General features: G+C 62.1%; 53 protein-coding genes, 2 tRNA genes and 1 pseudogene (1 of these 56 only partly in view). 32 read left to right on the top strand and 24 right to left on the bottom strand.

Going from position 1 to position 56,004, the window contains the following annotated elements; genetic code table 11:
• A protein-coding gene (locus NKH89_RS01065) for a tetratricopeptide repeat protein (RefSeq protein WP_023678939.1) crosses the window boundary here: on the top strand, positions 1-526 show its 3' portion. It extends 311 nt beyond the left edge of the window; only the last 526 of its 837 coding nucleotides appear in the window; its start codon lies beyond the left edge, outside the window; the stop codon is at positions 524-526.
• A gap of 24 nt (positions 527-550) precedes the next feature.
• Here the strand turns inward: NKH89_RS01065 and NKH89_RS01070 are convergent, their stop codons facing one another.
• The 4 genes from NKH89_RS01070 to erpA form a co-directional block, all read right to left on the bottom strand.
• Positions 551-865: a hypothetical protein gene (locus tag NKH89_RS01070; RefSeq protein WP_023720051.1), complete on the bottom strand. Its 315-nt coding sequence runs from the start codon at positions 863-865 to the stop codon at positions 551-553.
• A 77-nt stretch (positions 866-942) separates the two neighbouring features.
• Positions 943-1,737, bottom strand: a complete 795-nt coding sequence (xth, locus tag NKH89_RS01075) for an exodeoxyribonuclease III (protein ID WP_023720052.1) — start codon at positions 1,735-1,737, stop codon at positions 943-945.
• 30 nt (positions 1,738-1,767) lie between these two features.
• Complete coding sequence (locus NKH89_RS01080; RefSeq protein ID WP_352495391.1) at positions 1,768-2,157, bottom strand: VOC family protein; 390 nt, start codon at positions 2,155-2,157, stop codon at positions 1,768-1,770.
• A 2-nt stretch (positions 2,158-2,159) separates the two neighbouring features.
• Positions 2,160-2,507: an iron-sulfur cluster insertion protein ErpA gene (gene erpA / locus NKH89_RS01085; protein ID WP_352467016.1), complete on the bottom strand. Its 348-nt coding sequence runs from the start codon at positions 2,505-2,507 to the stop codon at positions 2,160-2,162.
• 73 nt (positions 2,508-2,580) lie between these two features.
• On the opposite strand from erpA, the gene NKH89_RS01090 reads away from it, so the two are divergent.
• The 13 genes from NKH89_RS01090 (at position 2,581) to NKH89_RS01150 (ending at position 19,043) form a co-directional block, all read left to right on the top strand.
• On the top strand, positions 2,581-3,795 hold the full coding sequence (locus tag NKH89_RS01090; protein ID WP_352495390.1) for a deoxyguanosinetriphosphate triphosphohydrolase: 1,215 nt from the start codon (positions 2,581-2,583) through the stop codon (positions 3,793-3,795).
• 61 nt (positions 3,796-3,856) lie between these two features.
• A complete protein-coding gene (gene argS, locus NKH89_RS01095) occupies positions 3,857-5,614 on the top strand; it encodes an arginine--tRNA ligase (protein ID WP_352495389.1) in 1,758 nt (585 codons plus the stop codon).
• Between the two features lie 103 nt (positions 5,615-5,717).
• Positions 5,718-9,386: an SPOR domain-containing protein gene (locus tag NKH89_RS01100; protein ID WP_352908326.1), complete on the top strand. Its 3,669-nt coding sequence runs from the start codon at positions 5,718-5,720 to the stop codon at positions 9,384-9,386.
• 119 nt (positions 9,387-9,505) lie between these two features.
• Positions 9,506-10,525, top strand: coding sequence for a beta-N-acetylhexosaminidase (gene nagZ / locus NKH89_RS01105; protein ID WP_352908327.1), 1,020 nt, complete (start codon positions 9,506-9,508; stop codon positions 10,523-10,525).
• A 58-nt stretch (positions 10,526-10,583) separates the two neighbouring features.
• Positions 10,584-11,384, top strand: a complete 801-nt coding sequence (locus NKH89_RS01110) for a segregation and condensation protein A (RefSeq protein ID WP_352482297.1) — start codon at positions 10,584-10,586, stop codon at positions 11,382-11,384.
• Positions 11,381-12,160: an SMC-Scp complex subunit ScpB gene (gene scpB, locus NKH89_RS01115; protein WP_352482126.1), complete on the top strand. Its 780-nt coding sequence runs from the start codon at positions 11,381-11,383 to the stop codon at positions 12,158-12,160. The genes NKH89_RS01110 and scpB overlap by 4 nt, the downstream gene beginning before the upstream one ends.
• Positions 12,161-12,338: 178 nt before the next feature.
• Positions 12,339-12,560, top strand: a complete 222-nt coding sequence (locus tag NKH89_RS01120) for a twin-arginine translocase TatA/TatE family subunit (RefSeq protein ID WP_023678929.1) — start codon at positions 12,339-12,341, stop codon at positions 12,558-12,560.
• 62 nt (positions 12,561-12,622) lie between these two features.
• Positions 12,623-13,321, top strand: coding sequence for a Sec-independent protein translocase protein TatB (tatB, locus tag NKH89_RS01125; protein WP_352790527.1), 699 nt, complete (start codon positions 12,623-12,625; stop codon positions 13,319-13,321).
• A complete protein-coding gene (gene tatC / locus NKH89_RS01130; RefSeq protein WP_023720061.1) occupies positions 13,318-14,181 on the top strand; it encodes a twin-arginine translocase subunit TatC in 864 nt (287 codons plus the stop codon). Before tatB ends, tatC begins: the two co-directional genes overlap by 4 nt.
• A 340-nt stretch (positions 14,182-14,521) precedes the next feature.
• Positions 14,522-15,826 (top strand): serine--tRNA ligase, encoded by a 1,305-nt coding sequence (gene serS / locus NKH89_RS01135; RefSeq protein WP_352908328.1) that lies wholly within the window; start codon positions 14,522-14,524, stop codon positions 15,824-15,826.
• Entirely contained in the window at positions 15,826-16,584 is a 759-nt protein-coding gene (gene surE, locus NKH89_RS01140) for a 5'/3'-nucleotidase SurE (RefSeq protein WP_352482131.1), read from the top strand. Before serS ends, surE begins: the two co-directional genes overlap by 1 nt.
• Complete coding sequence (locus NKH89_RS01145) at positions 16,581-17,246, top strand: protein-L-isoaspartate(D-aspartate) O-methyltransferase (protein ID WP_031194310.1); 666 nt, start codon at positions 16,581-16,583, stop codon at positions 17,244-17,246. The genes surE and NKH89_RS01145 overlap by 4 nt, the downstream gene beginning before the upstream one ends.
• Before the next feature lie 264 nt (positions 17,247-17,510).
• Positions 17,511-19,043, top strand: a complete 1,533-nt coding sequence (locus tag NKH89_RS01150; RefSeq protein ID WP_352586934.1) for a peptidoglycan DD-metalloendopeptidase family protein — start codon at positions 17,511-17,513, stop codon at positions 19,041-19,043.
• A 153-nt stretch (positions 19,044-19,196) separates the two neighbouring features.
• Here NKH89_RS01150 and NKH89_RS01155 read toward each other — a convergent pair whose 3' ends face one another.
• A complete protein-coding gene (locus NKH89_RS01155; protein WP_352586937.1) occupies positions 19,197-20,072 on the bottom strand; it encodes an ATP-binding protein in 876 nt (291 codons plus the stop codon).
• A gap of 287 nt (positions 20,073-20,359) precedes the next feature.
• On the opposite strand from NKH89_RS01155, the gene yajC reads away from it, so the two are divergent.
• The 4 genes from yajC to NKH89_RS01175 are packed head-to-tail and all read left to right on the top strand — an operon-like array spanning position 20,360 to position 24,563.
• Positions 20,360-20,701, top strand: coding sequence for a preprotein translocase subunit YajC (gene yajC / locus NKH89_RS01160; RefSeq protein ID WP_023678921.1), 342 nt, complete (start codon positions 20,360-20,362; stop codon positions 20,699-20,701).
• A gap of 51 nt (positions 20,702-20,752) precedes the next feature.
• On the top strand, positions 20,753-23,305 hold the full coding sequence (gene secDF, locus NKH89_RS01165; protein WP_352908329.1) for a protein translocase subunit SecDF: 2,553 nt from the start codon (positions 20,753-20,755) through the stop codon (positions 23,303-23,305).
• A 15-nt stretch (positions 23,306-23,320) separates the two neighbouring features.
• Positions 23,321-23,710: an Mth938-like domain-containing protein gene (locus NKH89_RS01170; protein ID WP_023720178.1), complete on the top strand. Its 390-nt coding sequence runs from the start codon at positions 23,321-23,323 to the stop codon at positions 23,708-23,710.
• A 25-nt stretch (positions 23,711-23,735) separates the two neighbouring features.
• Positions 23,736-24,563 (top strand): phytoene/squalene synthase family protein, encoded by an 828-nt coding sequence (locus tag NKH89_RS01175; RefSeq protein WP_502896860.1) that lies wholly within the window; start codon positions 23,736-23,738, stop codon positions 24,561-24,563.
• A 26-nt stretch (positions 24,564-24,589) separates the two neighbouring features.
• On the opposite strand, the gene trmFO is transcribed toward NKH89_RS01175, so the two are convergent.
• Complete coding sequence (trmFO, locus tag NKH89_RS01180) at positions 24,590-25,999, bottom strand: methylenetetrahydrofolate--tRNA-(uracil(54)-C(5))-methyltransferase (FADH(2)-oxidizing) TrmFO (RefSeq protein WP_023720176.1); 1,410 nt, start codon at positions 25,997-25,999, stop codon at positions 24,590-24,592.
• Between the two features lie 149 nt (positions 26,000-26,148).
• On the opposite strand from trmFO, the gene NKH89_RS01185 reads away from it, so the two are divergent.
• Positions 26,149-26,700 carry a hypothetical protein gene (locus tag NKH89_RS01185; protein ID WP_245278626.1) on the top strand — a complete coding sequence of 184 codons (552 nt, stop codon included), beginning with the start codon at positions 26,149-26,151 and terminating at the stop codon, positions 26,698-26,700.
• A 336-nt stretch (positions 26,701-27,036) separates the two neighbouring features.
• Here NKH89_RS01185 and NKH89_RS01190 read toward each other — a convergent pair whose 3' ends face one another.
• The gene (locus NKH89_RS01190) at positions 27,037-27,177 is read right to left on the bottom strand and encodes a DUF1127 domain-containing protein (RefSeq protein WP_023678914.1); all 141 of its coding nucleotides are present in this window, start codon (positions 27,175-27,177) and stop codon (positions 27,037-27,039) included.
• Between the two features lie 48 nt (positions 27,178-27,225).
• Positions 27,226-27,366: a DUF1127 domain-containing protein gene (locus NKH89_RS01195; protein WP_023720174.1), complete on the bottom strand. Its 141-nt coding sequence runs from the start codon at positions 27,364-27,366 to the stop codon at positions 27,226-27,228.
• A gap of 222 nt (positions 27,367-27,588) precedes the next feature.
• Between NKH89_RS01195 and NKH89_RS01200 the strand changes: the two are divergent.
• Positions 27,589-28,675, top strand: a pseudogene (locus tag NKH89_RS01200) (DUF2157 domain-containing protein).
• Positions 28,672-29,253 (top strand): GDYXXLXY domain-containing protein, encoded by a 582-nt coding sequence (locus tag NKH89_RS01205; RefSeq protein ID WP_352495383.1) that lies wholly within the window; start codon positions 28,672-28,674, stop codon positions 29,251-29,253. Before NKH89_RS01200 ends, NKH89_RS01205 begins: the two are co-directional and overlap by 4 nt.
• 148 nt (positions 29,254-29,401) lie before the next feature.
• Here the strand turns inward: NKH89_RS01205 and NKH89_RS01210 are convergent.
• A tRNA-Leu gene (locus NKH89_RS01210) sits at positions 29,402-29,486 on the bottom strand.
• A 343-nt stretch (positions 29,487-29,829) separates the two neighbouring features.
• Here NKH89_RS01210 and tig point away from each other — a divergent pair.
• The 5 genes from tig to NKH89_RS01235 all read left to right on the top strand — a co-directional run bounded on the left by tig (position 29,830) and on the right by NKH89_RS01235 (position 34,766).
• The gene (gene tig, locus NKH89_RS01215; RefSeq protein WP_352482299.1) at positions 29,830-31,305 is read left to right on the top strand and encodes a trigger factor; all 1,476 of its coding nucleotides are present in this window, start codon (positions 29,830-29,832) and stop codon (positions 31,303-31,305) included.
• A gap of 160 nt (positions 31,306-31,465) precedes the next feature.
• Positions 31,466-31,990 (top strand): hypothetical protein, encoded by a 525-nt coding sequence (locus tag NKH89_RS01220; RefSeq protein ID WP_352908330.1) that lies wholly within the window; start codon positions 31,466-31,468, stop codon positions 31,988-31,990.
• Between the two features lie 212 nt (positions 31,991-32,202).
• Complete coding sequence (locus NKH89_RS01225; protein WP_502896297.1) at positions 32,203-32,556, top strand: c-type cytochrome; 354 nt, start codon at positions 32,203-32,205, stop codon at positions 32,554-32,556.
• Between the two features lie 147 nt (positions 32,557-32,703).
• A complete protein-coding gene (locus tag NKH89_RS01230) occupies positions 32,704-33,636 on the top strand; it encodes a heme o synthase (RefSeq protein ID WP_352495382.1) in 933 nt (310 codons plus the stop codon).
• Positions 33,637-33,953: 317 nt separating this feature from the next.
• Positions 33,954-34,766, top strand: coding sequence for a DUF2189 domain-containing protein (locus NKH89_RS01235; RefSeq protein ID WP_352482145.1), 813 nt, complete (start codon positions 33,954-33,956; stop codon positions 34,764-34,766).
• A gap of 57 nt (positions 34,767-34,823) precedes the next feature.
• Here the strand turns inward: NKH89_RS01235 and NKH89_RS01240 are convergent, their stop codons facing one another.
• From NKH89_RS01240 to NKH89_RS01285, 10 genes are all read right to left on the bottom strand, one after another.
• Positions 34,824-35,297 carry an aminoacyl-tRNA deacylase gene (locus NKH89_RS01240; RefSeq protein WP_023720166.1) on the bottom strand — a complete coding sequence of 158 codons (474 nt, stop codon included), beginning with the start codon at positions 35,295-35,297 and terminating at the stop codon, positions 34,824-34,826.
• Positions 35,298-35,441: 144 nt separating this feature from the next.
• On the bottom strand, positions 35,442-35,846 hold the full coding sequence (locus NKH89_RS01245) for a cytochrome C oxidase subunit IV family protein (protein WP_023720165.1): 405 nt from the start codon (positions 35,844-35,846) through the stop codon (positions 35,442-35,444).
• A 10-nt stretch (positions 35,847-35,856) separates the two neighbouring features.
• A complete protein-coding gene (locus NKH89_RS01250) occupies positions 35,857-36,579 on the bottom strand; it encodes a heme-copper oxidase subunit III family protein (protein WP_023720164.1) in 723 nt (240 codons plus the stop codon).
• A 13-nt stretch (positions 36,580-36,592) separates the two neighbouring features.
• Positions 36,593-37,297 (bottom strand): cytochrome c oxidase subunit 3, encoded by a 705-nt coding sequence (locus NKH89_RS01255; RefSeq protein ID WP_352482148.1) that lies wholly within the window; start codon positions 37,295-37,297, stop codon positions 36,593-36,595.
• Positions 37,294-39,063, bottom strand: coding sequence for a cytochrome c oxidase subunit I (gene ctaD, locus NKH89_RS01260; RefSeq protein ID WP_352908331.1), 1,770 nt, complete (start codon positions 39,061-39,063; stop codon positions 37,294-37,296). Before ctaD ends, NKH89_RS01255 begins: the two co-directional genes overlap by 4 nt.
• A gap of 91 nt (positions 39,064-39,154) precedes the next feature.
• Positions 39,155-39,970 carry a cytochrome c oxidase subunit II gene (coxB, locus tag NKH89_RS01265; RefSeq protein ID WP_023720162.1) on the bottom strand — a complete coding sequence of 272 codons (816 nt, stop codon included), beginning with the start codon at positions 39,968-39,970 and terminating at the stop codon, positions 39,155-39,157.
• Between the two features lie 320 nt (positions 39,971-40,290).
• Positions 40,291-41,637, bottom strand: a complete 1,347-nt coding sequence (locus NKH89_RS01270) for a PQQ-dependent sugar dehydrogenase (RefSeq protein WP_352908332.1) — start codon at positions 41,635-41,637, stop codon at positions 40,291-40,293.
• Complete coding sequence (locus tag NKH89_RS01275; protein WP_352908333.1) at positions 41,637-42,086, bottom strand: DUF2231 domain-containing protein; 450 nt, start codon at positions 42,084-42,086, stop codon at positions 41,637-41,639. The genes NKH89_RS01270 and NKH89_RS01275 overlap by 1 nt, the downstream gene beginning before the upstream one ends.
• Before the next feature lie 128 nt (positions 42,087-42,214).
• Positions 42,215-42,571 (bottom strand): SPW repeat protein, encoded by a 357-nt coding sequence (locus NKH89_RS01280; RefSeq protein WP_051409696.1) that lies wholly within the window; start codon positions 42,569-42,571, stop codon positions 42,215-42,217.
• A gap of 205 nt (positions 42,572-42,776) precedes the next feature.
• Complete coding sequence (locus NKH89_RS01285) at positions 42,777-43,019, bottom strand: hypothetical protein (protein WP_156948109.1); 243 nt, start codon at positions 43,017-43,019, stop codon at positions 42,777-42,779.
• Positions 43,020-43,043: 24 nt separating this feature from the next.
• Between NKH89_RS01285 and NKH89_RS01290 the strand changes: the two genes are divergently transcribed.
• Positions 43,044-43,910, top strand: a complete 867-nt coding sequence (locus tag NKH89_RS01290) for a class I SAM-dependent methyltransferase (protein ID WP_352495377.1) — start codon at positions 43,044-43,046, stop codon at positions 43,908-43,910.
• Between the two features lie 361 nt (positions 43,911-44,271).
• Entirely contained in the window at positions 44,272-46,851 is a 2,580-nt protein-coding gene (locus tag NKH89_RS01295) for a bifunctional diguanylate cyclase/phosphodiesterase (RefSeq protein WP_036245080.1), read from the top strand.
• A gap of 86 nt (positions 46,852-46,937) precedes the next feature.
• Here the strand turns inward: NKH89_RS01295 and radC are convergent, their stop codons facing one another.
• Positions 46,938-47,684, bottom strand: a complete 747-nt coding sequence (gene radC / locus NKH89_RS01300; RefSeq protein WP_023720155.1) for a RadC family protein — start codon at positions 47,682-47,684, stop codon at positions 46,938-46,940.
• A gap of 52 nt (positions 47,685-47,736) precedes the next feature.
• Positions 47,737-48,564 (bottom strand): type I methionyl aminopeptidase, encoded by an 828-nt coding sequence (gene map, locus NKH89_RS01305; protein ID WP_352495376.1) that lies wholly within the window; start codon positions 48,562-48,564, stop codon positions 47,737-47,739.
• Between the two features lie 299 nt (positions 48,565-48,863).
• On the opposite strand from map, the gene NKH89_RS01310 reads away from it, so the two are divergent.
• A complete protein-coding gene (locus NKH89_RS01310) occupies positions 48,864-49,160 on the top strand; it encodes a DUF982 domain-containing protein (protein ID WP_023678889.1) in 297 nt (98 codons plus the stop codon).
• A gap of 121 nt (positions 49,161-49,281) precedes the next feature.
• Here the strand turns inward: NKH89_RS01310 and NKH89_RS01315 are convergent.
• The 3 genes from NKH89_RS01315 to NKH89_RS01325 all read right to left on the bottom strand — a co-directional run bounded on the left by NKH89_RS01315 (position 49,282) and on the right by NKH89_RS01325 (position 52,821).
• Positions 49,282-49,356 (bottom strand) — tRNA-Glu (locus tag NKH89_RS01315).
• Positions 49,357-49,528: 172 nt separating this feature from the next.
• Positions 49,529-50,659, bottom strand: a complete 1,131-nt coding sequence (locus NKH89_RS01320; RefSeq protein WP_352495410.1) for a YcbK family protein — start codon at positions 50,657-50,659, stop codon at positions 49,529-49,531.
• Positions 50,660-50,985: 326 nt separating this feature from the next.
• Positions 50,986-52,821, bottom strand: a complete 1,836-nt coding sequence (locus NKH89_RS01325; RefSeq protein ID WP_352495375.1) for a PHA/PHB synthase family protein — start codon at positions 52,819-52,821, stop codon at positions 50,986-50,988.
• Between the two features lie 151 nt (positions 52,822-52,972).
• Here NKH89_RS01325 and NKH89_RS01330 point away from each other — a divergent pair, with 151 nt between their 5' ends.
• The 3 genes from NKH89_RS01330 to NKH89_RS01340 are packed head-to-tail and all read left to right on the top strand — an operon-like array spanning position 52,973 to position 55,918.
• On the top strand, positions 52,973-53,305 hold the full coding sequence (locus NKH89_RS01330; protein ID WP_352482154.1) for a hypothetical protein: 333 nt from the start codon (positions 52,973-52,975) through the stop codon (positions 53,303-53,305).
• Between the two features lie 40 nt (positions 53,306-53,345).
• Positions 53,346-54,563 carry an LL-diaminopimelate aminotransferase gene (locus tag NKH89_RS01335; protein ID WP_352466981.1) on the top strand — a complete coding sequence of 406 codons (1,218 nt, stop codon included), beginning with the start codon at positions 53,346-53,348 and terminating at the stop codon, positions 54,561-54,563.
• Positions 54,564-54,604: 41 nt separating this feature from the next.
• Complete coding sequence (locus tag NKH89_RS01340) at positions 54,605-55,918, top strand: homoserine dehydrogenase (RefSeq protein ID WP_352482155.1); 1,314 nt, start codon at positions 54,605-54,607, stop codon at positions 55,916-55,918.
• Positions 55,919-56,004: the final 86 nt, after the last annotated feature.

The raw sequence follows: 56,004 nt of genomic DNA on the forward strand, positions 1-56,004 counted from the left end.
CGCGGCATTCAAGTTCTTCAGCGAGATCGTCGACCAGGACGTCGAGCCCGGTTCGCCCGAGGAAAGCTATGTTTCGGACGCGCTGGTGGCGCTTGGCGACTATCTGAGGAAAGGCATTCCCGGCAGCCCCGTCGAGGAGAACGAGGTGGCGGCCCAGGAATATTACATGCGTGCCGCCGCCAACTACCGCAATCCGAACGCCCAGTTCGAGATGGGCCAGATGTTCCTCAAGGGCGAGGGCGGCGTCAAGGCCAGCGTCAAGCAGGCCGGACGCTGGTTCCAGCTGGCGGCCGAAAAGGGCCATGCGGGCGCGCAGGCGACGCTCGGCAACCTGCTTTTCCAAAGCGGCAAGATCGTCCGCGGGCTGGCGATGATGACCGCGGCACTCGAACGAGCCTCACCCGCCGACCAGCCATGGATCCGCGGCATGCAGGAAGAAGCGTTTGCCGCCGCCGGCGAAGCCGACCGTCGCACCGCGATTTCGCTGGCCGACGACATCCTGACCAAGGGTGGCGGCGACCAGTAGGCCGGCGGGATTGGTCGATTTAAATCAGTTCTCGGTCGGTTTCGCCGGCACGCCGCCGGGCGCCGGTGTTGATATCGGCGTGCCTTGCAGATGCGGGGCCAGTGTGTTCTCCGGGCAGCCGTCCCGCTGCTTTGTCCAGGACGTGTTGTTGAGCACCATCTCGCAGCGGGCGAGGTGGCTTTGTCCGGCAAGTGTCAGGCAGGCCATTTGACCGATCTGGAACGATTTGCCATTGGCAAGGCATAGCGGAGCGGCAACGGCCGGCATCGCGCCAAAAGCGAGCGCCGCGGCACACGTGCAAAGTGCAAGTCGGATAGTCATGGGAACCCCAGCCACCATGATGATTTCTCATCAAGCGCGCGATTTGTGGCGATAAGAGGTCAACTTCTCAATGTGCCGCCGGACAGCAGCTCCGATCAGGCCGGCCGCAGCGCCAGATCGATCGCCACCGGCACATGGTCGGAGGGTTTTTCCCAGGCGCGCACCTGTTTTTCGATCGAAGCCGAGGAAAACCAATTGGCGGCTTCGGGCGACAGAAGCAGGTGGTCGATGCGGATGCCGTTGTTCTTCTGCCAGGCGCCGGCCTGATAGTCCCAGAACGTAAAGACGTCGGGGGCGTCGGTGACGGCACGCACGGCTTCGGTGAAGCCGAGATTCTTCAGCCGCCGGAACGCCTGCCGCGTTGCGGGCTGGAACAGCGCGTCGCTTAGCCAGTTTTCCGGATATTTCGCATCGGCCGGCTCAGGAATGACATTGTAGTCGCCGGCCAGGACCAGCGGCTCTTCCAGTGCAAGCCGCTCCTCGGCCCAGCGCTCCAGCCGCGTCATCCAGGAAAGCTTGTAGGAGAACTTCTTCTCGTCGTCGATTGGGTTGCCGTTCGGCAGATAGATAGAGGCAACCCGCAAGGCGCCCTTGTCGGTCGAGAACACGCCTTCGATGAAACGCGCCTGCTCGTCGGCATCGTCGCCCGGCAAGCCGCGATTGACCTCGTCGAAACGCAGCTTCGACAGGATGGCGACGCCGTTGAAGCCTTTTTGGCCGTAGGTCTCGACATTGTAGCCGAGCGCCTCGATCTCGGCGCGAGGAAATTGCTCGTCGACCGTCTTGATCTCCTGCAGGCAGGCGATGTCGGGCGCGCTTTCCGTCAGCCAATGGGTCAAATTGCCGATGCGGGCGCGGACGCCGTTGATGTTCCAGGTGACGATTTTCATGACGTCCTCGATAGGCTGGTGGTCCGGAGACTAGCGATCCGGCGGGTGACGTTCGACAAGGCCGATCGTATTGCCTGCCGGGTCCTTTAGGAAGGCCATCCACTCGCTTTCCCCCGCCTGGCCGAACAGGCCTTCGGTGTCGCGATGGACGAGCGCCGGCGGCGCGGTGAAGGGAACACCGGCGGCCCTTGCCGAAGCGTGGAACTCTTCGAGGTCCGATATGTCGAGATAGACGGTGCCGGCCGGCAGGCCGTCGGTGAAAAGCAGGCGCACGTCACCTGCCATGATGAAGGCGATGCCTGGAGGATCGAAACGCGCATGCAGACTCATGCCGAGCACCTCGCGCCAGAAGGCCAGCGTTGCGTCGAGATCGCGTCCGGCGGAAAGCGCGATCTGACGGACCGCGCCGATGTCGGGCATTTCTAGATCGAGAAGCTGGTGCCGCAGCCGCAGGAGGCGACCGCATTGGGGTTCCTGATCTGGAACGACTGGCCCATCAGATCGTCGACAAAATCGATCACCGAGCCGCCCATATAGACCAGCGACAGGTCGTCGATCAGCACGGTTGCGCCGTCCTTCTCGATGGCGACGTCGTCATCATTGCGCCTATCGACCAGATCGAACTTGTAGGAGAAGCCGGAACAGCCGCCGCCCTCGACCGAGACGCGCAGGGCCGTCTTGCCGGCTTCGCTCGCCACGATCTTGGCGATCCGCTTGGCGGCGGCGTCGGTCATCTCGACTTTCATGGCGGTCTTGGCATCAGCGCCCATGGGCGTCACCTTGCTTTCGGTTTCGTATGATAGGTATGAAGCGCGACGGGGCAAGTCAACTGCGGCATACGCTATGACCAACGAGTTGGGCGACATCGGATTCGGCTATCGGCCGCGCGCGGCCTATGCCAGCGACCCGGCGAAGTCGCGCGGCCGGCTGTTCGACGAGGTGGAAAGCCCGACGCGCACGCCGTTCCAGCGCGACCGCGACCGCATCATCCATTCGACGGCGTTCCGCCGGCTGAAGCACAAGACGCAAGTGTTCGTCGCACACGAAGGCGACCATTACCGCACAAGGCTGACGCATTCGATCGAGGTGGCGCAAATTGCACGCGCTCTGGCGCGGGCACTGCGCGGCGACGAGGACCTGGCCGAGGCGGTGGCCCTGGTGCACGACTTCGGCCACACACCCTTCGGCCATACCGGCGAGGACGCGCTGAACGAGAAGATGGCCGCCTGGGGCGGCTTCGACCACAATGCGCAATCGCTGCGCGTGGTGACGCGGCTGGAGCGGCGCTATGCCGAGTTCGATGGGCTGAACCTCACCTGGGAAACGCTGGAGGGGCTGGTCAAGCACAATGGCCCACTGACCGATGCCAAGGGCAAAGGGCTGAAGGGGCCGGTGCCGCAGGCGATCCGCGACTATTCCGAACTGCACGACCTCGAGCTCGACCGCTTCGCCGGTATCGAGGCGCAGTGCGCGGCGATTGCCGACGACATCGCCTACAACACCCATGACATCGACGACGGGCTGAGGGCAGGGCTGCTGACGCTGGACATGCTGGAGGACCTCTCGCTGCCGGGGTCGATCCTCAAGGGGGTGCGTGAGCGCTATCCGGCGCTCGATGACGTACGCACCGGCCACGAGCTGATGCGCCGGCAGATCACTATCATGGTCGAGGACGTGATCGTCTCGACGACGGCCAATCTGGCGCGCATCAAGCCCGACAGCGCCGAGGCGGTAAGGGCGGCCGGCGAGACGATGGTGAGCTTCTCCGCCGAGACGGCCGTATCGGAAAAGGAGTTGAAGGCCTTTCTCTACAAGCATCTCTATCGGCACGCGGAGGTCATGCGGGTGCGCGCCGACGCCGACCAGATCGTCAGGGACCTGTTCGACGTCTATTTCGCCGATCCGCGCGCCATGCCGGATGGCTGGCGCGAAGGGCTCGATCGGGCGGAGGATCGCGTCAAGGCGCGCAGTGTTGCCGATTTCCTGGCTGGCATGACGGACACTTATGCACTCAAGGAACACAGGCGTTTGTTTGACCATACGCCGGATTTGAGCTAGGGCGGGCGCGATTTTGCCGGCCAACGAGCCGGATCCCTGCAAAACCGTCAGAGCCATAGCAATGAACATCTTCGCCGATTTCAACGCGCGAATCATAAAGGCCGTCGAAGCGCTTGATTTGAAAGACAAGGATGGCGTGCCGCCGGATCTGTCGCGCATCGCCGTCGAGCCGCCGCGCGATGCCAGCCATGGCGATCTCGCCACCAACGCTGCCATGGTGTTGGCCAAGCCGACCGGCCAGAACCCGCGCGCGCTGGCCGAAAGGCTGGCCGAGGCGCTGCGCGCCGACGAGGATATCGCGGCCGCCGAGATCGCCGGCCCGGGCTTCGTCAATCTCAAGCTCAAGGACGACTTCTGGCAGGCACATCTGACGGCGCTGCTCGGCGAGGGCCGCAATTACGGCCGCTCGACAGTCGGCGGCGGCAAGAAAACCAATGTCGAGTATGTCTCGGCCAACCCGACCGGGCCGATGCATGTCGGCCATTGCCGGGGTGCCGTGGTCGGCGACGCGCTCGCCAACCTGATGGCCTTCGCCGGTTACGACGTGACCAAGGAATATGTCATCAACGATGCCGGTTCGCAGATCGACGTGCTCGGACGCTCGGTCATCCTGCGCTACCGCGAGGCGCTTGGCGATGAGATCGGCGAGATTCCGGCCGGGCTTTATCCAGGCGACTATCTGATCCCCGTTGGTCAGGCGTTGGCCAGCGAATTCGGCCGCTCCCTACTGCAGATGCCGGACGAGGAGGCACTTGCCATCGTCAAGGACAGGACGATCGACGCGATGATGGCGATGATCCGCGAGGATCTGGCGCTGCTCAACGTGCATCACGACGTCTTCTTTTCCGAGCGGACGCTGCATGCCAACAATGCGAAGAAGATCCGCTCGGCGATCAGCGACCTGACGCTGAAGGGCCACATCTACAAGGGCAAGCTGCCGCCGCCCAAGGGCGAGAAGCCGGACGAGTGGGAGGACCGCGAGCAGACGCTGTTCCGCTCGACCGCGGTCGGCGACGACATGGACCGGGCGCTGGTCAAGTCGGACGGTACCTTCACCTATTTCGCTGCCGATGTCGCTTACCTCAAGGACAAGGTCGATCGCGGCTTCGTTGACCTGATCTATGTGCTTGGCGCCGATCATGGCGGCTATGTGAAACGGCTGGAAGCGCTTGCCCGGGCGATTGCCGGCGACGAGGTCAAGCTTACCGTGCTGCTTTGCCAGCTGGTGAGGCTGTTTCGCGCCGGTGAGCCGGTGCGCATGTCGAAGCGGTCGGGCGAGTTCGTGACCTTGCGTGAAGTGGTCGAGGAGGTCGGCCGCGACCCGATCCGCTTCATGATGCTCTACCGCAAGAACGACGCGCCGCTCGATTTCGACTTCGCCAAGGTGACCGAGCAGTCGAAGGACAATCCCGTGTTCTACGTGCAGTATGCCTCGGCGCGCTGCCATTCGGTGTTCCGGCAGGCAAGCGAGCAATTGGGCGAGGCCATGTTCGACCGCAACCAGCTGGCCGCCGAAGTGGCTTTGCTGACCGACGAGGGTGAGATCGGCCTGATCAGAAAGCTTGCCGAATATCCGCGGCTGATCGAAGCCGCGGCGCTCGCGCTTGAGCCCCACCGGCTGGCATTCTACCTCTACGAACTCGCTTCCAGCTTCCACGGACACTGGAACCGCGGCACCGATAATCCTGACTTACGTTTTGTTAAGGTTAACGACCGACAATTGACGCATGCCAGACTAGGGCTGGTGCAGGCTGTTTCGGACGTTTTGACGTCCGGCCTGACGCTGATCGGAGCCAATGCGCCCACCGAAATGCGTTAGGTTTGAGTAAAAAACCTGTCACCTTTTGCCCACATTGCGCTGGTAAGGGCCAACCCTACGCGACGTCCATGGCGTCCGAATGAGTGCGAGTTCGGGAACAATAATGGCAGACAGAACCCAGCTGAGAGCAGCCGACCACAACGACATCGCCAACGATGATCCGTTCGCGGAACTGACCAGGATCATGGGGTTCGACCCGCGCCAACCGGTCAAACCGCAAACGCCGGCCCAGCCGAAAGCCGCTGCCGCCGGGCCGCCGGAGGGCGAGGCCGATTTCGACATCGATCTCGAGAAGGAGTTGATGGGCGAGTTCGGCGCCGACGCCAATGACAATGCTTCCCCTGTCGAGCTTCGCGAGCCGGCATCCGAACCGGCTACCACGGATGGGATGGAGGACGCGCTTGCCGCCTCGTTCGAACAGGATTTCGCGTTCGACGACAGTGCGGTGGATGATGCTGCTCCTGTTGCGGCCGCTCCTGTTGCCGCCGACGAAATTGCCTCCGGCCCCGAAAGGTCGTTCGCTCCCGCTGTCGAGCCGGAGTTCGACGACGAGTTCGATAACGCCGTCGCCGGCTCGCTCGAAGACGTGTCGCCGTTCGAGGACGACTTGTCGAGTGACGACGAACTTGCCGGCCCTGTCGACCAGGATTTTCGGCTCGACGACGATGTGACGGGCAAGATCGGGGCGACGGGCGAGGACGGACCTAGGGCCGCAGCCGATGCATACGCGCCGGTCGACGAGCCCGCCTTCGACGACGAGCCTGCCTTCGACAATGAGTTCGACAACGCCGTGGCCAACTCGCTCGAAGACGAGCTGATGCTCGAAGAGCATGAGCCGATGGAGCAGGCCGTCGCCGTTGAACCCGCGGCGCAAGCCGCCGAGCCTGCGTTCGATGACGAGTTCGACGATGCCGTTGCAAGCTCGCTCGAAGACGAGCTGATGGTCGACGAGCATGAGCCGGCGGAAACCGTCGCCGCCCCGGCATCGCCGGTTGAGGCGGTTTCGGACGATGAGAATTTTGCCGGCCATTTCGATGATGCCATGGCCGACGTCGACATGGACTTAGACGTTCGCCCGAACGAGCCTGCCGAAATCGAAGAACCAGAGGCCGTCGAGCTTTCCGGCACGGCTGCTGAAGCGGCGTTCGACGACCATTTCGATCTGAGCCTCGACGATGCGCTTGCGGAGGACGTCGAAGAGCCCGTGGCGCAGGTTGCGGCCGAACCAGTGGCGCCGGCCGCTGTCGTCCCGACAGCCCCAGTGGCTGAGGAACGCAGCCTGGAAGACGAGCTGAACGCGCTGCTGGGTGCAATGAGCACACGGCCGGCACAAGCGGCCAACGAACCTCAGACAAGCCAGCAGCCTGCCCAGAAGCCTGTGATGGCTGCTGCTCAGCAGCCCGTGGCGCCCGCAATTCAGGAGCCAGCAGTGGCTGCTGAACAGCCCATGGTGGCGGCTGAAGACGTCACCAACGAACCGGTGCATCCTGTCGACGAGCTGGATTGGGAACTCGACGAGCACGAGCCCGCTGAGCCGCAGCAGTCCAGTGCCGCCGATGATGCCGATCTTGGCAGTGTCCTCTTCGATGAGCTTGAAGGCGAGGATTTCGGTGTTGAAGCCGCTGCCGGACCTGCGGATGATTTGGACAATGATGCGCTCGATGCCGATTTCGCCAGGAATATCGGCCTGGACCATGACTCGGCCGACAAGAGTGCCGCAGCTGCTTCCGAAGAAGATCCGCTCGATGCGCTGAACTGGCTGACGACACGCGCCACGCCGCCCGAGCCGGCCCGCTCGTGGAGCCGCGTGACGCCGGTCGCACAGCCTCAGCCCGCTTTTGCAGGCCAGCCGGTGGCTTCGGCGCGTCCGGCACCACCGCCGCAGCCGGCTGCGGCGCCGTCCTATCGGGCCGCACCGGTCGAAGAGGCGCCGTCCTATGAAGGCCAGGCATCCCGTGAAGAGAGGCCGTCCTATGAAGATCGGCCCGCCTACACGGAAGCTGCACCAACCTCGCATCAACAGCCTTCCGCGTATGACGAGATGCCCGATGTCGAGACGGTCGACGTGCCCGAGCGCGTCGTGGCGCTGGCGGACGATCTCGACATTCCGGAGCTCAACTTCGACGATGACGAGCCGGTGGCGCCCGCCTACGACGATCTTGATGCCGATTTTGCCAGCCTTCTCACCGAAATGAATGCCACGGATATAGCGCCTGCCCCGGTGCGCAGTGCTGGCTATGACGATGAATACGATGCGGGCTTTGCGTCTGGTTATAAGCAAGATCGTGGCGAGACGCGCGCCTATGGCGCCAAGCCTGCGGAAGCCCCCGTCAGCGCGGCGGCCGCTTCCTATGCCGATGCAGCGGACGGTTTCGATCTGGGCCCATTGCCCGGTGGCCAGCCGGTTTCGCAAGCCGACGATTTCACCTTCGATGAGCTCGACTACGATCCCGAACTGGACGACGAGATGTCGGTCCCGGGCCTCGCCGAACGCGAGGCCGAAAGGCGGCCGCGCAGGCGCGGGCTGCTGATAGGAGCGATAGTCGGCGCGGTGGCGATCGCCGGAGGCCTTGGCGCCTTTGCGTTGACCCTCGGCGGCAAGAGCGACGGCGATGCGCCGGTTATCGTCAAGGCCGACAACAGGCCGATCAAGATCAAGCCGGAAAATCCAGGCGGCACCGTCGTGCCGAACCAGGACAACAAGGTCTATGACGCTGTGGTCAAGGGCGCCAAGCCCGCCGAGCCCGTTCAGCAGAAGCTGGTCACCAACACCGAAGAGCCTGTGGACCTGAAAGCCAACGAACCGGAGAGCCGCGTCGTCGATCTTTCGCCCAATGACCCCGACGCCGCGGACGATCTCGACGCGCCCGGCACAGTGGCGTCCGACACCAACGCCTCTGGTATCAACGCGCCTGATACCAACGCGCCTGACACCGATGCGCTTGGCGCCAATGCCGCTGGCGGTACCGAAACTGCCGCCGCACCGGCGCCCAAGTCCGAGGATCGCATCGCGCAGGTTCTGCAGGAGGCCGAGAAGGGTGCCAACCCCGAGATCGTCGCCGTTGCGCCGCGCAAGGTACGGACCATGGTCGTGAAACCTGACGGCTCGCTGGTGGCGCGCGAGGATCCGGCGCCTGCCGCCCCGCAGATGGCTGCTGCCGAGCCGGCAGATCCGGCGCCGCAGCACGTGGCTCCGTCGGCCCAGGCCGACGCCGCCGCGCAGACTGGCACCGTGCCCCTGATCGAGCAGATGACAAGTGATCCGAAGATTGGCGATCAGAAGATTGGTGACCAGCCGAGTGGCGATCAGGCGAGTGGCGATCAGGCCGAAACCACCAAGCTGCAGCCGGCGCCCAAGCCCGACACCAAGGCCGAAGCCAAGGCCCAGCCCTCAGCCAGCAAGCAGTCCGCCAACACCCCGGCCACGGTCCCAGTGGCGCCGCAGCGTCCGTCCGACCAGCCGGTCGACGTAGTCGGCGAAGTCAAGCCCGATCAGGTTGCTTCCATCGATCCGGCCGCGGCCGGCGCTGGTTCGTGGTCGATACAGATCGCTTCGCAGCCGACAGTCGAAAGCGCCCAGTCGACTTATCAGGATCTGCAGCGCCGCTACGGCAGCGTGCTTTCCGGCCGCACCGCCAACATCGTCAAGGCCGAAATTGCCGGCAAGGGCACCTTCTACCGCGTCCGCGTTCCAGCGCAGTCGCGCAACGAGGCGATCAAACTGTGCACCAGCTACAAGGCTGCCGGCGGCAATTGCTTCGTGTCCCACTAGCGGCACCAAAAACCTCTCGAAAAGCCGGCGCTCGCGCCGGCTTTTTTGCGTGAACGGAAATCCCTGGAGGCAATTGCGGGCGATTCCCTTTGTCGGCGCGAAGCTCTAAACTGTTCCGCATGACCGAATCAAAATCCATGATCCTCGGCTGCGCCGGGAAATCACTGACCCGCGACGAGATCCGTTTCTACCGCAACGAATGCCCGTGGGGTTTCATCCTGTTTGCGCGCAATATCGGCGAGACCGAGCAGATCCGCGATCTGGTCGCCGCTATGCGCGACTGCGTCGGGCGCGCGGATGCGCCGGTATTCATTGACCAGGAGGGCGGCCGGGTGCAGCGCCTGCGGCCGCCGCTGGCGCCGAACTATCCGGCTGCCGGCGCACTCGGCGCCTTGTGGCGCGACGACCATGACGCCGGCACCCGTGCCGCCTGGCTGATGGCGCGGCTGCATGCCTTCGATCTGCTGCGCTACGGCATCACGGCGGATTGCCTGCCGGTGCTCGACGTGCCGATCGAGGGCGCCAGCGACGTCATCGGCGCACGCGCCTATGGCAAGGAGCCGCGCGCCGTCATCGAATTGGGTCGCGCCGCGGCGGAAGGCCTGATGGCGGGCGGCGTGCTGCCGGTGATGAAGCATATTCCCGGCCATGGAAGGGCCTTCGCCGACACGCATTTCGAACTGCCGACCGTCGACGCCTTGATCGGCGACCTGCAGCGGCATGATTTTGCGCCGTTCAGGGAGCTCAACCATTTGCCGATGGCGATGACGGCGCATGTCGTCTATAGCGCGATCGACCCGAAGAACCCGGCCACGACATCCGGCAAGGTCATCGAAAAGATCATCCGCGGCGAAATCGGCTTCGACGGTCTGTTGATGAGCGACGACACCTCGATGAAGGCACTTTCTGGGGATTTCCCGTCAAAGGCGGCCGCTATCCTTGCGGCGGGCTGCGATCTGGTCCTTCACTGCAACGGCGTGTTTGAGGAGATGGCCGGCATTGCATCGCGAACGACCGGACTTGAAGGCAAGTCGTTTGACCGCGCGGAGCGGGCGCTGACCTATATCAGGAACCGTGACGTAGCGGACGAGACCGAGATTCGGGCCGAATTTGCCAGTTATTTCAACGCGGTGGCCTAGCATCAAAGGAAGCGAAGTGGCGGAAACATTGGACCTGAAGGCCGGCAAGGCCGCACCGATGGACCGTCTGTGGGCCGAGAACGACGATTCCCGGTTGACCGGCGATCCCGCTTTGGTCGTCGATGTGGCCGGTTTCGAAGGTCCGCTCGATCTTCTGCTGCATCTTGCCCGCAACCAGAAGGTCGACCTGTCGCGCATCTCGATCCTGGCGCTGGCCGAGCAATATCTGGCCTTCGTCGAGAAGGTGAGGGCGCTGCGGCTGGAGCTTGCCGCCGACTATCTGGTGATGGCGGCATGGCTGGCCTTCCTCAAGTCGAAGCTCCTGATCCCCAAGCAGCCCGGCGACGAAGGCGAAAGCGGCGAGGAACTGGCGGCAGTGCTGCAGTTCCGGCTGAAGCGGCTGGAGGCGATGCGCGACGCGGCGGCACGGCTGGTCAACCGCAACCGGCTCGGACGCGACGTGTTTGCGCGCGGCATGCCGGAAATGGTCATCGTCGAGAAGCGAAATGCCTATTCGGCCTCGCTCTACGATTTGTTGACCGCCTATGCCCAGCAGCGCCAAAAGCAGGCGATCACCAATGTGACGATCGCCAGGCGCGGCGTGTGGTCGCTCAAGGATGCGCGTGACGTGCTGATCAGGCTGATCGGGTCGCTGCGCGACTGGACGGCGCTCGACAGTTTCCTGGTCGAATATCTGGCCGGCCCGGAAGAGCGGCGCACCGCTGTCGCCAGCTCGTTTGCCGCAACGCTGGAACTGGTGCGCGAAGGCAAGATGGAGATGCGGCAGGACCAGGTGTTCGCGCCGCTTTATCTGCGCGGCCGCGCTCAAGCCATCAAGATAGTCGAGGTGACACCATGAGCGAACGCGCCAACGCTTCGGTCATTCCGTTCAAGGTCGAGGACGACGCCGAGCAAGGCGCGGTTGCCGAGAACCCGGCACAAAACCAGGGGCAGAATTTGTCGCAGAATCCCGGCGAGCGGCTGCATATGGCGGAGGCCGTACGGATGGCCGAGGCGATCGTATTCGCCAGCGCCGAGCCGGTCAGCGAAAAACAGCTCACTTCGCGGCTGCCCGACGGCATCAACATTGCCGCGGCGATGGCCGAACTGCAGCAGATCTATGCGCGGCGCGGCGTCAATCTGGTGCGCGTCGGCGATGCCTGGGCCTTCCGCACCGCCGGCGACCTCGCCTTCCTGATGAGCCGCGACACGGTGCAGCAGCGCAAGCTGTCCCGCGCTGCCCTCGAAGTGCTGGCGATCATCGCCTACCACCAGCCGGTGACGCGCGCCGAGATCGAGGACATCCGCGGCGTCGAGACGTCAAAGGGGACGCTCGACACGCTGATGGAGACGGAATGGGTGAGGATGCGCGGCCGGCGCCGCACGCCCGGCCGTCCCGTCACCTACGGCACAACCGACATTTTCCTCGACCATTTCGCGCTGGAGGAGATCCGCGATCTCCCCGGCATGGAGGAATTGAAGGGTGCAGGATTGCTGTCCGGCCGCATGCCGTCGAATTTCTCGGTGCCGCTGCCGCCGGCCGACCCCGATGCGCTCACCGACGACGAGGATCCGCTGACCGACATCGACCTCGAGGACCTCGGCCTTTTGACGCCGCGCGTCACAGAAGATTGAGCCGAGCGCCATCTTTAAGCCACAGCCAGGATGGAACTGCGCCGATTGGTAGCGGGCCGCCGTGCCGAAAGTGCGTGACTTCGGCCATTCATTCATGAACTCTGTCGCAGTTCTGTTTGAATCCGAACCCGAAAGCGCATAGATCAGCGTCTGGGAAACCGTTCGAGAGAGATTTGCTATGGGTTCATTTTCGATTTGGCACTGGATGATCGTTCTGGTGATCGTGCTGCTGGTCTTCGGCCGCGGCAAGATCCCCGAGCTGATGGGCGACATGGCCAAGGGCATCAAGAGCTTCAAGAAGGGCATGGCCGACGACGAGACTGCCGAGGACAAGCGCACCGTCGAACACCGTTCCGACGAGACCGTGTCGGTACCGAAGGAAAAGGCCAGCAAAAGCTGAGCCCAAAACTTTGGTTGGCCAAAACTTGAGTCGGCCTGAAACTTGAGTCGGAACGTATAGCCATGTTCGAAGTCGGCTGGACCGAGATGCTGGTGATCGCGATCGTCATGATCGTGGTCGTCGGGCCCAAGGATTTGCCCAACATGCTGCGCACCTTCGGCCGCACAACGGCGAAGCTGCGCGCCATGGCGTCGGATTTCCAGCGGCAGTTCAACGACGCACTGAAGGAAGCCGAACTCGACGACGTCAAGAAGTCGGTCGATTCGCTGAGAAGCCTCAATCCGGCAGCCGAGATCAGGAAGCAGCTCAATCCATTCGAGCAGGCCGCCGCCGACGTCCGTTCCGGCGTCGATGCCGTGATGAAACCCAAGCCGGCGGTCGAGGCCGCCTCGACAGAGCAGGCAGCCGAGCCGCTGAAGAACGGCGCGACGACGATGCCGGGCGTCAGCCCGCCGGAGCCGACGCCGGCCACGCCGATCTTTCCGGCGATGACGGACGAGTCCGTCGTGGCGCCGGCAGTAGAGGCGCAAACGACTGCAGCGGCCGTGCCGCAAAAAGCACCGGCGGCAAAGAAGAAGCCGGCGCCCGCGAACGCCGCGGCCGCAGTGCCGGCCAGGCCGGCCAAAACCGCTGCGCCGAAGGCAAAAGCTGAGCCGAAAGCGCAGTCATCAGCAGCGAAGAAGCCGGCGGCAGCAGCGAAGAAGCCTGCGGCAGCAACGAAGAAGCCGGCCGCCACGAAAACGGCGGGAGCCGCCAAGTGAGCACTTCGGACACGGAAAAGGACGAGATCGAAAAATCGTCGGCTCCGCTGATGGAGCACCTGATCGAGTTGCGCCGGCGGCTGATGTGGTCGATCGGCGGTTTTTTCGTTGCTTTTCTTGTGTGCTTCTTCTTCGCCAAGAAGCTGTTCAACCTGTTGGTGATCCCGTTCAGATGGGCGACCCAATGGGCCGGGCTCGACCCGCACAAGGTCGAGCTGATCTATACGGCGCCGCAGGAGTTCTTCTTTACCCAGGTCAAGCTCGCCATGTTCGGCGGCATGGTCATCGCTTTTCCGCTGATCGCCACGCAGATCTACAAATTCATCGCGCCCGGCCTCTACAAGAACGAGCGCAATGCCTTCCTGCCGTTCCTGATCGCCTCGCCGATCCTGTTTCTGATGGGCGCGTCGCTGGTCTATTTCTTCTTTACGCCGATGGTGATGTGGTTCTTCCTCGCCATGCAGCAGACCGGCACCAACGACCAGGTGCAGATTTCGCTGCTGCCGAAAGTGTCCGAATATCTCAGCCTGATCATGACGCTGATCTTCTCCTTCGGCCTGGTGTTCCAGTTGCCGGTGGTGACAAGCCTGATGACGCGAGTCGGCATGCTGTCGTCGCAAGGGTTGGCCGAGAAGCGCAAATGGGCGATCGTCATCGCCTTCGTCGTGGCGGCGGTGCTGACGCCGCCCGACCCGATGAGCCAGATCGGCCTCGCAATTCCGACGATCCTGCTCTACGAGGTCTCGATCTGGTCGGCTCGCTTGATCGAGCGCAGCAAGGAGCGCGACCGTGTCGCCCGCGAAAAGCAGGACGCCACGGAAGAGGTGGCCGAAAAGCCGGCGGACGCGTCGTCGACGTAGGTGGGGTTACCGGCTGGCATCTTTCTTCCGGCCGCAGCAACTTTGTTCTTGCTTTGTGCCGGCAGCTATGCTACTAATCTGGGTATGGTGCTGATTCGGCGCCGACGACCCGCCCTCTGAGGCGGGTTTTTTTGTTTCAGGTTCCCTTTCGACCAAATGTTGCGAGTGCTGCCGTCTGTGAAGTCGGCGGGACAGATGGCGGCGTGAAGAAACGCCGGCGTTCCCGTCTTGCATCAATGAAAGATGCGGTTTACGCCCTCTGGTCTTTGTTTTGGGCATGTCGTTGCCCCACAACCGCTGCGCATTTTTTGGGCGACATGCCCTCGAGGACGAACAGACCATGCTTGACATCAAATGGATTCGCGACAACCCGAAGGCCCTTGTCGACGCGCTCCAGAAGCGCTCGTGGTCGGCCGAGGCGGCGCAGTCCACCGTCGACGATCTGATCGCTGCGGATGAGGCGCGGCGCGAGCATCTGACCGAGCTGCAGACCAGGCAGGAGCGCCGCAACGCCGCATCGAAGGAGATCGGCAATGCCATGCGCTCGGGCGATGCCGCGCTTGCCGAACGGCTGAAGGCTGAGGTCGGCGAGATCAAGGCCTTCATCCAGAACGGCGAGGCGCGCGAACGCGAACTCGACAAGGCGCTGAACGACGCACTGGCGGTGCTGCCCAACGTGCCGTTCGACGATGTGCCGGTCGGCAAGGACGAGCACGACAACGTCGTCAAGCGCGTCGTCGGCAAGCTGCCGACGCGGCCGAATTGGGTGAAAGAGCATTTCGAGATCGGCGAAGCGCTCGGCATGATGGATTTCGAGCACGCGGCAAGGCTTTCCGGCTCGCGCTTCACGGTGCTCAAGAACCAGCTGGCGCGCATGGAGCGCGCACTCGGCCAGTTCATGCTCGACCTGCATACCACCGAGCACGGCTACGAGGAGATCGTCCCGCCGCTGATGGTGCGCGACGAGGCGCTTTTCGGGACTGGGCAGCTGCCAAAGTTTGAGGAAGATTTGTTCTTCGCCCGGCATGGGGATGGCAGGCTTGGCCTAATCCCCACCGCCGAAGTCCCACTCACCAATCTCGTGCGCGAGGAGATCACGCCGCACGAAAAACTGCCGCTGCGCTATACCGCGCTGACGCCGTGCTTCCGCTCCGAGGCGGGTTCGGCCGGCCGCGACACGCGCGGCATGCTGCGTCAGCACCAGTTCAATAAGGTCGAGCTGGTGTCGATCACCGATCAGGACTCGTCGATTGCCGAGCACGAGCGCATGACCGAATGCGCCGAGGAGGTGCTGAAGCGGCTGGGCCTGCCGTTCCGCACCATGACGCTGTGCACCGGCGACGTGGGCTTTGGCGCGCGCAAGACCTACGATATCGAGGTCTGGCTGCCCGGCCAGAATACCTATCGCGAAATCTCGTCGTGCTCGGTATGCGGCGATTTCCAGGCCCGGCGCATGGACGCCCGCTACAAGGACAAGGATGGCAAGGGCAACCGCTTCGTCCACACGCTGAACGGTTCGGGCACCGCCGTCGGCCGCGCTCTGATCGCCGTCATCGAAAATTACCAGAACGAGGACGGCAGCGTAACCATTCCTGAAGCGCTTCGGCCTTACATGGGCGGTCTGGAAAAGATCGAATCGAAATAATGCGCATCCTTCTGACCAACGACGACGGCATCCATGCCGAGGGCCTTGCATCACTCGAACGCATCGCCCGCACGCTGTCGGACGACGTCTGGGTGGTGGCACCGGAACAGGACCAGTCCGGCTATGCGCATTCGCTGTCGATCTCGGAGCCGCTGCGCCTGAGGAAAATCGGCGAAAAACACTTTGCCGTGCGCGGCACGCCGACCGACTGCGTCATCATGGGCGTGAAGAAGATCCTGCCCGAAGCGCCCGACCTGATCCTGTCCGGCGTCAATTCCGGCGCCAACATCGCCGACGACGTCACCTATTCGGGCACCGTCGCCGGCGCCATGGAAGGCGCGCTGCTCGGCGTGCGCTCGATCGCCATCAGCCAAGCCTATTCCTATGTCGGCGAGGACCGCGTCGTTCCCTATGAGACAACCGAGGCGCTGGCGCCAGCGCTGCTTCAAAAGCTCGTCGCCATGCCGTTGCCGGACGGCGTGCTGCTCAACGTCAATTTTCCGAATTGTGCGCCGGAAGAGATCGCCGGAACTGTGGTCACTTCGCAGGGCAAGCTGGTCCACAGCCTGTGGGTCGACGAGCGGCGCGACGGGCGCGGCCTGCCTTACTACTGGCTGCGCTTCGGCCGCGAGCCGGTCGAGGGCAAGCAAGGCAGCGACCTCCATGCCTTGCGCAATCGGCTGGTGTCGGTGACGCCGCTGCAGCTCGATCTCACCGCGCATGAAATCCGCGATCAACTGGCCAAGGCGCTCGCATGAACTTGAATCACGCTGCAACGTTCGACGAACGCGAAGGTTTCGCTGCCTTCCTGCTTCGCCTGCGCGGCAGGGGCACGGTGCCGAAGGCGCTGATCGCCGCCTTCGAGGCGACGCCGCGGCGCGGCTTCCTGTCTCCGCATTTCCACTCGATTGCCTGGTCCGACCGTATGCTGCCAATCGAATGCGGCGAGGCCATCGAAGGCGCCGACCTGCAGGCGGCGGTGATCGCGGCACTTGCCATCGAACCGGGCAACCGCGTGCTCGAGATCGGCACCGGGTCCGGCTACACGGCGGCGGTGATGTCGCGGCTTGCCGCGCGGATCGTCACCATCGACCGTTACAAGACGCTGGCCGAACAGGCCCGGCAGCGTCTCGAGGCACTCGCCATCGGCAACGTCATCGTGCGCCAGGCGGACGGTTCCAACGGGCTGGCCAACGAAGCGCCGTTCGACCGCATCGTCGCCTGGGCGGCCTTCGACAGCCTGCCGCGTTTCCTGCTCGACCAATTGTCGAGCGGCGGCATCGTCATTGCGCCCATCGGACCCGACGAGGGCGAGCAGGTGCTGGCCAAGCTGACCAAGGTCGGCAGCCGCTTCGAACGCGAGGATATCGGCCTGGTGCGTCTGCAGCCGATCCTGCGCAGTGTCGCGGCGGTCATCTAGGGTGTGTCGATATTCAGGTGAGGCCGGCCTGCAAATTGCGGCTTCCTCCGCTTCCGGTGCTCACGTACCCAAATGTACGCTCCGCTCCGGTTCTCGGAATCCACCATTTTCGGCTCGGCCTGACCTGAATCTCAACACACCCAGCGCTCGATCCTCGAAACATTTTTAAGAAAATTTGCGTCTGATTCTACAGGTTTAACCGACCGGTAACATTAACGCGCTTTAATCAGGCTCAGTTGTACCGGGTCTGTGCGGGTTAGTGCGATGCAATTCAGTGTTTTGAAGGCAAACGGACGCAATCTGGCGCGTGGCTGCGCCGTCCTCATGATCGCAGGCGCTGCGACGGGGTGTAGTTCCCAGGTGGCGCGGTTCAACAGCGTCGACGACGTGTTCACCGCCTCGACCAACAACCAGCGCGCCATCATCGACAAGCAGGATGCTGCCCAGCCCTATCCGGGCGATGTTGCGGCCGCCCCGATCGACGGCAGCCACACCCAGTCGGTCAGCCGCTCAAGCCTCGAACCGGTTACGGCACAGCAACTGCCGCCGCCGGCTCCCGCCCTGGCCCCTGCCGCCCGCCCGGTGCGTACCGCTGCCGCGCCGGCCCTGGCGCCTGCCGCTCCTCGTGTCGACAGGACGGCAACCGGCACCGTTGCTCCGGCGGCAAGGCCGTTCAAGAACGCCGAGCCCGACGCGCCGCGCATGGCGACGGCCGCCGGCGCACCGCATGCAACCGAGATCGTCGTCAAGGATGGCGAGACCATTTCCGGCCTGTCGCGGCGCTACGGCGTGCCGGCCGATGCCATCATGAAAGTCAACGGGCTGAGCGCGACCAAAGGGCTGAAGACCGGCCAGAAGCTCGTCATCCCGGCCTATGCTTACTCGAGCAACGGCGCCGCGCCGAAAGTCGCCGACGCCAAGCCCACGAACGGCACCAGGCACGACCAGCCGGCCGACGCGCCGGAGAAGGTGGCCGTGCTGCCGCAGCAGCCGAAGCTCAGGGAAGGCAAGTCTGCCGCGCAGGTGGATGCCTCGGCCGCCGCAAGCCAGCCGAAGGATGGAAAGACTGCGCTCAAAACAGCCTCGGCGATGGCCAAGCCGGCCGGTGCCGGCGGCACTTACACGGTACAGCAAGGTGATACGCTGTCCGCCATCGCCAGAAAGACCGGCGTCGGCGTCGTTGCGCTGAAACAGGCGAACGGCATGCAGGACGGGCTGCTCAAGATCGGCCAGACCCTGAAAGTGCCGGCCGGCGGAACCGCTGTTGTCGCCGGCGCGAAGCCGGCAAAGGTCGATCCGGTGACGACGGCCACCACTCAGCCACCGGCCAAGACAACGCCGACGCAGACGCTCGCCTCCTACACGCCGCCAAAGAAGGATGCGAAAGTCATCCAGCAGGCCGAGGACGACGATGCGGTGGCGCCGGATGCAACCGGCATCGGCAAGATGCGCTGGCCGGTGCGCGGCCGCGTGATTTCAAGCTTCGGCGGCGGCAAGGACGGCGTCGACATCGCCGTGCCTGAGGGGACGCCGGTCAAGGCAGCCGAAAATGGCGTCGTCATCTATGCCGGCGATGGCCTCAAGGAATTCGGCAATACAGTGCTGGTGCGTCACGAAAACGGTCTGGTCACCGTCTACGGCCATGCCAGCTCGATCGAGGTGCAGCGCGGCCAAAAGGTCAAGCGCGGCCAGGAAATCGCCCTGTCCGGCATGAGCGGCACCACCGACTCGCCGAAACTGCATTTCGAAGTGCGCAAGAACTCGGCGCCGGTCGATCCGTCAGGCTATCTCGAATAGGGAAAAAGCGACTTGCGGGCCGCCTGACCTTCAGCCCGCCGAAGAAGTCCGCTCCGCAAGGTGCGGGCTTCTTCTGTTGCTTTTCTGGACCATGATCGAGTCCGAAACCGGGCTCCTTTTTTGCTACGCTGACCTTCGGTTCGGGATCATGGTCTAGTCCTTGAGCGATTTTCCGAGCCGGCCTGCCAGATCCTGGGTGAACTGCCAGGCGACGCGGCCCGAACGGCTGCCGCGCGTCGTCGCCCATTCCAGCGCCTCGGCGCGCAGCGTCTCGGGATCGATGGCGAGATCATGATGGCGGACATAGCCATCGATCATGTCGAGATATTCGTCCTGCGAACATTTGTGGAAGCCAAGCCACAGGCCGAAGCGGTCCGACAGCGAAACCTTCTCCTCGACCGCTTCCGACGGGTTGATCGCGGTCGAGCGCTCATTGTCGATCATGTCGCGCGGCAACAGATGCCGCCGGTTCGAGGTGGCATAGAAAATGACATTGGCCGGGCGGCCTTCGACGCCGCCTTCAAGTGCTGCCTTCAGCGATTTGTAGGATGTGTCGTCATGGTCGAATGACAGGTCGTCGCAAAACAAGATGAAGCGAAACGGCGCTGCCTTCAGCAGGCCCATCAGCTTCGGCAGCGTGTCGATGTCTTCGCGGTGGATCTCGATAAGCTTGAGCGGCACGTCGGGCTTCGCCGAAGCGTTGACCGAGGCGTGTACCGCCTTGACCAGCGACGATTTGCCCATGCCGCGCGCGCCCCATAACAGCACGTTGTTGGCAGCGTAGCCGGAGGCGAAGCGCTCGGTGTTGTCGACCAATATGTCGCGGACGCGGTCGACGCCGCGGATCAGGCCGATATCGACGCGGTTGACCTTGCGCACCGGTTCCAGATAGCCGGGATCGGCCTGCCAGACGAAGCAATCGGCCTCGCCGAGATCGGTTTGCGGCACCGGCGGCGGGGCTAGGCGGGCGACCGCCTCGATCAGGCGGTCGAGCTTCTGGTGCAGGATATCGATAGGGCTGTCGGTCATCTCTTGTCTTTTTGTTTCGCGGTTTGTTTCGCGTTCAGGACGGTGCGGTAGGGCAACCTACCTGATTTCAGCGGTTTCGAAACTCGTCCCAAGCATTTGTTCGGGCATGATCTTTTGCGAAAACCGAGCATCGCTTTTCGTGATCACCCTCTAACACGGCTCACCAGGCCGGAAAAGCAGCCGATTTGCCCGGCAGCGCAGTTGCATTGGCAACGTTACCGACTATATTCCGGCCAAATTTGGCGGGGCCGCCTTGCGGCTGTTTTTCAAAGTTCAGGAGTACCTCGATGTTCGTGACACCGGCATACGCCCAAGGCATCGGCGGGGACTCGTCCGCAATGTTTATCCAGATCGTGCCGTTTGCTCTGATTTTCGTGATCATGTATTTTCTGATCATCCGGCCGCAGCGCACGCAGCTGAAGAAGCGCGGCGAGATGCTGGCGGCGGTTCGCCGCGGCGACACCGTTGTCACCGGCGGCGGCTTGGTCGGCAAGGTTACCAAGGTGATAGACGACAACGAGCTCGAGATCGACCTTGGCGGCGGCACCAAGGTGACGGCGCTGCGCTCGACGCTTGCCGACGTGCGCGTCAAGGGCGAGCCGGTGGCGAACCAGAACGCCAAGAAATAACCGAATTGTCGGCGGAACGATCCGCCAGTACGCCCTGACGGACGACGCCATATGCTTTATTTTTCGCGCTTCAAGATGATCCTGATCTGGCTGGCCGTGGCCGCCACAGTGGTCCTCGCTGCGCCCAACCTTTTTTCCGCCAGCACGCTGGCCAAGCTGCCCGACTGGGTGCCGAAGCGGCAGATGACGCTTGGCCTCGACCTGCAGGGCGGCTCGCATATCCTGCTCAGGATGGATCCGAACGATCTGATCAAAGATCGGCTGGAGACGACGCGCGACGAAATCAGGACGCTGCTGCGCGATGCCAAGATCGGCTATACCGGCCTTGCCGGAACGGGCCGCACGGTGCAGGTCCGCATCACCGATCCCGCACAGATCGAGGCTGCCAAGAAGGCGTTGAAGACGTTGACCGATCCGGTGGCGGCCGGCTTGTTCAGCGGCGGCTCGATCCAGGAGATGACGCTGGATGATTCCGAGCCCGGCCTGCTCAAGTTCACCGTCACCGATGCGGGCATCAAATATCGTACTTCGGCAGCGCTGACGCAGTCGATCGAGGTCGTCGGCCGCCGCGTCAATGAACTCGGCACGACCGAGCCGATCGTGCAGCGGCAAGGTGACGACCGCATCCTGGTGCAGGTGCCGGGTCTCCAAGACCCGCAACGGCTGAAGGAAATTCTTGGCCAGACCGCCAAGCTGACCTTCCAGATGGTCGACCAATCGATGCCGGTGCAGGACGCGCTGAACGGCCGTCCGCCGCCGGGATCCTCGGTGCTGTATTCGCAGGACGACCCGCCGGTTCCGTATCTGATCGAGAACCGCGTCATCGTTTCGGGTGAAAACCTCGTCGATGCCCAGGCGACGTTCAACTCCCAGAACAACGAGCCGGTTGTTTCGTTTCGCTTCGATTCGAAAGGGGCGCAGCGGTTCGGCCAGGCGACATCACAGAACGTCGGCAAGCTGTTTGCCATCATCCTCGACAATCAGGTGATTTCGGCACCGCAGATCCGCGAACCGATCCCCGGCGGCACCGGCCAGATATCGGGGAATTTCACCGCTGAGAGCGCCAACGACCTCGCCGTGCTGCTGCGCGCCGGCGCCTTGCCGGCGACGCTGACGGTGATCGAGGAGCGCACGGTGGGCCCTGGCCTCGGACAGGATTCCATTCATGCCGGCAAAATCGCCGGCATCATCGGTTCGATCCTGGTTGTGGCGTTCATGTTCGTCGCCTACGGCTTCTTCGGCTTCCTCGCCAACATCGCGCTGGCGGTGCATGTGGCGATGATCGTCGGGCTGCTGTCGCTGCTTGGAGCGACGCTGACCTTGCCCGGTATCGCCGGTATCGTGCTGACCATCGGCATGGCGGTCGATTCCAACGTGCTGATCTATGAACGCATCCGCGAGGAGCGACGTGCCGGCCGCTCGGTCATCCAGGCGATCGATACCGGTTTCAGCAAGGCGCTGGCCACAATCGTCGATTCCAACGTCACCTCGCTGATCGCGACCGTGGTGCTGTTCTATCTCGGCACCGGGCCGGTGAAGGGCTTTGCCGTCACCTATGCCATCGGCATCCTGACCACGGTCTTCACCGCCTTCACCTTCACCCGCCTGCTGGTGTCGATCTGGCTTCGCCGGGCCCGTCCGAAGGAGTTGCCGCGGGCGCCTGTGACTTTCGTTCCGCCCGGAACGAAAATTCCGTTTATGGGCATCCGCCGCTGGACGTTCACGCTGTCCAGCGTGCTTTCAGTCCTGTCGGTCGTCGGGTTCATGACCATCGACATCAATTACGGCATCGATTTCAAGGGCGGCTCGCTGATCGAGGTGCAGTCCAAGACCGGCAATGCCGATCTGGCCGACATCCGCGGCAGGCTGACGGAACTCAATATCGGTGAGGTGCAGGTTCAGCAGTTCGGCGAGTCGAACGACGTGCTGATCCGCGTCGGTACGCAGGAGGGCGGCGAGAATGCCGAGCAGACCGTCATCGACAAGGTGCGCGGCGAACTGCAAGACCAGTACGATTTCCGCCGCGTCGAAGTGGTCGGGCCGACGGTCTCGGGCGAGCTTGCCAAGCAAGGCACCATCGCCATGCTTGTCGCGCTGCTCGGCATCCTGATCTATGTCTGGTTCCGCTTCGAATGGCAGTTCGCGGTCGGCGCCATCGTTGCGACCGTGCATGACGTGGTCATGACGATCGGCTTCTTCGTCATCACCGGCCTGGAATTCAACCAGTCGTCGCTGGCGGCGATCCTCACCATCATCGGTTATTCGCTCAACGATACGATCGTCGTCTATGACCGTGTTCGCGAGGATCTGCGAAAATACAAGCGAATGCCGCTGCCGCAATTGCTGAACAACGCCATCAACGAGACGCTGTCGAGGACGACGCTGACCTCGGTGACGACGATCCTGGCGCTGCTGGCGCTGGTGCTGTTCGGCGGCGAGGTGATCCGCTCGTTCACCATGGCCATGCTGTTCGGCGTCGTGTTCGGCACCTATTCGTCGATCTTTATCGCCGCGCCACTGCTTATCCTGTTCAAGCTGCGGCCGCAGGCCACAGCATCCGATGAGGAAAAGCCGGTGGGCGGCGGCAAAGCCATAGCCACCTGACGGCTTGCCGCAAAAGTGGCCAAGGGCATCGTCATCCGCGAGGCGCATTTCCCCGGCCGCGCACCGATCGAGGCTTACGGCAATGGCGGTTTCCGCTTTGCCGACATGTCGCACCGCGGCTCGCTGCTGTGCCTGCCTTCTGGTATCTATGGCTGGGAGCCGGCCGATCCGCTGGCGCTGACGGCAGCGGATTTCACCAAGCTGTTCAACGAGGCCGACAAGGTCGAGATCCTGCTGGTCGGCAGCGGCAAGGATCTGAGGCCATTGCCGGCGGCGTTGCGTGCTGCGCTGAAGGATGCCGGCATTTCCGCCGATCCGATGTCGACCGGGGCGGCAGTGCGGACCTATAATGTGCTGCTGGCTGAAGACCGCGCCGTGGCCGCAGCACTCATCGCCGTCGACTGACGTGGCCGAAAACACCAAAGCCGTCATGGAGACGGTGCGCGCCGCCGATCATGACCGCTATCTCGCCGCGCTCTACGCGCCCGAAGACAAGCGGGACGCGGTGTTTTCGCTCTATGCCTTCAACGCCGAAATTGCCGGCATACGCGATCGCATCCGCGAAGCGCTGCCGGGTGAAGTCCGGCTGCAATGGTGGCGAGACGTCATCGCCGCCGAAGAGGATCGCGCTAAGGTCGGCCATCCCGTGGCGGACGCGCTGAGGGCGACTATTTCCGCTCACCGCCTGCCCAAGGCCGCTTTCGACAATATGCTCGAAGCGCGCGTCTTCGATCTCTATGACGACCCGATGCCGTCGCGCACCGATCTCGAAGGCTATTGCGGCGAGACTGCCGCCGCGCTCATCCAGCTTGCGGCGATGGTGCTCGATCCGGTCGAAGCACCGCGCTTTGCCGAACTTGCCGGCAGGGCAGGTTGTGCGCAGGCGATGACCGGTCTCCTGCTTCTGCTGCCGCTGCATCGTAAGCGGGGACAGTGCTTCGTTCCGGCCGACATTCTGGCTGCGGCGGGATCGTCGCCGCAAGAGTTCGCTACAGGTGACGGCGGGCCGGGCGCGGAACGCGCCGTTGCCGCGATGATCGCGCTGGCACGCGAGCATCTCTCAGCTTTCGAGCAGGGGGCGTCCGCCCTGCCGATTTCACTGCGTCCGGCGTTTCTGCCGCTGGCGCTGACGGGCGCCTATCTCGGCAAGATGGACGGCTCCCGCCATTCACCGCTTGATGGCGCGGTGCGGCTTTCGGCCTTGCGCCGGCATTGGCTCTTGTTCCGGCGCGCAACGCGGGGCTGGCCGGTCGCATAAAGGCTGCCGCGTAGCCAACCCGACCGTTATTCCGCAGCTTCCGCCTGCGCCGGCAGCCCGAGCCATTCGCGGCAATCGGCCAGCGCGCGCGATGTCACCGCGTGCCGCTTGGCGACCGTCTTGTCCTTGCCGCGCAGCCGCTTGCCTTCGATCTTTGGCGCGTCCACGGGCGGGAACAGGCCGAAATTGACGTTCATCGGCTGGAAAGAGCGCTTTCCCGGCTCGTCGTCGGAGACAATATGGCCGCCGGTGATGTGGTTGAGCAGCGCGCCGAAAGCGGTGGTCAACGGCGGCAGCGACGGCGCATGGCCAAGCCTTTCGGCGGCGGCGAAACGCCCGGCGAGCAGGCCGATGGCGGCACTCTCGACATAGCCCTCACAGCCGGTGATCTGGCCGGCAAAACGCAAGCCGGGCCGCGACTTCAACTGCAGCGAAGCGTCGAGCAGCGTCGGCGAATTGATGTAGGTGTTGCGGTGCAGGCCGCCGAGGCGGGCGAATTCGGCGTTTTCCAGCCCAGGAATGGTGCGGAAAATGCGCACCTGCTCGGCGTGCTTCAGCTTGGTCTGGAAGCCGACCATGTTGTAGAGCGTGCCCAGTGCGTTGTCCTGGCGAAGCTGGACGACGGCATAGGCCTTTACAGACGGATTGTGTGCATTGGTCAGCCCCATCGGCTTCATCGGCCCGTAACGCAATGTCTCGATGCCACGCTCGGCCATCACCTCGATCGGCAGGCAGCCGTCGAAATAGGGCGTGCCTTCCCATTGCTTGAATTCGGTTTTCTGGCCGTCGACCAGCGCCTGCACGAAGGCAAGGTACTGCTCCTTGTCCATCGGGCAGTTGATGTAATCCTTGCCGGTGCCGCCGGGGCCGACCTTGTCGTAGCGCGACTGGAACCAGCAGATATCCATGTCGATCGTGTCGAAATGGACGATCGGCGCGATGGCGTCGAAGAAGGCGAGCGCGTCGGCGCCGGTTGCTTCCGCGATCGACTGGGCGAGCGAAGGGGCGGTCAGCGGGCCGGTGGCGACGATCGCCTGGTCCCAGTCCGCCGGCGGCAGGCCAGGCACTTCCTCGCGCCGGATGGTGATGAGTGGGTGCGCTTCGAGCTTTCTGGTGACCGCTTCGGAAAATCCGTCGCGGTCGACGGCCAGCGCACCGCCGGCCGGCACCTGGTGCGCGTCGCCGGCGCTCATGATCAGCGAACCGGCGAGCCGCATTTCGGCATGCAGCAGGCCGACGGCATTGGCTTGCGCATCGTCGGAGCGGAAGGAATTGGAACAGACGAGCTCGGCCAGCCCGTCGGTCTTGTGCGCATCGGTGCCGCGGACGGGACGCATTTCATGCAGGATAACCGGAATGCCGGCTTCGGCCGCCTGCCAAGCAGCTTCGGAGCCGGCGAGACCGCCACCGATGACGTGAATGGGATTTGTGTTCATGAGCGCCGAAATAATCCCTTGGCGCGGCGATTGCAATTACACGAATCAGCCGCGCTGTTGCCGCCACGCGCTGCAATCGTCTACTATTGCGAATGGGTGGGAGTCTCGGGGTCTTTGCCAGAGCGACATTTCTGACAGTCGTGATCGCCGTGGGCGGATCAGCAGCGGCCGGCGAACCGGCCGCGACGGCTTCCAAGCGGATCCCCATATGCCATGGTTACGGTTGCAACTATCGCACGACGCTGGCGCTTGGCCCCAGTGACGGTGCGCGTTTCCGCTCTATCCTGCGTGCGGGCGCGGGTTCGCCCCAGGCCGAGCGCTCCGCTATTTCGAAGGCCGTCCGCTATTTCGAACAGCGCATTTTCCAGGCCATCGGCGTCCGCGACCAGCCGCAGTCGAAATTCGGTGCATCGCGCGTCAGGGGCCAGATGGATTGTGTCGACGAATCGACCAATACGCATGCGTTGCTGGTCTATCTTGCCGAGCGAAAACTGCTCAGGTTTCATAAGGTCGAGGACAAGGCCTCGCGAGGCCTGTTTGTCGACGGGCGCTATCCGCATTGGACGGCGGTGATCAGCGACCGCGGCGGTACAGAATGGGTGGTGGATTCCTGGTATGCGCCGATGGGCGGCGCGCCGGATATTTTTCCGCTGAGCCAGTGGAAGAAGCGAGGCGTGCTGAAGAGCGGCGCGCTGGACTGACGACGGGGACGTCCCGCCAAAAACGGCTCCCAGGGCGTTTCGAGCCTGAAAACAACAACACCCGCCGGGGGAGGAGGTCCTGCGGGTGTCGTTTTGTTGGCCGATCCTCGGGAGGAGGTGAAGATCGACCGTATTCGTCATCGCCGGGGAGGAGGTCGGCTTTGACGAAATTCCTTTCGCCATTTGAAAGGGCGCGAAACCCTTCTTAGAAACAACGCCCGCCGGGGGAGGAGGTCCGGCGGGCGCCGTTTTTGTGGTCAACCCTCGGGAGGAGGTGAAGGCTGACCGTATCCGTCAGGGTCGGGGAGGAGGTCGACCCTGGCGAAATTCTGCTGGTTAGATCGCCCTGCGAGCGACCATCTTGATCTCGTCGCGGACGATGCCGAGATCATTGAGCTGGCGGTTTGACAGGCGACCCAGCTCGGTAACCGTCTCGCGGTAGACGCGCCAGTTACGATAGTTGCGGATCAGGTTCATTGTCGTTCTCTTTCAAAACTGGTTCGGGCCATTTGCGGTCCGAAAGGATTAGACCGCCTTGCGGGCGACGTAGTGGATGTCGCCGCGGCTGATGCCTAGGTCGGTCAGTTCACGGGTGCTCAGGCGGCTCAGCTCAGAAACGGTGTCCCGGTAGCGGCGCCAGTTGCGATAGTTGCGGATCAGGTTCATGGTATTCTCGTTTCGTCTTTCTTTCGGATCATTCCGTCTTTGTGTGCACCGTGAAGATAAGAGGGGTCATATCGATTTAAAAGCGCTATTGGTGCATGGCAGCAATGCAAATTGTGCATTGCAGCATTAACGCGCGTCCAGTTTTCTGCCCAGATCGGAAAATGCCGTTAGGTCAAACGCTTGGGCGGACGAGCTAAAAGGGCTAAACAAAGGGGGAGGGGCATGGCGAGCTATTCGTCACGGGTCAGGTTGGATATCGCACGATGGCAGCAGGCCGGCCTGATCGACGCGCCGACAGCCGACGTGCTGACGCGCGACGTCGAGGCCAACGAACGCAAATCGCTGAGCTTCGGCTCGATCCTGGCGATGATGGCGGCACTGTTGTTCGGCGCGGCCATCCTGATCTTCATCGCCGCCAACTGGGAAGTCATCCCGCGGCTGGTACGGGTCGCAGCACTCTTTGCCGTTATCCTTGCCGGCTATGTCGGCGGCGCGGTGCTGAAAATGCGTGACCATGCGGCGATCGGCGAAGCGCTGTGGATCGTCGCGGCAGCAGCGTTCGGCGGATCGATCGCGCTGATCGGCCAGATGTACCATTTGTCTGGCGACGAGGCCTCCGCCGTGGTCACCTGGGGCGCCGGCACGGCGCTGGCGGCGGTGGCGCTGCGCTCGAACCCGCTGACCGTCGCTGCCGTCGGCATCGCCGATGCCTGGCTGTTCCTGAAAGGCTTCGAGTATCGCGCGGAATTCCCGCATCTCTTCGTTTTCGTTCTGGACGCGCAGCCAGGCGGCGCGCCACCTGATCATCCTGTCGGTGCTGTTCTATCTCGTGCTCCTGGTGACGCGGTACGACACGCTGCAAGTCGCTATCCCGCTCGTTGTCGCGTCGGTGCTGCTTTTTATCGCTGCGATCTTTGCTGCCCGGCCGGTCGACAGGATCTTGCAACTGGGTGGCAGGCTGCCCCTGCACGCGCTGATCGGCTTTCTCACCGGCCTGGCGATGATCCAGTTCGAACTGGCGGATGAAAGCAGCTACAGCAGCGGCTTCGCCATTGCCTCGGCTGTTGCGCTGGCCGGCATCGTCGCGGCGATCGTGCTGGGCGGCCGGGAGAGCCGGGGACTGCGCTGGGTTGCCTATGCGGGCTTCGCCTTCGAACTCGCCATCATCTATGTGGTGATGCTGCAATCAATGCTCGACACGGCAGGCTTCTTCCTTGCGGCGGCGGTGCTTCTCGCCGTTCTTGCTTTCATTATCATCCGCATAGAAAAGCGCATGAACGCTCCGGATATGACAGGTGCAGCAGCATGATGACCGGCAAAAGACTGATCATCTCGGCGCTGGTCCTGGCGCTCGTCCAGATCGGCTTTCTGAGTTGGATCATCGCCGGACGCGCGGCGATCCTGCGCGACGGCAAGCAAGTCCTGCTCAGGGTTGAGCCGATCGATCCGCGCGATCTCTTGCGTGGTGACTACATTCTGCTCGGCTACGACATTTCGCGCATACCGGTGAAGCTGATCGGCAACATTCCACCCGGCAAGCTGGCGAGTGACGACACGCCGATCGTGGTCAGGCTGAAGCCGGGCGCCTACGGCTATTGGGGTCCGACCGCGGCTTGGTTCGGGCAAGCGCCGGTGCCGGCAGCATCCGGTGAAGCCGATATCGTCGGACACGTCTCCGAGGGCTCGGATCTCAGCGCAGCCACGACGATCGCGCCGGATTACGGCATCGAGCGCTTCTATTTGCCGGAAGGCGAGGGGATGGCGATCCAGAACGACATGCGGGTGCGGCCGTTCGGCATCCGCGTCGCGATCGCGGCCAACGGCACGGCGCAGATCAAGGCGCTGGTGGACGGCGACAAGACGCTGTTCGAGGAGCCGCTCTATTGAAGCGTGGAAGAATCTAGGTGTCGGCGCTCGGGGGATCGAAATGGTGCGCCATAGTGGCGCCTGTCCTCCTCCGCCAAGGCTTCGGAGGGCACTCCTTCGTCTAACGAGCTTCGAGCGGCCTGCCACCCGAAGCTCGAAGAGCGAAGGGTGGTGCGGATGAAGGGACTCGAACCCCCACGCCTTTCGGCACTGGAACCTAAATCCAGGGCGTCTACCAATTCCGCCACATCCGCATTGCCCGGCCAATCCCATGTAGCCATCATTCTGTCAATGTCAGAGCCCACATCGGCATCATTGGCCGGAATGCAAAGATGGTTGAAAATCAGCGTCGCCTGTGACAAAAGGCGTGTCGAATGTGACGGGACGCGACGATCCGCTTCTGCAGAATGTGATAAGAAGTAGGAAAAACAAAGACTTATTCACATTTTGGAGCGTATTTCTGGAGGATTTGTGCCGCGTTGGGCGGACAAATCGCCAAGTCCCGCACCAAAAGCCATTCCCGGCAAGATCATACCGGCAGGCTGTGAACGGCAGGGGCCGTTTGGCGGCCTCATTGGTGGAAACAAAGGTTTTATGATGCAGGTCACCGAAACGCTCAACTCAGGTCTCAAGCGCGAGATCAAGATCACCGTGCCGGCCGGTGACATGGAAGCCAAGCTGATGGCGCGGCTCTCCGATGCCAGGAACAAGGTCCGCATCAACGGCTTTCGCCCCGGCAAGGTGCCGGTGCAGCATCTGCGCAAAGTCTACGGCAAATCGTTCATGGCCGAAGTGGTCAACGAGATCCTCAACGACTCGACCCGTTCGATCATCACCGGGCGCGGCGAAAAGGCTGCCATGCAGCCCGAAGTGATCATGACCGAGGACGAGAAGGAAGCCGAGAAGATCCTGGCTGGTGGCGCAGATTTCGAGTTCCGCCTGAACTACGAGGTCATTCCGCCGATCGAGATCAAGGATTTCTCCGACATCAAGGTGACGCGTCAGGTATTCGAAGTGCCTGATGAGGAGATCGATGAACAGGTCAAGCGTGTCGCCGAGTCGGCGCGCACTTATGAGCCGAAGACCGGCAAGGCCGCCGAGGGCGACCGCGTGACCCTCGATTATGTCGGCAAGATCGACGGCGAAGCCTTCGGCGGCGGCGCCGGCACCGATCAGCCGCTGGTGCTCGGCTCGAAGGAATTCATCCCTGGCTTCGAGGACCAGCTGGTCGGCAGCAAGGCCGGCGACGAGAAGCAGGTCACGGTTACCTTCCCGGAAAACTACCAGGCGGCGCATCTGGCCGGCAAGGAAGCCACTTTCGACGTGACCGTCAAGGAAGTGTCGAAGCCCGGCGAACTTGAGATCAACGACGAGATGGCCAAAAACCTCGGCCTGGAGTCGCTGGAGCGCCTGCGCGAGGTGGTGCGCGGTCAGATCGAAAATCAGTTCGGCTCGATGACGCGCCAGAAGGTCAAGCGCCAGTTGCTCGACCAGCTCGACGCTGCCTACTCGTTCGAGGCGCCGTCCAAGCTCGTCGAGGCCGAGTTCAACAACATCTGGAACCAGGTCAACCGCGATCTCGAAGCCGCCGGGCGCACCTTTGCCGACGAAGAGACGACGGAAGAAGAGGCGCGCGCCGAATATATGCGCCTTGCCGAACGCCGCGTGCGTCTCGGCCTGGTTCTCGCCGAAATCGGCGAGAAGGCCGGCGTCACGGTGACGGACGAGGAATTGCAGCGCGGCCTGTTCGAGCAGGTGCGTCGCTATCCGGCCAACCAGCAGCAGGAAGCCTTCGAATTCTATCGCAACAATCCCGAAGCGCTGAATACGTTGCGCGCGCCGATGTTCGAAGAGAAGGTGGTCGACCATCTGCTTGGCCAGATCTCGGTCACCGACGTCAAGGTCAGCAAGGAAGAGCTGCTGGCCGACGACGAGGATACGGAGACGACCAAGGCCAAGCCGGCGAAGAAGGCGGCTGCGAAAAAAGCCGACACCAAGAAGGCCGACGACGACGCTGAAGAGCCCAAGAAGAAGGCTGCGCCGAAGAAAAAGGCCGCCAAGGACGCTGAATAACGTCCCTGCTGAATTCCAACAGGCCGCCTTCTCGAGGCGGCCTTTTTCGTTGTGGCGCAGGCGCAACGGATTTCACGCATCTGGCGGTCGAGGTGGCGATACGAAGCTTTGATGATTATCTGCGCTGGGTTGCGGATCGCAGCGGTTGTTGGAGGCATCGTTGAGACAGTTCTTCGGTATCGGAAGCGTGGCCGCGGCGGCGTTCCTGCTTGCGTCGGTCTGCGGCATCGCCCAGGCTGATACGGTTCTCGACAACTGGCGGTTCGACAAGAGCAGCGATGGCCTTGTCACCGCCTCGCTTTACGCTACCAACAAGCTCATCACCGGTGGCGGCGCATTGAGCTACAGCCCGGTATTGACGATTGCCTGCCGGACCGCCGGCGAACCGCGTTGGAGCGAATGGCTGCAGCTGAGCGATACTGTTTCCGCCAGCCGAACCATCGCCATGTCGGTGACTGTCGACCAATCCGGCAAGCTCAACGAAAGCTGGTCGGTCGGCCCGCGCAGCAGGATGCTGGTGCGCGACGGTGCCGACGGCATCAGGCGACTGATTTCCGCGGACCGGCTGCTGCTGTCCTGGCGGTTCGGGCTGCTGTCGGGGCGCGGCAAAGCCGAGTTTGACCTCGCCGGAGTTGAAGAGGCGGTCGGCCGGATCGCCACCACCTGCAACACCAAATTGCCTTGAGCAGATTGTCCGCATGAAACCTTTGCATGGCCGAACTCTACCTGCCGGCCGGGTTCCGTGGTATGTAGGTGCCGCAACTCCAGGCAGTGGATATCCGTTCTGCCATTCAAGAGCGCATGCCAGCGGACTAGATGTCGGCCTGTGCAGGTCAGCCAGGGCAAATTGGCGATCAGGGAGGAAATGCCATGCGTGCCATTGTGTTTTTTATCATCATGTCGGTCGCGACCGTCATCGCCGGCCCCTCGTGGGCTCAGGATGCCGCGGCGGGTGAGAAGGTCTTCGCCAAATGCAAGGTCTGCCACGTCGCGGACAAGGATCAGAACAAGGTCGGTCCGTCGTTGAACGGCGTCATCGGCCGAACGGCCGGCACGCATCCGGGGTTCAGCTATTCCAAGGCGATGACCGAGGCCGGCAAGTCCGGCGTCAAATGGGATGAGGCCACGCTGACGAGCTACCTTCGCGATCCCAAGGCGATGGTCAAAGGAACGAAGATGGCGTTTCCCGGCCTCAAGAAAGACGAGGACATCGTCAATGTCATTGCCTATCTGAAGCAATTCTCCAAATAACGCGGCTCTTCCGCCGGATCTTGGTATCGCAAACAGGTCGAGGCATAGCCTCGGCCGCAATCTGCCGGCAGTGTCGGTGGGGAGGGCGGCTTGTTGCAAAAAAGACATTGGCCGGCTAGGCTGCCGTTCCCATCGGTGGTCGTCTGAATGTCGACTGAAGAAAGCCGTCTCAAGGATACCGGCATCCGCCTCTCGGAGGCGACGGCGGGTGATTTCCTTGCGCTTTTGAAACCACGGGTCATGGCGCTTGCCGTGTTTACTGCGTTCGTCGGCCTGATGATGGCGCCCGGCGTAATGAATCCAGTTATCGCCGTAATCGCCATCGGCGCAATTGCGGTTGGAGCAGGGGCGGCCGGCGCGCTCAATATGTGGTACGACGCAGACATAGACGCCTTGATGTCTCGCACGTCCAAGCGACCAATTCCGTCAGGCCGCGTCACGCCTGGCGAAGCTCTCGGCTTCGGCTTGGTGCTTTCCGCACTGTCGGTCATGACGCTCGGCGTGCTGGTGGGATGGCTTGCCGCATCGCTGTTGGCGTTCACCATCTTTTTCTATGTCGTTATCTACACGATGTGGCTGAAACGCTCGACGCCACAGAATATCGTCATAGGCGGCGCGGCAGGCGCCCTTCCTCCGGTGATCGGGTGGGCGGCTGCAACCGGCGCAATCGGCATCGAAAGTGTCATTCTGTTTCTGATCATTTTCCTCTGGACGCCGCCTCATTTCTGGGCGCTGGCCCTTTTCAAGGTCGGCGACTATGCCGCGGCGGGCATCCCGATGATGCCGAATGTGGCCGGCCAGCACTCGACCAGAAAACAAATCTTCGCCTATTCGCTGGTCTTGGCGCCAATCGGCGTGCTTCCTTGGGCCTTCGGCTTCGCCAGCGGATACTACGGCACTGCTTCAGCAGCGTTGGGCGCAGGGTTCATTTGGCACGCCTGGAAGGTCCTCGTCGCCGACAAGGAGATGAAGCCGGCAAAGGCGTTGTTTGCGTATTCGATTGTCTATCTTTTCGCGATCTTCGCGGCGCTGCTTGCCGACACCATTGTAATGCGAGTGGTCGCGTCAGCCGGCTATTGAGCCCGGCTAAAAACATCACGTTGGCAGAGCACAAAATCCCAGCAACAGCAGAATAACGATGCCAAGGCCGAGTATGAGAACTGTCCTTCCATCCATGACCTTCACCTTCGTCTAGAAGAGCATATCGAAGAAAGGTGTCCAGAGCTAGTCGGGCTACCCGGGACCTCTTACCCCCGGGGGCCTTCGTACAAAGCGCGACAAGTCCCCCGCATGAGAGTATATTGATCATGGTGCAGGTCGCGGTTTGCGTGGCCAATCACGCAGAACGGCAGCACCGTAAAACGCGACCTTACCGGACCCGGTCTGGAGGAATGGTCATGGCAAGTTTTCACGTGATAGCAGGCGCCAACGAGACGCTGGAACACACCAGAATTCGAAAAATCGGTGTCTCCGATCTTTTTGATGCGCTCAGGCGTGGCGTCGATGATTTCATGGTCAAGCCGTCGCACATCGTTTTTCTCTGCCTGATCTACCCGCTTGCGGGGGTCGTGCTTGCCGTCTGGACATCAGGCAACAACACGCTGCCATTGTTGTTTCCGCTTGTGTCCGGCTTTGCGCTAATTGGTCCGTTCGCGGCGATCGGCCTCTATGAGATCAGCCGGCGACGGGAAGCCGGGCTCGATGCCTCGTGGAGGCACGCCTTTGAGGTCAGAAGTTCTCCGGCGCTGCCGGCTATTGCGGCGGTCGGCATCATGCTGCTTGCGATATTCATCGCCTGGCTTTTGACGGCCCAGATATTTTACCAGACCGTGTTCGGCCCGGCGCCGCCGCAATCGCTGTCCAGCTTCATCAGTGATATATTCGCCACGGGACGCGGCTGGACACTCATCATCCTGGGTCACGCCATCGGCTTTGTGTTCGCCGCGGTTGTGTTGTGCACCACGGTCGTCGCATTCCCGTTGTTGCTCGACCGCGATGTCGGCGCCTACGAAGCCATCCACACCTCGGTGCGCGTTGTCCTGGCCAACCCGATCGTGATGGCAGTGTGGGGCCTTATTGTCGCCGTCGCCTTGATCATCGGCTCGCTGCCAGTGTTCGCCGGGTTGGCGGTCGTGCTGCCGATCCTTGGTCATGCCACCTGGCATGTCTATCGGAAAGTTGTCGAATCGCCGCCGGCTACCAGACCGTGAGCTGAAAAACCTGTCCTCCGCACCGAGCGCCGGTGCGGGGAGGGTGGGGCAGAGCTTTCAATAGGCCGGGTGGCTGAAACGGGCCTGGCGCGCGTCTTTTGTCAGGTCGCGGAAATCCTTGCCGCTCACATGCACCAGCGTCCTATGGTCACCGCCCTCGAAATAGATTTCGGGAGCGTCGCCGAGGCTTTCATCGAGGACCACCGGCACATCATAGGCAGCGCCGATCGGCGGCACAGCGCCGACATCGCAATCGCCGAACAACGAGACCACCTCGTCTTCGGAGGCAAGTCCAAGAGGCTTGTCCATAACATCCTGCAATGTCGCGAGTTCTATCCTGTGCGTGCTTGGAACCACGGCCAGCGCGTAGCCACGGTCGTGGTGAACGACCACCGATTTGGCCATTATGCTGCCAGGCACATGTGCCGCAATGGCGGATTGTCTGCTTGTCGCCGTGCGGTGATGCTCGACGGTGTCGTAGGAAATGCCTTTCTTATCGATGAAGTCCTTCAGTCTGTTTGCGATGGTCATCTTGGGCGCCCCTTGCTGGTGTTCGCGACGCATGTGGAAACGCCGGCATCGCCTGTCGTTTCCGATACCAACAGAAATGGTCCAGCCGTAGATTGTTTCAAGGCGAAGGCTCCAGAACAGGACGGCCTGGATCCGGATTGCATGTCAGGGCCCGGCCCCGAAAAACGCCATTCGGGTGAGAAGGGTGTAGTCCGCTTCGAAGACCATCAGCGTCACGAATACCAGCACCAGCACCGGCGGCAGGATGATTGCATATGTCAGCGCCAGCCGTTCCCAGGCCATGTGCATGAAGATGGCGACGATCAGCCCTGCCTTGAGGATCATGAAGATCAGGATCAGCGACCATCTGAGATAGCCGTGGAGCCCGAAATAGTCGACCAGATAGGAGCAGGTGCTGAGGATGAACAGCCACGCCCAGACCACCAGGTAGAGCTTGATCGGGTGCTCCTGATGAACCTCCGTAGGGGTAACGCTGGTCGCCGTCGCATCATGCGTACGGGCGCTGTCGAGCGTGTGTTGTCCAAGGCCATTTGCGGTTGCTTCAGCCATGTCCTGCCTCTCACCAAAGATAGAAAAATGCGAAAATGAACACCCAGACCAGGTCGACGAAATGCCAGTAGAGCCCCATGATTTCGACGTTTTCGTAGCGGCCCCTCCGGCTGGTGAAGAAGCCGGGCCGTCCGACGTCGTAGTCCCCGCGCCAGACCTTTCGCGCCACGATGATCAGGAAAATCACCCCGATCGACACATGTGTGCCGTGGAAGCCGGTGATCATGAAAAAGGATGCGCCGAACTGTGCAGCGCCCCACGGATTGCCCCAAGGCCGCACGCCCTCGGTGATCAGCTTGGTCCATTCGAAGGCTTGCATGCCGACGAAGGTCGCGCCGAGTGCCGCGGTCAAAAGCAGCAGGACTGCCGTCTTGCGGCGGTCGCGGCGGTAGCCGAAATTCACCGCCATGGCCATCGTTCCGCTGCTCGAGATCAGGACGAAGGTCATGATGGCGATAAGGATCAATGGAATGTCGGAGCCGCCGATGCGCAGGGCAAAGACCTCGCTCGGATTGGGCCACGGCACGCGTGTGGAGATACGGTCGGTCATGTAGGAGAGCAGGAAGCAGCCGAAGATGAACGTGTCGCTGAGCAGGAAGATCCACATCATGGCCTTGCCCCAAGACACGTTTTTGAACGCCCGCTGATCCGAGGACCAGTCGGCGGCGATGCCTTGCCAGCCTGCGGGCCGCGGCCCCGTTCGGCCGATGTGGGTCAGTGTCGTCTCTGCCATCCGCCCGTTCCTCCTAGGTCAGCAACCCTCGGCAAATGTCGATTAAAGTCGAAGCCCAGCCGGCCAGAAGAGCGAAGATGGCGAGCCAGACGAAAAGCAGGAAATGCCAGTACATGGCGCACAGCTCGACGCTCAGGCGAAGCCGCTGCGGCCGCGCACCGTTCCAGGCACCGACGGTCGTTCTGCCCAGGCCGACCAGCCCTCCCAGTATATGCAGCCCATGCATTCCCGTTAGCAGGTAGAAGAAGCTGTTGGCCGGATTGGACGCCAGAAAATAGCCATCCGCGCTCAGTTCCCGCCATGCCATAAGCTGTCCAACCAGGAAGGCGAGCGCCGTGAGTCCAGCGGTGGCGAGACCGAGCCTGACCATGTCCACTTGACCCTTGCGCGCCGCGAGCGAAGCGCACTGCATGGCAATGCTGCTCAAGACCAGTACGCCGGTATTAAGCCAGAGCAGAGGCGGGATGGGCAGCGGCTGCCAATCCGACAGCGCCATGCGCATGAAGTAAGCACTGGTGAACAGCGCGAACAGGCAGCCGACGACGGCAAGGAAGACGCCGAGACCGATCTTTGCGGTCGGCAGCGCCGATCGGTCCAGGGCGACAAAATCCCCGACCAAACCTTGCTCGAGCCACGGCCTCGTCATTAGCCGCTGATGCGAGAGCCACCACCCAGCAATGCCGGCGATCACGAGCAGGAAAACCAGAATGACGCTCATGCCGGCTCCCTGGAAGGTCCGAAGGAGCCCGGAACGTTTTGCGGTATGAAGTCCTCCTTGGCGCCCGGTACGCTGTAGTCATAGGCCCAGCGATAGACGATCGGCAGATCCTTGCCGAAATTGCCATGGCCCGGCGGTGTTTCGGCCGTCTGCCACTCGAGCGTCGTTGCCCGCCACGGATTGCCACCAGCCTCACGGCCATGGCGGATGCTCCAGATGAGATTGAACAGAAACACAATCTGGGCAAAACCGACGATAAAAGCCATGATGCTGATAAACGAGTTGAGGTGGTGGGCCGATTCCGTCATCACCGTCATATCGGTCAATTCGTTGTAGCGCCGCGGCACGCCCATCAAGCCGAGATAGTGCATGGGAAAGAAGATCAGATAGGCGCCAAGGAAGGTGACCCAGAAATGGAACCGGCCCAGCGTCTCGTTCAGCATCCGACCGGTGACCTTCGGATACCAGTGATAGATCGCGCCGAAGATTACGATGGTCGGGGCGACCCCCATGACCATATGGAAATGGGCGACGACGAACATCGTATCCGACAGCGGAACGTCGACGACGACATTGCCGAGGAATAGCCCAGTCAACCCGCCATTGACGAAGGTGACGATGAAGGCCAGGGCAAAAAGCATCGGTATGGTGAGGTGGATGTCGCCACGCCACAGCGTCAGCACCCAGTTGTAGACCTTGATGGCTGTTGGAACCGCGATGATCAATGTCGTGGTGGCGAAGAAAAAGCCGAAATAGGGATGCATGCCGCTGACATACATGTGGTGCGCCCAGACCACGAAGCTCAGTGCGCCAATGCCGACGATGGCCCAGACCATCATGCGGTAGCCGAAGATGTTCTTGCGCGCATGGGTGCTGATCAGGTCGGAGACGATGCCGAAGGCCGGAAGCGCCACGATGTAGACCTCGGGGTGGCCGAAGAACCAGAACAGATGCTGGAACAGGATCGGGCTGCCGCCGCCATGCTGCAATTGTTCGCCCATCTCGACGATCGCCGGCATGAAGAAGCTGGTGCCGAGCGCCCGGTCGAGCAGCATCATCACGCAGGCGACGAACAGTGCCGGGAAGGCGAGCAGCGCCATGACGGTGGCGGTGAAAATACCCCAGACGGTGAGCGGAAGGCGCATCAGTGTCATGCCGCGCGTGCGGCCCTGTAGCACCGTCACGACATAGTTCAAGCCGCCCATGGTGAAGCCGATGATGAACAGGATCAGCGAGACGAGCATCAGGATGATGCCCCAGTCCTGGCCGCCTGGCGTACCGGTCATGATCGCCTGCGGCGGATAGAGCGTCCAGCCGGCACCTGTCGGTCCGCCGGGGGCAAAGAAGCTCGACACGAGGACCAGCACGGCCAGGAGATAGATCCAGTAGCTCAGCATGTTGACATAGGGAAAGACCATGTCGCGAGCGCCAACCATCAGCGGGATCAGATAGTTGCCGAAGCCGCCCAGGAAGAGTGCGGTGAGCAGGTAGATCACCATGATCATGCCATGCATGGTGATGAACTGGTAGTAGGCTTCCGGTGTGATGAAGTCGAACGTGCCGGGGAAGCCGAGCTGCAGCCGCATCAGCCAGGACAACACCAGCGCCACCATGCCGATCGCCGTCGCCGTCGCCGAATACTGGATGGCGATGACCTTGGCATCCTGCGAGAAAACGTATTTCGTCCACCAGCTGTGCGGATGGTAAAGTTCCATTTCCGCGACTTCGGCCGGCGGTACCGCATCTGCAGGTGTGATATCGACCATAGGAACACCTCCGTGCCCTTTTCGGCCATGCCCGACAGTTCGGGCCTGCCGCAATCTTTTCAATGCCGACGGCGCGCCGTCGTTCCGGCGTCTACTCTGCCGAGCCCATCTGTTGGGGCGCGGACAGCTGCGCAAAAGTCTGCTGCTGGCCAAGCCACGCCAGATAATCTTCCTGCGTATCGACCATGACCACGCCATGCATCATCGGATGCCCTTGGCCGCAGAGTTCGGCACACAGGACCTGGAAGGTTCCGGTCTTGGTCGGAGTGAACCAGAAATAGGTGACTGAGCCCGGGATCATGTCCATCTTGGCGCGGAATTCCGGCACGTAGAAATCGTGCAGCACATCGATCGAGCGGAGCAGCATCTTGACCGGTTTGCCAACCGGCAGATGCAGGTCGGCCGCTTCGACCACGACGTCGTCCTGGCCGTTGGCATCAGCGGCGATGACGCCGAGCGGATTTTCAGCGTTGACGTCGCGAGTGTCGGATGTGCCGAGCTTGCCGTCCTTGCCGGGCAGGCGGAAACTCCATTGCCATTGCTGGCCGACGACTTCGACCTCGGTTGCGTCGCTTGGGACGTTGACGAAGCGGCTCCAGACGAACAGGCCGGGAACCAGCAAAGCCGTGACACCGACGGCAGTGACGACCGTCAGCCAGGATTCGAGCCGCCTGTTCTCAGGTTCATATGCCGCCTGATTGCCTTCCCGATGACGGAAGCGGAAGACGCAATAGGCCATGAAAAGAACCACGGCGGCGAAGACGACGCCGGTGATCCAGAAAGTTATGATGATGGTGTTGTCGATATAGTCCCAGTTCGAGGCAATCGGCGTCCACCACCATGGGCTCAGGAAGTGGAACAACACCGAGCCCACGACGATCAGAACGAGTACAAGCGCAACGGCCATGTCCCGGTTCCTCCCGGTATTCCAAGCGGCGCAAAGCCGTCCCGGGAAATACCAAGTGCATCATAACTTGATTTGCGATGAAAATTCTAGAGCCGGCGGTGGGAAGGGCAAAAATACCATTTCTCGGTGCTGGCGGTCCTTCGGTTCGGCGGTGATCAGCGGTAGCGCGCGGCAAACATCGTCAGCGTCGAGTAAACGGCAATGGCGAGCATGCCGAATGTGCCCGGCAGAATCACCGGAACGGCGATCGTCGGGGATCGTCGCGCGCAGGGTTCGATCCCCTGCTCGACCGACAGCTCGACGAAGGGAGTGGAGCCCCTTTATTGGCCGGCAGATGTCACCCGCCAAACTGTGTTGCCGACGTCGTCGGCGATGAGCAGGGCCCCGGTTTTGTCGACGGCCAGGCCGACAGGCCGGCCGCGCGCCTTGTTGTCCTTGTCCAGGAAGTCAGTCACCACGTCCTGTGCGGCGCCACTCGGATGGCCGCCGCTGAATGGTACGAACACCACCTTGTAGCCATTGAAGCGCGTGCGGTTCCAGCTCCCGTGCTCGCCAACGAAGGCGCCGCCGCGATACGCCTGGGGGAGGCTGGTTGCCGTATAGAAGGCCAGTCCCAGAGGGGCGACGTGGGAGCTCAGCGCATAATCCGGAACGATCGCATTCGCGACCAGGTCCGGACGCTGGGGCATGACGCGCGGATCGAGATGCTGGCCATAATAGCTGTATGGCCACCCGTAGAAGCCGCCGTCCTTTACCGACGTCAGATAATCCGGCACGAGATTGGGGCCGAGCTCGTCGCGCTCATTGATCACGGCCCAGAGCGCCCCGGTCTGCGGCTCCCAGCTCAGGCCGTTCGGATTGCGCAAACCGCTGGCGAAAATGCGCGACCTGCCGGTAGCCCTGTCCACCTGCCAGATGGCGGCGCGGTCCTTCTCCGCCTCGATGCCGTTCTCGGCCACGTTGCTGTTCGAGCCGACGCCGACATAGAGCAGCGAGCCGTCCGGGCTTGCCACCAGGCTCTTCGTCCAGTGATGGTCGATCGGGCCGCCGGGCAGGGCGGTGAGCGGCGTTCCGGGCGCGGTGATCTTGGTTTCACCGGTGTTGTAGGAATAGCGGACGATGGAATCGGTGTTGGCGACGTAGAGATCGCTTCCCACCAGCGCCACGCCGAAGGGCGAGCTCAGGTGGTCGAGGAAGACGCTGGTCAGCTCCGGCTTGCCATCTCCGTCGGCGTCGCGCAGCAAGGTGATGCGGTTGCTTGGGCCGCTGTCGCCGCCCGAGGTGACCCACGATTCGATCCAGCCCATCACCAAATCCTTGGGCCGTTTGATCGGTTCGCCGCCCGGCGCCTTGGACTCGATCACCAGGACGTCGCCATTGGGCAGCACATAAAGCGAGCGCGGATGCTGCAAGCCGTTGGCAAAAGCCTGGATCTGGAGCCCCTGCGCAGCGGTCGGCCTTTCGTCGTTCTTCCACCCGACCACGGAAGCGAGATGCATGGGCGGGAAGAAATATTGGATCGGCTCGGGCAGGTTTGGATTCGGCCCTATCTGACTGCCGGGATCCGGGTCGTTGCCGCTGCACGCTGCGAGGGTGATCACCGCAGTGCAAGTAAGGATGGACGCCGCGATGCGCCCGGCCTGTCTGATGGAGCTTGCTACGCGCATCAATCCGCCACTCCGACGTGATGCCGGTACACCATGGACCAGCCCAGCCAACCAGTGAAGATGAGGATGAGCACGACAACCGCCGAGAGGATCAAGCCGGTGGGAACGATGGAGGTCCATGCATCGCGGGTGTGCACGAGCATGTTGATCACGGACAACACCAGCGCCAGCAGATTACCGAGCACGTGCGGCCAGGCAGGGGGCTGTGCCCTTACCAGCGGATTAGCCAGAAAATCGATCAACCCCACGATCGCTGCAAGGCAGCCCATGATCACTCCGACGGTAACCAGCCAAGCGGAGAAGTCCGCCCACATCATCTCCGCTGTTCGCCAATAGGCCAGATCCGTCAGCAAGGTGCCGACGAAGCAGGCGATCGGAAACGGCACGAGCATCGGATGAATGGGATGTCCCGCAATCCTGGCCGTCGAACGCGGATTGTCACCGACCATAATGCGCAATCCTTCTCAGATCTCGTCCAAACAAACTGGCATCTGGCCTCTGGGCGGCTGTTGCCGAGAGGCCGGCAGACGAACCATCGATCCGTCAGGCCCAAAAGGGCGCTGGCTGGCTGCGCCTGTTAGGCGGCGGACTGGGTCGGCGGGTTCTGGTACATCATCCAGAGCTCGATCGCGGCCAGGACGGCAACCAGAATGCCGATCACGACATGCACGGTCATCGCCGTGGTCGCCTGGAATCCAAGCACCCAGGGCGATACGAGAACCCACAGTCCGACGACCAGGTTCACCCACTCTTCCCAGACGGCAAATGCCGCGAGAGCGGCAATCGAAAGCACGACAATCAAGATTCCGCTGCCGAGGGCGTTCTGCGTCTGCGGGCCTGCCGCAAAGGCGAAGATCCAGGGAGAGAAGAACAGAATTGCCCCAAGGATCAGGTTGGCTACGTCACAGAGCCTGGCGTTTGTCCACTGGTTCATGGCATCCTCCATAGGGAGCGTTTATGGCTCCCGAGTTCGGCAAGGTGGTGCCTGAGTCCGGCGAGATGCGCCCGAAGCCGCTCACTCCGTGTTACGGCAGTGCCCTTGCCCGGCCGGAGTTCCGCATCTGGCGGTACTCCAGCCAAATCCGGCTATCTAACTGAATTCCGGGCTTTATGTTCCATTCGGCACCGGCACGCCTGGATCACTTGATGGTGATCGAGCGATCCAAAGCCGCAGTGGACATGGTCAGCGGCGACGTGCCAGCGGCGCGGACAGGCTCATTCTTTTCTCGATCCGGTGAAAACATTGGTCGTGGATCGCAGTTCTTGAAGACGAGACGCTCTTGCTCGTCTTGATTGCCGCCGAAGCTTGTTTGAGAGGCGACCGGTCCGGATTGACGCGCGATACTTTCGCTGCAAAGGTATCTTAACGACTTGTTTACCATGCGTCAGTCAGGGTTGGGGGGAATTTGGAACCGTTTCTGGGTGCGAACCGCCTTAATTGGGATGATCGGGCCGAACTGCACTCGACCGACACAACGGGCAGCTACCACATCGAGAATGTGCTGGCAGGCGGATCCAATCTCTATGAGCTGGAAACGCGCGAGGTCGGCGATATTGCCGGCAAGGATATCGTCCACCTGCAGTGTCACATCGGCCTTGACACAATCAGCTTGAAGAATCTTGGTGCGGGCAGCGTGACCGGCCTCGACTTTTCACCCGCGGCGATCGCGGCGGCGCGGGATTTCGCTGCGAAGGCAGGCACCGACGTGCGTTTCGTGGAAGCGCCACTGTTCGAGGCGGTCGAAGCCCTGGGCCGGACCTTTGACATCGCTTACGTTACCTGGGGTTCGGTAAACTGGCTGGACGACGTGTTCCGTTGGGCGCGGGTGGTTGCCGATCTCCTGCGACCCGGCGGCCGGCTCTACATGGCAGAGGGCCATCCATTGATGTTTCAGTGCAATCGAAAGGCCGCGGCTCTGGAGTTGAAGCACGACTGGCGAACGCCGATAGCTCGGCCGCTCGCCTGGAACGAGGAACTGACCTACACCGGCGATGACCGCATCTTGAAGCATCCTCGCTATTATGAGTGGATCCATCCGATCAGTGACGTGGTGAACGCGCTGATTTCAGCTGGTCTGACGCTCGATTTTCTCAATGAGCATGACACGGTTTCGTGGCAGCACTTTTCATTTGCAGTGCGGGCCGGCAAGGATATGTACGGCCTGCCAGAGAACTCTCCCAAGATACCGATGGCCTATTCCATTGGCGCGACGAAGCGGAGCGTCGGCAAGATACCATATCTTGTGTCTCACAAGTCGATTGAGGGCCACTAGCCCAAGGTCAACGCTCTTGACGTACTCGGGTCGGAGCATCGAGGTGTGCAATGGCGCTCGTGTCTGCGGTCTTCCGAGCAAGGCTGATCTCGTTTCATGTTGGTCCGCTTCATGCAGCCTGCCTTCAACATCGCGCGGGCGGTGGTGTCGATGTCGACATAACAGCCGGCGTCAGCCATCGGAAAATGCGAAATTTTTCAGGAGTGTGAAGGTCAAATTAAACATTGAACGCTAATATTCCTCATCGGGTCGACCCGAGAACCTGAAATGGCAATTGAGGAATCGCCTATTGGCTTTTTTCCGCGCTAGGTTCGGCGGCATTAAGGAGGCCGTCTTTTCGTCGGCAAATATTCCGGCGGCGATCGCGTTTGTCGTCATCCTTATCAGCGCAGCGTTCGCGGAGCACCAGAACAAGATCGTCTCGGACCAGGCCGTCCGTGCGGACGTGCTGACCAAGGTCAACCTCATCCGCGCCAAGCTCGAAGGCAATATCAACGGAAACCTTCAACTCGTGCATGGACTGGTCGCTGCGGTCGTAACCGAGCCCTATATGGGACAGCAACGCTTCGCTTCGCTGGCGAGTAATCTGTTTGGCGCGAACTCGCAATTGAACAATATTGCCGGCGCGCCCGATCTGGTCGTTTCCCTGATGTACCCGATGGAGGGTAACGAGCAGGCGATGGGCCTCGATTACCGCAAGAACGAGCGGCAGCGTGCGGCTGCGCTAAGGGCGCGAGACGAACGCAAGCTGGTGCTTGCCGGTCCCGTCGATCTGAAGCAGGGAGGACAAGGCTTTATCGGTCGCTTTCCGGTTTTCGTGCGGAGCGCGGGCAATACGGAAAGGTTCTGGGGCATCATTTCCGCCGTTGTCGACGTGCAGCGTCTCTATCGGGCGAGCGGGCTGCTTGACGACGATCTCGGGATTGACATAGCGCTGATCGGCAGGGACGCTCTCGGCCAAAATGGAGACCAATTCTACGGCAATGAGCGGATCGGCAAAAGCGATCCGGTGACGGCCGACGTTTTGCTCCCGTCCGGTTCGTGGCAGATCGCGGCCATTCCCAAAAATGGCTGGCCTTCGACGCCAAGTAACGCATGGTTGTTGCGCGCGATCATGGCGACGGCCGGGGCCTTGGTTGTGTTCCCCTTCCTGGTCACAGGTCGCCTGATCGGCGAAAGACAGCGCAATTATGCGGAATTGCGTCGATTGTCACGACGCCTGGAACTCGCTCTGGAAGCCTCGGCTATTGGGGTTTGGGAACACGATCTCGCGACCAACGAGCTTACGTGGGATGATCGCGTAAATGAAATATATGGCAAATCAACCGGGGAGCACCGGGGCTACATAGACTGGGCGGGTGCAATCCACCCAGATGATTTGGCTACCGCCAACGCAGATTTCGACAGCGCGGTGGCCAGCGGACGACCCTATTTGTCGGAGTACCGGATTGTGCGTCCGGATGGCGAGGTCCGTCATGTCCGGTCCAAGGCGATCGTTTACCGGGTCGCAAACAACACTCCAAAAATGATAGGCGCGGAATGGGACGTTACAGCCGATGTCCTGCTGAACCAGGATCTGGTTCGAGCAAAACAGCTGTCCGAGTCGAAAAATGCAGAACTCGAGTCGGCCAAAGCGCGCATAGAGCACATCGCGCTTCATGACTCGTTGACCGGCTTGCCCAACCGGCGTTACCTCGACCAGGTACTGGAAGATTACGCGGCAAACGCCAGGCGCTCAGGCGGGCATGCGGCACTGCTTCACATCGATCTGGATCGGTTCAAGCACATCAATGATACGCTGGGCCACGCCGCCGGTGACGCAATGTTGGTTCACGCGTCAACAGTCCTCAGATCGAAGGTCGGCGACGAGGGATTCGTCGCCCGCATCGGGGGAGACGAATTCATCGTTCTGTGCGTGGTGCGCGACGATACCAAGCAACTGGCGCTGCTCGCTGACCGCGTCATCAGCCAGATGCGCGAACCGGTCTACTACCAGGGCCATCGATGCCGTTTTGGTGTCAGCGTGGGAATCGCAGTCGACAACGGAAAAAATATCGAAGCCAAACACCTGCTGGTAAACGCCGATATCGCGCTTTACCGAGCAAAGAGGCGTGGGCGCAATCGATACGAATTCTTCACCGACGCGATGCAAAGCGAAATCGTCGATACAAAGCGGATTGCCGACGAAATTCTCGGCGGCCTTGAGCGCAACGAGTTCATCCCCTTCTACCAGCCCCAATTTGACGCAAAGACGCTCGAAATCGTGGGGGTTGAGGCGCTGGCGAGGTGGAGACATCCAGAAAAGGGTATTTTGGCGCCCGATGTCTTCCTGAGAATTGCGGAAGAACTGAATGTGGTCTCGATCATCGACCAAGCCATATTGAAGCAGTCGCTTTTGGACTTCAAAGAATGGTCCGCTGCGGGACTCCACATTCCGCGGGTATCGGTCAATGTTTCGGCGCGACGCCTTCAAGATGAGGAGCTCATCAAGAGCTTGCGAGAACAAAATATCGAAAAAGGGACAGTTTCATTCGAGCTTGTTGAGTCAATTTTCCTGGACGAGAACGACGACCTTGTCACCTGGAATATCGAGCAGATAAAAGAACTCGGGATTGACATCGAAATAGACGATTTTGGTACTGGTTACGCTTCGATAGTCAGTTTGCTCAAGTTGCAGCCTCGCCGGCTAAAGATAGATCGGCAGCTGGTCACCCCAATCGCCAAATCGCCGCAAAGAAGGCAGGTTGTCTCGTCAATCATTGACATCGGCAAGTCCTTGGGTATCGAGGTCGTGGCGGAAGGTGTCGAGACGATGCAGCACGCACGGATACTCAAAGGCCTGGGCTGCGACATGTTGCAGGGTTATGCCTTCGGCTACGCGCTCGATTCCGACGGACTAAAGGCCTTTGTTCGATCCCGGCGGCTGCGCACAGCCAGCTGAGCGCCAGTCCCCGCATTTACCGGCGCGATCGGCGTTGAGCGTCGCATCAATATGCGCGTGGCAGGCCAGGCCGGTAACAATAAGCCTCAAATAAGCAGCAGGCCCTTCATGCTGGAGTGGCCTTTCCTGCCGATGATGATGTGATCGTGAACGGCAATGCCAAGCGGTTTGGCCGTCTCGATGATCAGCTTGGTCATCTCGATGTCGGCGCGCGACGGCGTCGGATCGCCCGATGGATGATTGTGAGCCAGAATAATCGCCGTCGCCGAGAGCTCCAAGGCGCGCCTGACCACCTCGCGCGGATAGACCGGCGTGTGGTCAACGGTGCCGACCTGCTGCACCTCGTCGGCGATCAGTGCGTTCTTCTTGTCGAGGAACAGGATGCGGAACTGCTCCCGCTCCTCGAAGGCCATGACCGACCGGCAGTATTCGAGAACCTGCGTCCAGGTTGACAAAAGCTCGCGGCCGGCGATCTCGCCGCGCGCCATGCGCTGCGCCGTTGCAGCAACCACCTTCAGGTCGAGCGCCACCGCCGGGCCGATGCCCTTCACCTCCTGCAGGCGCTCGACGGGCGCGCCGAGGACCTCGGCCAATGTACCGAAGCGTGCCAGCAATGCCTTGGCGACCGGCTTGGTGTCGGCGCGCGGGATCAGCCGAAACAATAGAAGCTCGAGCAGTTCGTAGTCGGGGAGGGTGTTGGGGCCGGCAGCAAAGCGTTCGCGCAGGCGGTCGCGATGGCCGAGATAATGCGGCTTGTCGGCGGCCACCGCCTTCGCGGGCGATCGCACCGGCCTTTCGGGAAAGAAGGCCCGCTCGTCGTCGTCACCGTTCATGGCTGCCCCACCCAGCATTTGCCGGGCAAGGTAACGCCCGATCTGCCAGACACTAGGCCCGCAGGCCGGGGCGGTCGAGGTTTTTTGGCGATAGCGTGAAGATCTCGCAGCCGGTTTCGGTGACGCCGATCGTGTGCTCGTACTGCGCCGACAGCGAACGATCGCGCGTCACCGCGGTCCAGCCGTCCGACAGCACTTTCACATGCGGCCGGCCGAGATTGATCATCGGCTCGACGGTGAAGATCATGCCCGGCCGCATCTCGACGCCTTCGCTGGCGCTGCCGTAATGCAGGATATTCGGCGCGTCGTGAAACAGCCGGCCGACCCCATGGCCGCAGAAATCGCGCACCACCGAGCAACGCTCGGCTTCGGCGTAGGTCTGGATGGCGGCGCCGATGGCGCCGGTGCGGGCGCCCGGCTTGATTGCCGCGATGCCGCGCATCAGGCACTCATACGTGACTTCGAGCAGCCGCTCCGCGGCACGCTTGATCGTGCCCACTGGATACATGCGCGAGGAGTCGCCATGCCAGCCGTCGAGGATATAGGTGACGTCGATGTTGACGATGTCGCCGTCCTTCAACGGCTTGTTATCGGGTATGCCGTGACAGACGACGTGGTTGATCGAGGTGCAGGATGATTTCGTGTAGCCGCGGTAGTTGAGCGTCGCCGGAAGCGCGCCATGGTCCATGCCAAATTCGAAAACGAAACGATCGATCGCCTCAGTGGTGACGCCGGGCGCCACCATCGGCACCAGTTCGTCGAGGCAACGCGCGGTGAGATCGCAAGCCTTGCGCATGCCGATAAAGCCTTCCTCGTCGTAAAGACGGATCTGGCCGGTGTTTCTGAGCGGTGCCGTGGCGGCGTCGAGATAGGTGACCATTTTTATCCGTCTTGCAGGGATGCGAGGCCTGGCTGAGCCCCGCGAGAGAAATTCCCCCAGATTTGGCACTGGAAAGCGCAAGGTTCAAGGACGAACTGCCTACGGAGGCCGAAGACCGGCGATATTCACGCCCAGGGGCATTCTCCTTGCCTGCAGCGGCCCGTGCTTCCGCCGGGTTCATTTGGCTACCGCAGTGACGACACATTTCCAGGCGAGAAGTCGGCCCAAGCATTAGCCGTCACGGCAACTTTTTGCGACGAACGGCGTTGCGGCGGGGGCGTCGGTTCGGGAGAGATCGAATGGACAGACTGCAATTCGAGGTGCCGGTGCGGATCGCGCCTGTGCCCGGCCAGCCGGTCGAGGAAATCTACAGTGTCGAGCAGGCGCTCGATTTCCTGCAAACGTGGCCGGTCCGCCGGAAGGGGCCAACCTACCAGGCCGCGTTCAACGCCTGTTTCGGCGCCACGGTGGACATCGTCGAGACCGAAGACGCATGGCGGGCCTTCATGGCCTTTTGCCGGGTGAGCGGCCTGCTGGCCAGGGACATGATGGTTCCGCGCAAGCGCGGCGGCGAGGCGAGGGGACTGCGGGCGTAGGGAGCCGTCGACATAATCTTCAATTTGTCTGGCAGCCTTTGCCGACATCCTCATCAGAGTGGTGGTCCGGCAAGGTTACGCAGCGCGTTAGCGATGGCATGTGCTAAGTACTTGAGGTCTCTGGTACGCCCAAGGGGAATCGAACCCCTGTTACCGCCGTGAAAGGGCGGTGTCCTGACCGCTAGACGATGGGCGCGCTCAGATGTGAGCGCTTATAGTTGCGTCGCGACAAACCGGCAACCCGTCTGCTGCCGGCTGCGACAACTTTTTTCCTTTGGCTCCAAACCGCGTCTTTCCGACAGCCAAGCTGGTTTTTGCGGCATGATGCAACGCCGCCGAAGGGCCTTCAGTGGCGGAAGAACCTCGCCCTAGCCGCGCCTGCGGCAGCGCCAGTTCCAGTCGCGCTCCGGTCCGACATCGACGTGGACGGATTCGGTGTGGCAGTAGGTGCCGACGCCGCCGCGGCCCGGCATGGTGCGGATATAGCTCGCCAGTTCCCATTTTGAGACGCCGGGAACCTGGATGTCGGCGGCGGCGCAGTACATGTGCAGCGAGTTCTTGGCACCGTTGGCGCGACGATTGCGGGCCGGATCGCGATAGCCGGAGGTAACCGTCATCTTGCGGCCGTAGTGGCCTTCGATCGTCTTCAGCACGCGAACCAGCGACGGCTTCAAGCAGGCGACATCGACGCTTTCGTTCTGTTTCAGGAGACCGTTGGGTGCCAGCCGGGCGAGGCCGGCGGCGGAGGCGACCTGGTAGGCGCCACCCGAACCTTCGTCCTCGTTGAGGTCGACGTCGCTCTCATCGTCGAGGCCGGATTTGCGCTTGATCTCGAACAGTGCCGTCTGGCGCACGCCGGGCAGCGCATCGGCCGTGAAGTGGCTAGTATCGCCGGCCGATGCCAACTGCACCGGCTTTTCAGCCGGGTTGGCCGAGGCCAGGGTGACGGTGGGCTTTGCCGCGGGCGTCGCCTTGGCCTGCAAGACCGCTGGCTGCCCGCCCGATCTGCTGTTGGCCGGCGATGCCGCCGAAGCAGGCGTAGCGCTGAACAGCGAGGCCAGGAAGTTTTTCTTCGGTGCATAGGCCTGTGGCTGCGGCATCTCGCCGGCGGTCACATAGACCGGGTTGTTCATCGCCGGCGCGGCGGCCTTGGCATCGGGCTTCGATGCGCCGGCATCGGCGGCGGCACTGTTCTGCGCAACAGCGTTGGCCTGTTCAGCCGCCTCGGCGTTTGGTTGCAGCGCTTGCGGCGAATGTCCCGCGATCGTCTCGGCCGACGTGGGAACGGCGATCGGGAAGCCGGCATCGGACTTGGCCCCTGGCTTAGCCATTGGCACATAGGCGACCTGCTCGGGAAGGTTGGCGTCGCCCTCTGCATTCATCGTCATTTGTGCGGTTGTCATCTGCGACGATGAGGCGGCCGTGCTGGCCTGGGGCGCACCGGCGGCCGTGCTGATTTCGGTGGCCGAGGCATTATAGCCTGGCATGCCGACCGACATGGTCGGGTCGCCGGCAGAGGTGCAGGACGCCAGAAGCACCGAGAAAAGCGCCCCCACAATGGCGCGGCTTTCTCCCTTCGCGAGGCGCGATCCTGCTGATCTCAAAACAAAATTCCCCCTCGATATCCGACCGGTTCGTCATTGGCGCGGCGTCGAAACGTCTCGTCGAATGACCCTTGTTCCCCGAACCGGAAACGAGACCTGTGTCAAATCTGCAAGCCTCAAAGTAATTTGGCGGCTAGAGGATGAATCAAGGCTGCTCAGGGTTGACGACACCATTTCGCCCGCTTTTGGCGGCGCGTCAACTCACCACACATTACAGATGGTTACACACGCACCTTGACATAGGTGCCGGGGGCTTCGCCTAGAACTTGCATATGCTCGCCCGGTTTGCGGGCCAGTACGCGGGTATTGTCCCTGGCTTCGATCCAGCGCTGCCAGTGCGGCCACCAGGAGCCGGGATGGTCAGTGGCCCCGGCGAACCACTGGTCGAAGTCGCCAGCCGGCTTGCCGCCGGTCCAGTAGTGGTATTTCTGCGCCGCCGGCGGATTGACGACGCCGGCGATGTGGCCGGAGCCGGCCACGACGTAGTCGACCTTGCCGCCGAAATATTTCGAGCCGAGGAACACCGACAGCGCCGGCGCGATGTGATCCTCCTTCGAGGCGAGGTTGTAGACCGGGATGGTGACGTCCTTCAGCGAAACCGTGCGGCCCGCCAACTCCATCATGCCTTGCGAAAGCCTGTTCTCAAGATAGCAATTGCGCAAATAGAAGGAATGGTTGGCAGCGCCCATGCGGGTCGAATCGGCGTTCCAGTAGAGCAGGTCGAAGGGCAGGGGATCCTTGCCGCGCATGTAATTGTTGACGACATAGGGCCAGATCAGGTCGCCCGAGCGCAGCATGTTGAAGGCGGTCGCCATCCTCGTGCCGTCGAGATAGCCTTTTTCGCTCATTGCCTTTTCAACGGCCGCGACTTGCTCCTCATCGACGAACACTTTCAAGTCGCCGGCATAGGTGAAATCGACCTGCGTGGTGAAGAAGGTCGCCGATTTGATGCGGTGGTCGCCTTCCTGCGCCATCAAGGCCAGCGCTGCCGCCAACAGCGTGCCGCCGACGCAATAGCCGATGGCATTGACGTCCTTTTCGCCGGTGGCCTTTTCAATCGTGTCGAGGCCGTATTGCAGGCCCTCCCTGATATAGGCCTCCCAGCTCTTGGTGCCGTGCCGCTCGTCCGGATTGATCCAGGAGATGACGAAGACCGTGTGGCCTTGCTCGACCGCCCAGCGGATGAAGGATTTTTGCGGGTTGAGGTCGAGGATGTAGTATTTGTTGATCCATGGCGGGCAGATCAGCAGCGGCCGCTTGAGCACGGTGTCGGTCGCCGGCTCGTATTGCAGGATTTCAGCGACGTCGCTGCGGCCGACCACCTTGCCGGGGGTGGTGGCGAGATTCTTGCCGATCTCGAAGGGTGAGTAATCGGCCTGCCGCAGCTTCAGGTCGCCCTTGCCTGCGGCAATGTCCTCGGCCAGCATCTTCATGCCGCGCACCAGATTTTCGCCGTTCGAGGCGACGGTCTCGCGAAACAATTCCGGATTGGTCAGGATGAAATTCGACGGCGAGATGGCGTTGGACACCTGCCTGACATAAAAGCTGGCCTTGTGGCGGGTGTGCTCGTCCAGACCGTCGGCGTGCTCGACCAGTTCGGCCGCCCAGCGCGAGGTGACGAGATAGGCTTGTTTGAGGAAATCGAAAAAGGCGTTGCGGCCCCATTCCGGGTCCTGGAAACGCTTGTCGCCGCGCTCGGGCTTGACCGCATCCTCGGTCTCCTCGGCACCGGCGCCGATGCGCTGAACGGCATTGGCCCAGACGGCCATATAGCCGGAAAACAATCGTGTCTGTGCCTCCAGCGCGCGCTGCGGGTCGGAGAGCCAGTATTCGGTGAGTTTGGAGAACGTCTTCACCATGTCGACGACCGGCTCGGCGACATGATCGCGCACCTCGCCCTTTTCCCGCGGCTCGGCCCATGCCGAGGCGGCCTTGCCGGCCTGCTCGATCATGCGGGCCATGTTCAGAGCGAAGCGTTCCGGGTCCTTAACCAGATATTGCTCGACGGTCGAAGGTTGGTCATCTTCCGCTTTGCCCGAATCGGGTGTTTTGGACATGGTTCGCGGGGTTCCTCCCGAAGCGTTTTGTTGACATATTACCATGGGATATCGGACAGGGTCCAACGTGCTCTAACCCGGCCGCCAGGAAAACAATATGACGATTAATATTGGCACGAACGTTTTTTCCGGCACTGGTCGTTTTTGCCGCATGGCGCTCGTCCTGCTGGCGATGGCCGGTTGCACGAGCAGCAACATAGAAGGTGCAGCGCCCGCCACCGGCCTTGTCGGGGCGAAGGACACCGGTTCCTACCCGAACCTGAACATCCCGCCGCAGGTGGCGGCCGAGCAATTCACCGACGAGGAAAAGAACGCCAAGCTCGCCCAGCTGAAGGCCGAGGAGCAGGGCCAGGCCGCGAAGGGCGGCGGCGTCAAGGTCGCGGACCAGGCTGCGCTGGACCAGCTGGCAAAAAAACACGGCGCCGAGGCGCTGAAGCAGATCGAAGGCAAATGCGACCCCGCTCTCGACCCTAATTGCAAATAAGCTTATACGCGCGACCGCAACCTCACTGTCTGGAACTGCCATGGAAGAATTTCACAAGGTCCGCCGGCTTCCGCCCTATGTCTTCGAACAGGTCAACCGGCTGAAGGCCAGTGCCCGCTCGCGTGGCGCCGACATCATCGACCTTGGCATGGGCAATCCGGACCTGCCGACGCCCAAGGCCATCGTCGACAAACTCTGCGAGGTAGTGCGTGATCCGCGCACGCACCGCTATTCGTCGTCGCGCGGCATTCCGGGCCTGCGCCGTGCCCAAGCCAATTATTATGCCCGCCGTTTCGGCGTGAAGCTCGACCCGGACAGCCAGGTGGTGGCGACGCTCGGCTCGAAGGAGGGTTTTGCCAATATGGCGCAGGCGATCACCGCCCCCGGCGATGTGATCCTGTGCCCCAATCCGACCTATCCGATCCACGCCTTCGGCTTCATCATGTCGGGCGGCGTCATCCGCTCGCTGCAGGCCGAACCGGACGACGGTTTCATCCCGGCACTGGAGCGCGGCATCCGCCATTCGATCCCGAAGCCGCTGGCGCTGATTCTCAATTATCCGTCCAACCCGACGGCACTGGTCGCCTCGCTCGATTTCTACAAGGAGGTGGTGGCTTTCGCCCGGAAGAACGACATCATCATCCTGTCAGACCTTGCCTATTCCGAGATCTATTTCGACGGCAATCCGCCGCCTTCGGTGCTGCAGGTGCCGGGCGCCATCGACGTCGCAGTCGAGTTCACCTCGATGTCGAAGACCTTTTCGATGCCGGGCTGGCGCATGGGTTTTGCCGTCGGCAATGAAAGGCTGATCTCGGCGCTGACGCGGGTGAAATCCTATCTCGACTACGGCGCCTTCACGCCGATCCAGGTGGCGGCCGCGCATGCACTCAACGGCGACGGAGCCGATATCGCCGAAGTGCGCGACGTCTACCGCAAACGCCGCGATGTCATGGTCGACGCCTTCAGCCGTGCCGGCTGGACCATTCCCGCACCGGCGGCGTCGATGTTCGCCTGGGCGCCGATCCCGGAGCCGTTCAAGCACCTCGGCTCGCTCGAATTCTCCAAGCTCCTGATCGAGCACGCCGACGTCGCGGTGGCGCCGGGCGTCGGCTTCGGCGAGCATGGCGACGATCACGTGCGCATCGCGCTGGTCGAAAACGAGCACCGGATCCGTCAGGCAGCGCGCAACATCAAGCGCTTCCTCGCATCCAGCGCCAAGCAGCCGAATAACGTCGTACCGCTCGCCGCGCATCGCTGAGTTTTCTACACATCAATCGACCGAATGGGGCGTCGCCGGACATGGCTGAAGCGTTGCGTGTTGGAATTGCCGGCCTCGGCACCGTCGGTGCGTCGGTGGCTCGCGTGCTGCGCGACAAGGCGGCGGAACTGACGCGGCAGTGCGGCCGCGAGATCGTCGTGTCAGCGGTCTCGGCCCGCGATCCCAAACGCGACCGCGGCGTTGATTTTGGCACAGCACTGTGGTTCGACGACGCCGTCAAGATGGCCCAGACCGCCGAGATCGATGTATTCGTCGAACTGATCGGCGGCGACGAGGGCGCGGCACGATCCTCGGTGAAGGCGGCGCTCGAGGCCGGCCGCCATGTCGTCACCGCCAACAAGGCACTGCTTGCCAAGCACGGCGTGTCACTGGCCGAGATCGCGGAAAAGAGGGGCGTGCTGCTCAACTACGAAGCGGCGGTGGCCGGCGGCATTCCGGTCATCAAGACGATGCGCGAGGCGATGGCCGGCAATTCGGTGACCCGCGTCTTCGGCATCCTCAACGGCACCTGCAATTATATTTTGACGCGCATGGAAGCCGAGGGCCTGTCCTTTGATGCCTGCCTGAAGGACGCCCAGCGGCTGGGCTATGCCGAAGCCGACCCGACCTTCGACATCGAGGGCCACGACACCGCGCACAAGCTGTCGATCCTGACCAGCCTTGCCTTCGGCACGAGGATTGCGGCCAATGACATCTACATGGAGGGCATCTCCAACATCAGCCAGGCCGATATCCGCGCGGCCGGCGATCTCGGCTACCGGATCAAGCTGCTTGGCGTCGCCCAACGCACCGAAAGCGGTATCGAGCAGCGCGTTCACCCGACCATGGTGCCGACGGCCTCGGTCATCGCGCAGGTGCACGGTGTCACCAATGCGGTCGCGATCGAAACCGACATCCTCGGCGAATTGCTGCTTTCCGGCCCCGGTGCCGGCGGCAACGCCACCGCTTCGGCGGTGATCGGCGACATTGCCGACATTGCCAAGAGCCGGCCTGGCTTCCAGCATGGCCCGGTCTTCGGCCGGCCGGCGAAGGAATTGAAGCCCTACAAAAAGGCGCAGATGCGCAGCCATGCCGGCGGTTATTTCATCCGGCTGACCGTGCACGACCGCCTCGGCGTTTTCGCCGCGATCGCCAAACGCATGGCCGACAACGACATTTCGCTGGAATCGATCGTGCAACATGCCGCAGGGCCGGAAACCGAGGCACAGAAGACAGTCATCCTGGTCACCCACGAGACGACCGAGGCGGCGGTGCGCAAGGCCGTCGACGGCATCACCAGGGACAGCCTTCTGACCGACAAGCCGCAAGTCATCCGCATCGAGCGGGCCGGATAGCAGTCTCAAGTTTTGCCTTTAATCGATTGATATTGCTGCGCTTTCAAAAAGGTCCAGCGCAGGTCTTGCTGTTGTCACGAGGCTTT

It is taken from the genome of Mesorhizobium sp. M0923 (assembly GCF_040319365.1).
Classification (GTDB): Bacteria; Pseudomonadota; Alphaproteobacteria; order Rhizobiales; family Rhizobiaceae; genus Mesorhizobium.

What these genes read in the sequence shown, in the direction of transcription:
- map (WP_352495376.1), bottom strand. Translation starts at nt 48,564, where the DNA reads ATGGTCACCTATCTCGACGCCGCCACGGCACCGCTCAGAAACACCGGC.
- ctaD (WP_352908331.1), bottom strand. Translation starts at nt 39,063, where the DNA reads ATGGTCGATATCACACCTGCAGATGCGGTACCGCCGGCCGAAGTCGCG.
- NKH89_RS01230 (WP_352495382.1), top strand. Translation starts at nt 32,704, where the DNA reads ATGTCGACTGAAGAAAGCCGTCTCAAGGATACCGGCATCCGCCTCTCG.
- NKH89_RS01325 (WP_352495375.1), bottom strand. Translation starts at nt 52,821, where the DNA reads ATGTCCAAAACACCCGATTCGGGCAAAGCGGAAGATGACCAACCTTCG.
- NKH89_RS01330 (WP_352482154.1), top strand. Translation starts at nt 52,973, where the DNA reads ATGGCGCTCGTCCTGCTGGCGATGGCCGGTTGCACGAGCAGCAACATA.
- xth (WP_023720052.1), bottom strand. Translation starts at nt 1,737, where the DNA reads ATGAAAATCGTCACCTGGAACATCAACGGCGTCCGCGCCCGCATCGGC.
- NKH89_RS01155 (WP_352586937.1), bottom strand. Translation starts at nt 20,072, where the DNA reads ATGACCGACAGCCCTATCGATATCCTGCACCAGAAGCTCGACCGCCTG.
- NKH89_RS01070 (WP_023720051.1), bottom strand. Translation starts at nt 865, where the DNA reads ATGGTGGCTGGGGTTCCCATGACTATCCGACTTGCACTTTGCACGTGT.
- NKH89_RS01195 (WP_023720174.1), bottom strand. Translation starts at nt 27,366, where the DNA reads ATGAACCTGATCCGCAACTATCGCAACTGGCGCCGCTACCGGGACACC.
- NKH89_RS01280 (WP_051409696.1), bottom strand. Translation starts at nt 42,571, where the DNA reads ATGAACCAGTGGACAAACGCCAGGCTCTGTGACGTAGCCAACCTGATC.
- scpB (WP_352482126.1), top strand. Translation starts at nt 11,381, where the DNA reads ATGAGCGAACGCGCCAACGCTTCGGTCATTCCGTTCAAGGTCGAGGAC.
- secDF (WP_352908329.1), top strand. Translation starts at nt 20,753, where the DNA reads ATGCTTTATTTTTCGCGCTTCAAGATGATCCTGATCTGGCTGGCCGTG.
- NKH89_RS01190 (WP_023678914.1), bottom strand. Translation starts at nt 27,177, where the DNA reads ATGAACCTGATCCGCAACTATCGTAACTGGCGCGTCTACCGCGAGACG.
- NKH89_RS01110 (WP_352482297.1), top strand. Translation starts at nt 10,584, where the DNA reads ATGGACCGTCTGTGGGCCGAGAACGACGATTCCCGGTTGACCGGCGAT.
- erpA (WP_352467016.1), bottom strand. Translation starts at nt 2,507, where the DNA reads ATGGGCGCTGATGCCAAGACCGCCATGAAAGTCGAGATGACCGACGCC.
- NKH89_RS01250 (WP_023720164.1), bottom strand. Translation starts at nt 36,579, where the DNA reads ATGGCAGAGACGACACTGACCCACATCGGCCGAACGGGGCCGCGGCCC.
- NKH89_RS01240 (WP_023720166.1), bottom strand. Translation starts at nt 35,297, where the DNA reads ATGACCATCGCAAACAGACTGAAGGACTTCATCGATAAGAAAGGCATT.
- surE (WP_352482131.1), top strand. Translation starts at nt 15,826, where the DNA reads ATGCGCATCCTTCTGACCAACGACGACGGCATCCATGCCGAGGGCCTT.
- NKH89_RS01335 (WP_352466981.1), top strand. Translation starts at nt 53,346, where the DNA reads ATGGAAGAATTTCACAAGGTCCGCCGGCTTCCGCCCTATGTCTTCGAA.
- tig (WP_352482299.1), top strand. Translation starts at nt 29,830, where the DNA reads ATGCAGGTCACCGAAACGCTCAACTCAGGTCTCAAGCGCGAGATCAAG.
- trmFO (WP_023720176.1), bottom strand. Translation starts at nt 25,999, where the DNA reads ATGAACACAAATCCCATTCACGTCATCGGTGGCGGTCTCGCCGGCTCC.
- NKH89_RS01225 (WP_502896297.1), top strand. Translation starts at nt 32,203, where the DNA reads ATGTCGGTCGCGACCGTCATCGCCGGCCCCTCGTGGGCTCAGGATGCC.
- argS (WP_352495389.1), top strand. Translation starts at nt 3,857, where the DNA reads ATGAACATCTTCGCCGATTTCAACGCGCGAATCATAAAGGCCGTCGAA.
- NKH89_RS01120 (WP_023678929.1), top strand. Translation starts at nt 12,339, where the DNA reads ATGGGTTCATTTTCGATTTGGCACTGGATGATCGTTCTGGTGATCGTG.
- serS (WP_352908328.1), top strand. Translation starts at nt 14,522, where the DNA reads ATGCTTGACATCAAATGGATTCGCGACAACCCGAAGGCCCTTGTCGAC.
- NKH89_RS01310 (WP_023678889.1), top strand. Translation starts at nt 48,864, where the DNA reads ATGGACAGACTGCAATTCGAGGTGCCGGTGCGGATCGCGCCTGTGCCC.
- radC (WP_023720155.1), bottom strand. Translation starts at nt 47,684, where the DNA reads ATGAACGGTGACGACGACGAGCGGGCCTTCTTTCCCGAAAGGCCGGTG.
- NKH89_RS01235 (WP_352482145.1), top strand. Translation starts at nt 33,954, where the DNA reads ATGGCAAGTTTTCACGTGATAGCAGGCGCCAACGAGACGCTGGAACAC.
- yajC (WP_023678921.1), top strand. Translation starts at nt 20,360, where the DNA reads ATGTTCGTGACACCGGCATACGCCCAAGGCATCGGCGGGGACTCGTCC.
- NKH89_RS01080 (WP_352495391.1), bottom strand. Translation starts at nt 2,157, where the DNA reads ATGCCCGACATCGGCGCGGTCCGTCAGATCGCGCTTTCCGCCGGACGC.
- NKH89_RS01150 (WP_352586934.1), top strand. Translation starts at nt 17,511, where the DNA reads ATGCAATTCAGTGTTTTGAAGGCAAACGGACGCAATCTGGCGCGTGGC.
- NKH89_RS01090 (WP_352495390.1), top strand. Translation starts at nt 2,581, where the DNA reads ATGACCAACGAGTTGGGCGACATCGGATTCGGCTATCGGCCGCGCGCG.
- NKH89_RS01255 (WP_352482148.1), bottom strand. Translation starts at nt 37,297, where the DNA reads ATGAGCGTCATTCTGGTTTTCCTGCTCGTGATCGCCGGCATTGCTGGG.
- NKH89_RS01285 (WP_156948109.1), bottom strand. Translation starts at nt 43,019, where the DNA reads ATGGTAAACAAGTCGTTAAGATACCTTTGCAGCGAAAGTATCGCGCGT.
- NKH89_RS01175 (WP_502896860.1), top strand. Translation starts at nt 23,736, where the DNA reads ATGGAGACGGTGCGCGCCGCCGATCATGACCGCTATCTCGCCGCGCTC.
- NKH89_RS01205 (WP_352495383.1), top strand. Translation starts at nt 28,672, where the DNA reads ATGATGACCGGCAAAAGACTGATCATCTCGGCGCTGGTCCTGGCGCTC.
- NKH89_RS01275 (WP_352908333.1), bottom strand. Translation starts at nt 42,086, where the DNA reads ATGGTCGGTGACAATCCGCGTTCGACGGCCAGGATTGCGGGACATCCC.
- NKH89_RS01245 (WP_023720165.1), bottom strand. Translation starts at nt 35,846, where the DNA reads ATGGCTGAAGCAACCGCAAATGGCCTTGGACAACACACGCTCGACAGC.
- nagZ (WP_352908327.1), top strand. Translation starts at nt 9,506, where the DNA reads ATGACCGAATCAAAATCCATGATCCTCGGCTGCGCCGGGAAATCACTG.
- tatB (WP_352790527.1), top strand. Translation starts at nt 12,623, where the DNA reads ATGTTCGAAGTCGGCTGGACCGAGATGCTGGTGATCGCGATCGTCATG.
- NKH89_RS01270 (WP_352908332.1), bottom strand. Translation starts at nt 41,637, where the DNA reads ATGCGCGTAGCAAGCTCCATCAGACAGGCCGGGCGCATCGCGGCGTCC.
- NKH89_RS01340 (WP_352482155.1), top strand. Translation starts at nt 54,605, where the DNA reads ATGGCTGAAGCGTTGCGTGTTGGAATTGCCGGCCTCGGCACCGTCGGT.
- coxB (WP_023720162.1), bottom strand. Translation starts at nt 39,970, where the DNA reads ATGGCCGTTGCGCTTGTACTCGTTCTGATCGTCGTGGGCTCGGTGTTG.
- NKH89_RS01145 (WP_031194310.1), top strand. Translation starts at nt 16,581, where the DNA reads ATGAACTTGAATCACGCTGCAACGTTCGACGAACGCGAAGGTTTCGCT.
- NKH89_RS01320 (WP_352495410.1), bottom strand. Translation starts at nt 50,659, where the DNA reads ATGTCGGTCGGCATGCCAGGCTATAATGCCTCGGCCACCGAAATCAGC.
- NKH89_RS01100 (WP_352908326.1), top strand. Translation starts at nt 5,718, where the DNA reads ATGGCAGACAGAACCCAGCTGAGAGCAGCCGACCACAACGACATCGCC.